Origin of the sequence: Pseudogulbenkiania ferrooxidans 2002 (assembly GCF_000174355.1) — a bacterium.
GTDB classification, from domain to species: domain Bacteria; phylum Pseudomonadota; class Gammaproteobacteria; order Burkholderiales; family Chromobacteriaceae; genus Pseudogulbenkiania; species Pseudogulbenkiania ferrooxidans.
The window spans coordinates 1-55,863 of the sequence record NZ_ACIS01000008.1 but is presented as its reverse complement, the minus strand read 5'-3'; the positions used below and the strand labels follow the sequence as shown (position 1 = coordinate 55,863).

Genomic DNA, 55,863 nt, shown 5'->3' with positions numbered 1-55,863 from the left:
CCGTGTGGCCCCGGCGGGCAAGGCCTCCTGAGCCAGGGAGCCTTGCCATGCCAGCAGAAGCATCGTCCAAGTACCATCCCCTGCCCCGACCACGCCAGGAAGACGCCGGGCGTGCCGCCGCCTTACCGCTGCCGCACCCCGGTATCCACATACCCTTCCGGTCTGCGCCACGGCAGCCGATCATCCGCACCGCATCAGCCGAGGCCTCGCCGGCCGAGATCGCGCGGCGACCGCCAGGCAGCGGCGTAGCTCAGGCTGCGACCAGATGAAATACCCCCTCATTCCTGCTACCCTTGGCGCCACCTCAAACCCGACCCAGGCAGGAGCCAGAACCGACATGCTGACCAGAGAGTTTGTCCTCTCTTTCCGTGAAGCCGCCCCTTACATCAACGCCTTCCGCGGCAAGACTTTCGTCATGGCGATCAACGGCGAAACCGTGCGCGATGGCCGCTTTCCCAGCCTGGCCAAGGACATCCACCTGCTGGTCAGCCTGGGCGTACGCATCGTACTGGTGCACGGCGCGCGCTGGCAGATCGACGTGCTGGCCCAGCGTGCCGGACATGCCCAGGTTTTCCGCGGCGACAAACGCAGCACCGACAGCCAGACGCTGGAGCTGGTCAAGCAGGCGGTGGGCTATACCCGCCACGAGATCGAAGCCGCGCTGTCGTCCAGCATGCGCCATGTCCCGGTGCAGGGCAGCCAATTGCGCGTCGCCAGCGGCAACTTCCTCACCGCCCAGCCGATGGGGGTGATCGAGGGCATGGACATGCAGTACACCGGCAGCGTACGCCGGGTCGACAGCGAGGCGATGCAGGCGCGCCTCGACGCCGGCGACCTGGTGCTGGTCTCCTGCATCGGCTACTCGCCCACCGGCGAGGCGTTCAACCTGACCATGGAAGAAGTCGCCACCCACATCGCCATCGCCCTGAAAGCGGAAAAACTGCTGTTCATGGTGGACAGCCAAGGCGTCACCAACAGCCAGGGCGAGTTCGCCAGCACGCTCACCGCCCACGAGGCTGAAGCGCTGATCGCCAGCGGCAACCTGCAGGGTGACGTGGCCGCCTACATGCCGTACGCGGTGAAGGCGGTGCGCCAGGGCGTGGCTCGGGCCCACATGATCGGCCGCTTCGACGACGGCGCCATCCTGGAAGAACTGTTCACCGACGGCGGCAACGGCACCATGCTGGCGCGCGATCCGCTGGTGAAGGTGCGCAACGCGTCGATCGACGACATCGGCGACATCATCGACCTGATCCGTCCACTGGAAGAACAGGGCATCCTGGTCAAGCGCAGCCGCGAGTTGCTGGAGATGGAGATCAAGTCGTATTCGGTGCTGGAGCACGACGGCAAGATCTTTGGCTGCGTCGCCATGCACCCCTTCCCCGACGCCGGCATGGCGGAACTGGCCTGCCTCGCGGTCTCCCAGCAGAAACGCGACGCCGGCTTTGGCGAGGAGCTGCTCAAGCACGTCGAATACCTGGCGCGCGCGCAGGGCCTGGCCTCGCTGTTCGTGCTCACCACCCAGACCGCGCACTGGTTCGTCGAGCGTGGCTTCGCCGCCGCCGACATCAGCCAACTCCCGCTGGGGAAGCAGCGGCTCTACAATTACCAGCGCCGCTCCAAGGTGTTCATCAAACCCTTGCGCTGAGCCCGTTCTTGGCTGGAAGCCCTGTCATCTCTATGACACAATACGGTAGTAATCTGTTATCCAATTAGCTGCAAGGAAGCGCAATGGCTAGAACCGTCAACTGCATCAAGCTGGGCCGCGAAGCGGAAGGCATGGATTTCCCGCCGCTGCCGGGTGAACTGGGCAAGCGGGTATTCGAGAATGTCTCCAAGGAAGCCTGGCAAGGCTGGCTGCGTTACCAGACCATGCTGATCAACGAAAACCGCCTCAACCTGGCCGACGCCCGCGCCCGCCAGTACCTGGCCGCCCAACTGGAAGCGTACTTCTTCGGCGACGGCGCCGATGCACCGGCAGGCTACACCCCACCAGGAAGCAACTGATCCCGGCAAAGCCCTCCGCGCGAGGGCTTTTTCGTCCCTACAACCAGCGCGAGCCCACTCAACAACCATGTCGCAACAGAACGACCTGCTGCTCAACCGCGAACTCGGACTGATCCAATTCAACCGACGGGTCCTGGCCCAGGCCGAAGACCCCCGCCTGCCTCTCCTGGAGCGGCTGCGCTTCCTGTGTATCGTCTCGTCCAATCTCGACGAATTCTTCGAAGTCCGTATGGCTTGGCTCAACGAGATGGTGGAGACCCAGCCGGATGCGCCGCTGCCGGACGGGATGACGCCGCACCAGGCGCTGCGCAAGGTCTCGGAAGCCACCCACGTGCTGATCCGCGAACAATACGCGGTGATGCGCGATATCCTGTTCCCGGCCCTGCGCGAGGAAGGCATCCTGTTCCTGCGGCGCATCGACTGGACCGACGAGCAGCGCGAATGGGTCAAGGGTTACTTCTTCCGCGAAGTCATGCCGCTGTTGACGCCGATCGGGCTCGACCCCTCGCACCCCTTCCCCAAGGTACTGAACAAGTCGCTCAACTTCGCCGTCGAGCTGGAGGGCAAGGACGCCTTCGGGCGCCAGTCGGGCATCGCCATCGTGCAGGCGCCGCGCATCCTGCCGCGCGTGATCAAGCTGCCGGAGGAACTGTCCGACGGCAAGCACCTGTTCGTGTTCCTGTCGTCGATCCTGCACGCCCACGTGCACGAGCTGTTCCTCGGCATGTCGGTCAAGGGCTGCTACCAGTTCCGCGTCACCCGCGACAGCGAGCTGAACGTCGAGGACGAGGACATGAAGAACCTGCGCACCGCGCTGCAGGGCGAACTACGTCAGCGTCAGTTCGGCGACAGCGTGCGGCTGGAGATCGCCGACACCTGCCCGCAGCACATGCAGGACTTCCTGGTCACCCAGTTCGGGCTGGAGCCGGAAAACGTCTATCGCGTCGACGGCCCGGTCAACCTGGTGCGGCTGATGCAGGTGCCAGACCTGGTCGACCGCCCGGACCTGAAGTTCGCCTCGTTCGTGCCGACGCTGCCGGCGGCGTTGCAGAAGAAATCCGGCCTGTTCGACGTGATCCGCCAGGGCGACGTGCTGCTGCATCATCCTTACCAGAGCTTCCAGCCGGTCATCGACCTGTTGAACCTGGCCGCCACCGACCCGCAGGTAGTGGCGATCAAGATGACGGTGTACCGCACCGGTACCGACTCGGTGCTGATGGAGTCGTTGATCGCCGCCGCCCGCGCTGGCAAGCAGGTAACGGTGGTGGTGGAGCTGATGGCGCGCTTCGACGAGGAAGCCAACATCGGCTGGGCCTCGCGCCTGGAAGACGCCGGCGCGCACGTGGTGTACGGCGTGTTCGGCTACAAGGTGCACGCCAAGATGCTGATGGTGGTGCGGCGCGAAGAGAGCGGGCTGAAACGCTACGTGCACCTGGGCACCGGCAACTACCATCCGCGTACCGCCCGCCTCTACACCGACTTCGGGCTGATCTCCTGCAACGAGCAGCTGGCCAGCGACGTCAACGACCTGTTCATCGAACTCACCGGGCTGGGCAAGGCGAGCAAGCTGAAGCTGCTGCACCAGTCGCCGTTCACGCTGCACAGCATGATCATCGAGGCGATCGAGCGCGAGGCCAAGCACGCCAGCGAGGGGCGCCCGGCGCAGATCATCGCCAAGATGAATTCCTTGCTGGAGCCGGAGGTGATCAACGCGCTGTACCGCGCCAGCCAGGCCGGGGTGAAGATCCAGCTGATCGTGCGTGGCGTGTGCGCCCTGCGCCCGGGCGTGGAGGGACTATCCGACAACATCAGCGTGCGCTCCATCGTCGGCCGCTTCCTCGAACACCCGCGCGTGTTCTACTTCTACAACGACAAGGCGGAAAACCTGTACTTCTCCAGTGCCGACTGGATGGGGCGCAACTTCTTCCGCCGCATCGAGACCTGCGTGCCGGTGCTCGATCCCAAGATCAAGCGCCGCATGATCAAGGAAGGGCTGCGCATCTACCTCGAAGACAACGTCAACGCCTGGGACATGCAGCCCGACGGCAGCTACAAGCGGCGCCATGCGCGCGGCAAGGTGCATTGCGCCCAGCAGACGCTGCTGGACGAGTACATCGTCTAAGGCTTCGGCCAACCCCGAGGCACACGGCGGCCGTGGCGGAACTTCGCCGCGGCCGCCGTTTCTTATCCTTCCCTGCCCTCCTTCCGGACATACCCTTGGATATCCTGCTCTATGCGCTGTCCGCGCTGCTGGTACTGGCCGGCCTGGCCGGCACCGTGTTCCCGGCCCTGCCCGGCCTGCCGCTGATGCTGGGCGGCTTCGCGCTGGCCGGCTGGGCGGAGGATTTCCAGCACGTCGGGGCGCTGACGCTGGGCGTGCTGGGGCTGCTCGCCGTAATCGGCCTGGCCATCGACTTCGTCGCCGGCCTGCTCGGTGCCAAGGCCACCGGCGCCAGCCGGAAGGCCTTGTGGGGCGCCTTTGCGGGCAGCCTGGTCGGCCTGTTCTTCGCCCTGCCGGGCGTCATCCTGGGCCCGCTCATCGGCGCGGCTATCGGTGAATTCCTCGCCCGGCGCGACATCTACCAAGCCGGCAAGGTCGGCATCGGCACCTTCCTCGGCTTTGTCGTCGGTACCGTCGCCAAGATCGGCTGCGCCTTCGCCATGCTGGCCACTTTTGCACTGGCGTTCATGCTCTGAACGGCCGCTCCGGCCCCTCCACGTTGGCCGAAGTCGCCGTACAGACGCGCCGCTTCTGCGGGTGCCCCACGCGAAGCGCGGGCTTTTGGTAGAATCGGCCGGTTAACGATTCATCAATCAGCGTGGAACCGTCATGGCCCAATACGTAATGTCTATGCTCCGCGTGAGCAAGGTGGTGCCGCCCAAGCGCCAGATCATCAAGGATATCTCGCTGTCGTTCTTCCCCGGCGCCAAGATCGGCCTGCTGGGCCTGAACGGCTCCGGCAAGTCGACCGTGCTGCGCATCATGGCCGACGTCGACAAGGAATACGACGGCGAGGTGCAGCACCTGGCCGGCGTCAAGATCGGCTACCTGCCGCAGGAACCGCAACTCGATGCCGACAAGACGGTGCGCGAGGAAGTGGAAAGCGGCATGGGCGACGTGATGGGCGCGCAGAAGCGCCTGGAAGAGGTGTACGCCGCCTACGCCGAGCCGGATGCCGACTTCGACGCCCTGGCCGAAGAGCAGGCGCGCCTGGAGGCGATCATCTCGGCCGGTGCCGGCGACAACGTCGAACACCAGCTGGAAATCGCCGCCGACGCGCTGCGCCTGCCGCCGTGGGACGCCAAGATCGGCCCGCTGTCGGGCGGCGAGAAGCGCCGCGTGGCGCTGTGCAAACTGCTGCTGTCGCAGCCGGACATGCTGCTGCTCGACGAGCCGACCAACCACCTCGATGCCGAATCGGTGGAATGGCTGGAACAGTTCCTGGTGCGTTTCCCCGGCACCGTGGTGGCCGTCACCCACGACCGCTACTTCCTCGACAACGCCGCCGAATGGATCCTGGAACTGGACCGCGGCGAGGGCATCCCGTGGAAGGGCAACTATTCCAGCTGGCTGGAACAGAAGGAAGCGCGCCTGGAGACCGAGGCCAAGCAGGAAGGCGCGCGTATCAAGGCGATGAAGCAGGAACTGGAATGGGTGCGCCAGAACCCCAAGGGACGCCAGGCCAAGTCCAAGGCCCGTATCGCGCGCTTCGAGGAACTGTCGAGCCACGAGCACCAGAAGCGCAACGAGACCCAGGAAATCTTCATCCCGGTGGCCGAGCGCCTGGGTAGCGAGGTGATCGAGTTCGACGGCGTGTCCAAGGGCTTCGGCGACCGCCTGCTGATCGACAACCTGAGCTTCAAGGCCCCGGCCGGCGCCATCGTCGGCATCATCGGCCCCAACGGCGCCGGTAAATCGACACTGTTCAAGATGATCGCCGGCAAGGAACAACCGGATTCCGGTACGGTGAAGATCGGCCAGACCGTGCAGATGGCCTTCGTCGAACAGAGCCGTGAAGGCCTGGACGCCGACAAGACGGTGTTCGAAGACGTCTCCGGCGGCTTGGACATTCTCAACGTCGGCCGCTTCGAGATGTCGAGCCGGGCTTACCTCGGCCGCTTCAACTTCAAGGGCGGCGACCAGCAGAAGAAGGTCGGCATGCTGTCCGGCGGCGAGCGTGGCCGGTTGCACCTGGCCAAGACCCTGCTCAAGGGCGGCAACGTGCTGCTGCTCGACGAACCGTCCAACGACCTCGACGTGGAAACCCTGCGTGCGCTGGAAGATGCGCTACTGGAGTTCGCCGGCACCGTGTTCGTGATCTCCCACGACCGCTGGTTCCTCGACCGTATCGCCACCCACATCCTGGCGGCGGAAGGCGAGTCGCAATGGACCTTCTTCGACGGCAACTACCAGGAGTACGAGGCCGACAAGAAGAAACGCCTGGGCGAGGAAGGAGCCAAGCCCAAGCGTATCCGCTACAAGCCGATCACGCGCTGAGCCCCGCTCTTCGGCCAACCCCGTTCCGCCCCCGGCGCAACGGGGTTTTTTTACAGGTGAACAAACCGTAACAATTGTCCATGCCAAAGGACTTTAAAGCGCTGGCGAAACGTGCCTAGAATGGGTTGTCTTTTTGCGAAGGGGGAGCCTCCCCCGCCGTGAAAGGTGTGCAGGCTCAGGACCCGTTCACGCCCCGACGCGAGCGGCCCTCAGCGGAGTGAAGAGCAGCCCGGACACCGCCATGCGCCGATCAGCGCAGCAGGATTCGAGCCGTGCTCAACCCCGGTCTGGGACGCGCCGCCAGTTCGTGAGCAGGTTCCCACAAGGTGCGCTGGCATGGCACCCGGCCGCGATACAGCCACAATACGCAGAGGAGCTTCCTCATGGAAAACCAATACCCATTCCTGCCCACCATTGCGCTGCCGTCCACCACCGACCTCATCCGGCTCGACGCGCGTCCGCGACGCTCGGTCACGCTGGACAGCGCCGCGCTCGAGGTGATGACCGACCTGAAATTGGTCGATCCGGTCAGCGTGCACGAAGACACCCCGCTCGACGACGCCCACCGCGCCATGATCGGCCGCGGCATCCGCCTGCTGTTCGTCACCGACGCCGCCGGCCACCTCACCGGCCTGGTCACGGCCACCGACCTGCTGGGCGAGCGGCCGATGCAGTGCATGCTGGGACACGGCAAGCGCCGCGCCGACTTGCTGGTGCGCGACGTGATGACGCCGCGCGTCGAGCTCGAGGCGCTGAAGCTGGAAGACGTCGCCTCGGCCAAGGTCGGCCACATGGTCGCCACCATGAAGCAGCAAGGCCGCCAGCACGCGCTGGTGGTGGAGCTCAACCCGGAGACCGGTCACTACGAGGTGTGCGGCCTGTTCTCGACCTCGCACATGGCGCGCCGCCTCGGCATCTCGCTCAACTTCATCCGCGTCCCGCAGGCGTTCTCCGAAATCCAGCACTCGCTGCTGCACGAAAGCTGAGCCGGCGATACACCTCCTACCAAGGCAGCCGCGAGCTGCCTTTTTTCATGCCCGCTGCGCCGCCGCAGCGTGGCGCCCGCGCGGGGGCCCCCTCCGCCCTTCCCCAAAACCGCCCGGATCGCGCCCGCCAGCGTGCCGGACATAGGGCGAATGGGCATGAATTTATCTCATGCCCCAATGGCCATAAATCATTTGTTCCCGCGGACGAGCGTCCCTTAGCCTAACTGCATCGGCTGACACCGCCGACGACCAAGGGAGAAAACGATGTCCTGCAAAAAAGTACTCACGCTGACCCTGCTGTGCGCCCTGCCCTGGCTGGCCCAGGCCCAGACCGTGCGCATCGTGACCGACGCCAGTTACCCGCCGTTCTCCAAGATGAACCCGGACGGCAGCATCACCGGCTTCGATCCGGACATCACCCGCGCGCTGTGCGCCGAGGCCAAGCTCGAGTGCGAGCTGAAGGCGATGGACTTCGACGGCATCATCCCGGCGCTGCAGGCCAAGAAGTTCGACGTCGCCATCGCCTCGATGAGCATCACCCCGGAGCGCGCCAAGGTGGTCGACTTCAGCGACATGTACTTCAAGATTCCCGGCCGCCTGATGGCCAGGGAAGGCACCCAGATCAACGACGCCTGGTTCAAGGGCAAGAAGATCGGCGTGCTGCGCAGCTCGACCCAGATGCAGGAAGCCAACGCCAAGTGGGCGCCGAAGGGCAGCCAGATCAAGGTTTACAGCAAGATCACCGACGCCTTCCTCGACCTGACCGGCCAGCGCCTCGACGCCGTCTACCTCGACGCCACCATCGGCGAGTCGGACTTCCTGCAAAAGCCGATGGGCAAGGGTTTCGCCTTCGTCGGCCCGGTCTACAACGACCCCAAGTACTACATGGGCGCGGCGATGGCGGTCGGCAAGGGCAACAAGGAACTGCGTGCCAAGCTGAATGCGGCGCTGAAGCAGATTCTCGGCAACGGCACCTACAAGCAGATCCAGGCCAAGTACTTCAGCTACGACATCTACCCCTTCAAGTAATCCCGGGTTCCGTTCTTGACCTTGCGGCCGACGCCTGATCCGCGCCGGCCGCCGAAAGCCCTGCCATGACCAAGACCGCTTACGTTGAAATCCACCTGCCCGCGCTGCGCCGCAATTACGCCCTGGCCAAGACGCTGGCCGGCGCGGCGCGGGTCTGGGCCGTGCTCAAGTCGGATGCCTACGGCCACGGCCTGACGCGCGTGGCGCTGGCGCTGCCGGACGCCGACGGCTTCGCGCTGATCCAGCCGGACGACGCCGTGACGCTGCGCCACGCCGGCATCGGCGCGCAGATCCTGCTGCTGGAAGGGGCGCTGGAGGAAGGCGATGTCGACATCGCCGCGCAGCACCGTCTCGACCTGGTGCTGCGCTCGGAACACCAGCTGCAGTGGCTGCTCCAGAAGGCGCGGCCGGTCACGGTCTGGGTCAAGGTCAATACCGGCATGAACCGCTTCGGTTTCACCCCAGAGCGGGCGCTGGCGGTGGTGCGCCAGTTGCAGGCGACGCCGTTCTGCCGCGTCGCCGGGCTGATGACCCACTTCGCCTGCGCCGACCAGCTCGGCACGCCACTGGACGAGCCGTGGCGGCGCTTCCTGCAGGTGGTCGAGGCCACCGGCCTACCCTACACCGCCGCCAACAGCGCGGCGCTGTTGCGCGAAGCGCGCACCCACGGCGCGGTGGCCCGCGTCGGCGGGCTGCTCTACAACAACAACCCGTTCTACCCCGACACCCGGCTGTGGCCGATGGCGGCCGCGCCGGTGATGCGCTTCGCCGCGCGCATCGTGCACGTCAGCACGCTCCAGGCCGGCGACAGCATCGGCTACGGCGCCGCCTTCACCGCCCGCCACGACATGCGCATCGGCATCGTCGGCGCCGGCTACGGCGACGGCTACCCGCGTTCAGCCCCCAGCGGCACCCCGGTGCTGGTGAACGGCCGGCGCGCGGCGCTGGTGGGTCGGGTGGCGATGAACGTGCTGGCGATCGACCTCTCCGCCCTGCCGGAGGTGCAGGTCGGCGACGAGGTCACGCTGTGGGGCGCGCCGGGGCTGAGCTGCGACGAGATAGCTTGGCGCTGCGGCACCATCAGCGAAGAACTGCAATGCGCATTGACGAGCCGGGTGCCGATCCGGCAGATTGTGGCGGACTCCATCGCGCCCGCCATCCCTGATGAACAAACTGCCCCCGCTCAATGCCTTGCGCATCTTTGAAGCGGTCGCCCGTCTGCAAAGCTTCACCAAGGCCGCCGAGGCCCTCTACCTGACACAAAGCGCGGTCAGCCACCAGATCCGCAAGCTGGAAGAACACTTCGGCTTCCCGCTCCTGGTGCGCGGCCAGCGCGGCATCGACCTGACGCCGGAAGGCGCGATCCTGCAGCACAGCGTGCACGACGCCCTGCTGCAGATCGACCAGACCTGCGACCAGCTCAGCCAGCGCCACCACGCCATCCGCATCAAGTCGCCGCCGTCGATCGCGGTGCGCTGGCTGGTGCCGCATCTGCAAGCCTTCAAGCAGCAGTTTCCCGATCTCGACATCAGCGTCAGCACGGTATGGGAGGAAAAGCCGGCGTTCGACTGGGGCCTGTTCGACCTCGCCATCCAGTACGGCATCGGCGACTGGCCCGGCGTCACGGTCGAGCTGCTGCACCGCGAGCAGCTGATTCCGGTCGCCGCGCCGGCACTGCTGCAGGGCCGCCAGACCCTGACGCCGGACGATCTGGCCACGCAGACGCTGATCCACTCGACGCGCGACCGCCACGACTGGCGGCTGTGGCTGGGGCTACCCGCGGGCGAGTGGCCCAAGGGACAGAAGGAATTGCTGTTCGACGCCGACGTGATGGCGGTGGAAGCCGCCCGCTGCGGGCTGGGCGTGGCGCTGATCGACCCCTTCCTGGTGCAGGATGCGCTGGACGACGGCAGCCTGCTGACGCCGCTGCAGCGCACCGTCCAGACCGGCAAGGCTTACTACCTGGTGCGTCCCCCGCATGACCGCCACTCGCGCCGCCTGCAGCCCTTGGTCGAGTGGCTGCAGAACGCCGCCTGAGCACACCCGGGCCTCACCACATGATTGTGCTGCCCTGCACCGCCCCGGCTTGGTAAAATACGCGCCAACCCGCCTTTTCTCAGGATCCCAGCGTGAGCGCCATCCCCGACATCAAGCCCGGGCAGTCGATCGAACTGCTCAAGGAACTGCACATCCTTACCCGCGACGGCAAGCTCAACCAGGACAGCCGCCGCAAGCTGAAACAGGTCTACCACCTCTACCAGTTCATCGAGCCTCTGCTGGCCGACGTGCTGGCCGAGGGCGGGGAACTGACGCTGGCCGACCACGGCGCCGGCAAGTCCTACCTCGGTTTCATCCTGTACGACCTGTTCCTGAAGGAGAAGAACGCCGGCCACGTCTACGGCATCGAGACCCGCGCCGAGCTGGTGGCGCGCTCGCGCGAACTGGCGGAACGGCTGGACTTCCCGCGCATGAGCTTCCTCGACCTGACGGTGGAGCAGTCGATCACCTCGCCGCTGCTGCCGGAGCGCATCGACGTGGTCACCGCGCTGCACGCCTGCAACACCGCCACCGACGACGCCATCAAGTTCGCGCTGGCCAAACAGGCACGCTTCATCGTGCTGGTGCCGTGCTGCCAGGCCGAGGTGGCCACGGTGCTGCGCAAGAACAAGAACCAGAGCTTCGGCCTGACGCCGCTGTCGGAAATCTGGCGCCACCCGATCCACACCCGCGAATTCGGCAGCCAGCTCACCAACGTGCTGCGCTGCCTGCAGCTGGAGGCGCACGGCTACCAACTGACGGTGACCGAACTGGTGGGCTGGGAACATTCGATGAAGAACGAGCTGATCATCGCCCGCTACACCGGCGCACCGCGCAAGAATGCCGAGCAACGCCTGGAAAGCATCCTGCACGAGCTGAACCTGGACGAGCTGCGCCAACGTTTCGTCTACTGAGCCCCCCCGTTCTTCGGCCAACCTTGAGCACGACCGACAAGGTTGGCCGAAGAACGTCCACATCCCCCCAGCACAGCTCGGTTCCTCCCCCGCCCTCCCAAGCCGTGAGCGGCCGCCTCGCCAGCGTCAGTCCCTCCTGGCCACCGCGATGGTGTTGGACCTCCCCACGCCAGCCATCCTCTCCGACAAAAAAAATGGCCATCCGTGTGGATGGCCCAGTCTAGAGAGGAGGAGAAAACCCGGGGGACACTCGCCTGCGCGCCGCGTCCCGAAATCGGTCGAGGTTACCGCTGCCAGTAGCGGTTCTGATCGTCGTGGCGCTGGTAGCGGATCGCCTCCGACAGCGCCTGTTCGCTGCGTTCCAGGTCGCGCTGCTCGGGGCGCGACAGATAACCGTCGGCCAGATAATCGCGCCGCTTGGCCCGCAGATCGTCCAGTTGGCGTTGCAGACGGCGCGCCTCCCAGCGCGTCAGCGAGCCATCCTGCACGCCACGCTCGATGCGTACCTGGTAAGGACGGTAAGACGGATAAGACTGGTAGTAGCCATGATCGGGCTGAGTCCAGCGATCCCCCGCGCCATCCTTGGCAAACGCCGCCAGCGGCAACAGGGACAAAGCAACAAGCAAGGCACGTTTCATGATGGGGTTCCTTGGTAGTGAGAACGTGCTTGCAGTGTAGGAGGCAAGTTTGTCGGATCTGTGTCGCCCCGCGCCGTGCTTGTTAAAAGATGTTAAACATCCTCGCGCGATCCAACAACGCCCGAACGGACCCAGGTCGACACCGCCGCCGGAGGAAAAGGAACGCAGGAGAATGCGCCTAACAGGCGTACGCCGCGGCAGGAGCACGGCGGGAAAAGCACGGTGCCCTTCCCGCCACGCAGAAACCTGGCGATAGGAAGGAAGGGCGCGACAAGAAGCGGCGGCAGGGCGCGGACGCCCCCGCCGGCCTCAGCGCCGCCAGACCAGCCGGCTGACGGTGCGCGAGACGTGGATGCTGGTATCGTCGACCCAGCGCGCGTAGGGCAGCGAGCACAGATAGATCGCCGCCACCGACGCCGCCAGGCTCGACAGCGAGGCGCCGGTGTAGGACAAGGTCGGGCTCAGGGCATTGAACACCAGCGGCGCCACCGTGGCCAGCACCAGCATGTGCAGCAGGTAGGCCGAAAACGACATGCGGCCGAGCCAGGCCATGGCGCGCCCGGAAAGACGCTGCCCCAGCCACGGGCTCTTCAGCACCGCGCCGACGATCAGCATGCCGCCCAGCTCATTTGCCAGATCGTAATTGGCCAGCGACTCGCCGCGCCAGGACAGATCCAGGTTGCGCTCGATGAAATTGTAGGAACTGCTCGCTTCGTGATACCCCACGAGATACAGCCCGGCCAGCAGCGCGGACAGCGCCAGCAGGCGGTTATCGACGGTCCACTCGCTCGCCGCCAGCCAGAGGCCGAACACGAACAGCGCGTAGTACACGCCATTGCCCGGCACCAGCAACAGGCAGCCCAGCGCCGCGACCGGCAACAGCCAGTCCGGACGCGGCCAGCGATCGAGCAGCGCGGCCAAGGCGTACACCAGCAGCGAACCGAAGAACTCGATGCGCATCGTCCACAACGCCCAGTTGTAGTCCGCCGCCCCCCACAGGATGGTATCCACCGAGCCCTGCTCCACGGCGTTCCCCAGCGAGAAATCAAAGGCGCCGAACAGGCGAATCCACTCGCCCAGCGCATGCCGGTCGACCCGCGGCAAGGCGAAGGCGAACACCGCCCAGGCCAGCAGGCAACTGATCAGGATCGGCAGCATCAAGCGGAAGTAGCGGCGCACCACCATGCCGGGTAGGGCCTGCAGCAGCCCGTCCCGGCCCAGCACGCTGCGCCCCAGCACGAAGCCGCTCAGGACGAAGAACACGCACACCGCGCCCGAGCCGGAATACACGAAGCCGAAAGGCGAATTGAACACCCAGCGCTCAAAACCCGAGCGCAGCTGGTCGAAATCACCGTGCAGGTAAGGCCAGAAAGTCAGGGATGCGTGGGAAAAAATCACTGCCAGCGCCGCCAAGCCTCGAACAGCCTCGACGGCCAAATTCTTGTTGCTCATGGATACAGAACGATCGGAGACATAAACAAAACAACACATTATAAGGCCTGCGCCCGCAAGCCACAGCGTAAACTTGATGCGACGGTGTCTGGCGTGGGGCCGGCACTTGCCCTGACCCGAGCATTACCCTACTCTTGCGCCAGTTCTCCAGCCTTACGAGTTCCTCATCGTGCCGAAACGCCGCTACGCCCTGTCCCTGCTGTTCACCGTCAGCCTGGCCGGTTGCGCCAGCCCCACCACTCCGGTGAGCCAGCCTTCCTCCGCCCCCATCGTCGTGCCACCGGATGGCTACCCGCAGCCGGACAACACGGCATCGGCACCGGTGGAACTGCCGCCAGTGGAAACCCCGCTGACCATCACGCCCCCGCTCATTGGCAAGCCGATCACGGTGCTACCGCGCGTGCCGCCGATCAGCGCAGCGCAAGGCCGCGCCACCCTGGACAAGGTCCTGCCCGCCAAGATACGCGACCGCGCCGGCTGGGCCGAAGACATCTTCGACGCCTTCACCGCCCTGAAGTTGCCTTATACCGCCGAAAACTTCTGCGCCGCCGCCGCCGTCATCGAGCAGGAATCGAGCTGGCAGTCCGACCCGACGGTGCCGGGGCTGCCCAAGATCGTCTGGGGCAAGATCGGGGAAAAGGCCGCCGGCTACCACATCCCCCTGCCGCTGGTGAAGACCGCCCTGCTCAAGCCCTCGCCCAACGGCCGCAGCTACAAGGAGCGCATCGACACGCTGCGCACCGAAAAGCAGATGAACGAACTGTACGAAGACATGTCGGCGGAGGCCGAGAAGATCGGCTTTCCCACCATCATGAAAAAGAACCCGATCCGCACCGGCGGACCGATGCAGGTCAGCGTGGAGTTTGCCGAAGCCCACGTCCGCGCCTGGCCCTACCCTTACTCGCGCAAGACCAGCCTGCGCAATGAAGTGTTCAGCCGCCGCGGCGGCGTGTATTTCGGCAGCGCCATCCTGCTGCAATACCCGGCCCCGTACAAGGACATGCTGTACCGCTTCGCCGATTTCAACGCCGGCCGCTACAGCAGCCGCAACGCGGCCTTCCAGGCAGTCATCAACCGGCTCAGCGGACGGCGCCTGGCGCGCGATGGCGACCTGCTCAGCTATGAAAATGGCCAGGCCAGCGGCGGCAGCACCTTGAACGCCCTGCAGGCACTCGACAACCGGCTGGGCATGAGCGACAACGCCATCATGCGCGATCTGAAACAGGAAAAACTGGCAACCTTCGGCCAGACCGAGCTGTACCGCAAAGTGTATGCCCTGGCCGACCCGCTCTACGGCGGCCAGGCACCGCGCGAACAGTTGCCGCAGATCGACCTGAAAAGCCCCAAGATCACCCGCAAGCTGACCACCGAGTGGTTTGCCGAGCGAGTGAACGGACGCTATCAGACCTGCCTGCAGCGCGCAGCGCATTAACCGTGAGGAAGGCCGGGGCGCCACAGGAGCCCTGGCTTGATACGGCGCTCGATACCGGGCAAGGCGCCCGGCCGCTGGCCGAGGGAAAAACAAAAAAGCCAACCCGAAGGTTGGCTTTTTTGTTGAAACTGGCGTCCCCACGGGGATTCGAACCCCGGTCGCCGCCGTGAAAGGGCAGTGTCCTAGGCCTCTAGACGATGGGGACAGTGGCGCATCCGGAGCGATTCGAACGCCCGACCCTCTGGTTCGTAGCCAGATACTCTATCCAACTGAGCTACGGATGCGCTGTCTGGCGGAGAAAGAGGGATTCGAACCCTCGATACAGGTTTAAGCCCGTATGCTTCCTTAGCAGGGAAGTGCCTTCGACCACTCGGCCATTTCTCCGTGAGAGAGACGCCATATTAAAGATGACATCTCACCCTGTCAACCCCCCTGTGATCAGGCTTCGACCGTCTGATCGAGGCCGAAGGCCTTGTGCAGCACGCGCACGCCCAGCTCAAGGTATTTCTCGTCGACCAGCACCGACACCTTGATTTCCGAGGTGGAGATCAGCTGGATGTTGATGCCCTCTTCGGCCAGGGTACGGAACATGGTCGAGGCGATGCCGCAATGCGAACGCATGCCGACACCGACGATGGAGATCTTGGCGACCTTGTCGTCGGCGTCGATCTTGGCGGCGCCGATGTGGGTCTGCACGTCGCGCAGGATGCCCAGGGTGCGCTGGAACTCGCCGCGCGGCACGGTGAAGGAGAAGTCGGTGGTGCCGTTCTCGCCCACGTTCTGGATGATCATGTCCACTTCGATGTTGGCATCGGCGATCGGGCCCAGGATCTGGTAGGCGATGCCCGGCTTGTCCGGCACGCCTTTCACGTTGATGCGCGCTTCGTTACGGTCAAATGCGATGCCTGCGACTACGGCCTTTTCCATGTTTTGGTCTTCCTCGAACGTGATCAGTGTGCCTTCCCCTTCCTCTTCGAAACTGGAGAGTACACGCAGCCGAACCTTGTACTTGCCGGCGAATTCAACCGAGCGGATCTGCAACACCTTGGAGCCCAGGCTCGCCATCTCGATCATTTCCTCGAAGGTAATGGTCTTGAGGCGGCGGGCTTCCGGCACCACGCGCGGGTCGGTGGTGTAGACGCCGTCGACGTCGGTGTAGATCTGGCACTCGTCGGCCTTGAGGGCGGCGGCCAGCGCCACGGCCGAGGTATCGGAACCACCACGGCCCAGCGTGGTAATGCTGCCCAGTTCGTCGACGCCCTGGAAACCGGCCACGATGACGACCTGACCGGCGTCGAGGTCGGCACGCATGGCAGCGTCGTCGATCGACTGAATGCGGGCCTTGCTGTGTGAGCTGTCGGTGACGACCGGCACTTGCCAGCCGCAGTAGCTCTTGGCCGGAACGCCGATTTCCTTCAGCGCCATCGCCAGCAGGCCGATGGTGACCTGTTCGCCGGTCGACACGAGCACGTCGAGTTCACGCGCGTCCGGATACTCCTGAATGTCCTTGGCCAGACCGATCAGGCGGTTGGTTTCGCCGCTCATGGCGGAAACCACGATGACCAGATCATGTCCCTGAGCCTTCCATTTGGCGATGCGCCGGGCGACATTCTTGATACGCTCGGTGGTGCCCACCGAGGTGCCGCCGTACTTCTGTACGATGAGTGCCATGCTTGCTCTTACATATGGGAGATTAAAAATTCGAACCCCGATTCTGACCATATCTTGGGGCGAATTGCAAGGATGTTTTCGGGCGATATCCAGAACGCCCCCCGCAACGCAGCAAATCGAGCCGGGACGGGCGCTCCGGCCATGTACAATTTGACCAATAAAACCCGGAAAATCGCCACTTTCAGCCAATCAATGGCATGCGGCGGGTATTTGCTTGCCGGGGGCGCCGCAGCGGCTTTTTCCGCGCCAAGGGTTACTCCGCATTGGCAAAGCCCTGCCGCGGGGCTTTAATGCAGCATGACACCCCTGCCCGCCGCGGGAAACAACTCGGAAGGTCCCCATGAAAGTCGGCTTGTTCATTCCCTGCTTCGTCAACGAACTGTATCCCCACGTCGCCATGGCCACGCTGGAACTGCTGGAAGGCTACGGCGTAGACGTGGCCTACCCCATGGAACAGTCCTGTTGCGGTCAGCCACTGGCCAATAACGGCGACAGCAGCGGCGCCTGCGAGGCCGCCCTGCGCTTCACCGGCGTGTTCAAGGACTTCGACTACGTGGTGGCGCCCTCCGGCAGCTGCGTCTCGCACGTGACCCACCACTACCCTTGGTACATCGCCGACAACGCCGACTTCCAGCGCCTGCAGCCACGGGTCTTCGAGATCGTCGAATTCCTGCAGGACGTGCTGAAGGTGGAGAAACTGCCCAAGCCGGTGCACTTCCCGCACAAGGTGTCGATCCACCAGAGCTGCCACGGCCTGCGCGAGCTGCACCACGCCAGCCCGAGCGAGCTGATGATCCCCTACCAGTCGCGCCTGGAGCGCATCCTGCAACTGGTGGACGGCATCGAGATCGGCCTGCCGGAACGACGCGACGAGTGCTGCGGTTTCGGCGGCACCTTCAGCGTGGACGAGGCCGACGTCTCGGTGGCGATGGGGCGCGACCGCGTGGCCCAGCACGAGGCCACCGGGGCTGAGTACATCGTCGGCGCCGACCCGTCCTGCCTGATGCACATGGGCGGCATCATCCGCCACAACGGACGCACCATCCGCCCGCTGCACGTGGTGGAAATCCTCACCGGTCGCGGAGGTGCCGCATGAAGGCCGACAACATTCATCACCCGGACGCCGCGCGCGAGTTCCTCGCCGACCGCGCCCGCGCCAGTTGGCACGACCAGGCGATCTGGTTCGTGCGCCAGAAGCGCGACGTCCAGGCCAAACAGCTGCCAGAGTGGGAAGAGCTGCGCAAGTTGGCCGAACAGATCAAGGCGCACACGCTGTCCAAACTCGACGACTACCTGGTCCAGTTCGAGGAGAACGCGCGCCGCAACGGCGTCACCGTGCACTTCGCCGCCGACGCCGCCGAGCACAACCGCATCGTGCACCAGCTCCTGGACGCACGCCAAGTGAAGAAGCTGGTGAAGTCGAAGTCGATGCTGACCGAGGAGTGCGGGCTGAATCCGTACCTGGAGGAGCGCGGCATCGAGGTGATCGACACCGACCTGGGCGAGCGCATCGTGCAACTGCGGCACGAACCGCCGAGCCACATCGTAATGCCGGCGATCCACCTCAAGAAAGAGCAGATTTCCGAGCTGTTTCATGAAGAGCTCGGCACCGAGGCCGGCAACAACGACCCGACCTACCTGACCCATGCCGCGCGCGCCAACCTGCGCCAGCACTTCCTGACGGCCGACGCCGGGCTGACCGGGGTCAACTTCGCCGTCGCCGAGACCGGCGGCGTGGTGGTGTGCACCAACGAGGGCAACGCCGACCTCGGCACCGCGCTGCCGCCCCTGCACATCGCCTCGATGGGCATCGAGAAGATCATCCCCAAGCTGGAGCACCTGGGCGTGTTCACCCGGTTGTTGGCACGCTCGGCGATCGGTTCGCCGGTGACCACCTACACCTCGCACTTCCACCGCGCGCGGCCGGGCGGCGAGATGCACATCGTCATCGTCGACAACGGCCGCAGCGACATCCTCGGCAACCCGGACTTCTACGCCAGCTTGCGCTGCATCCGCTGCGGCGCCTGCATGAACACCTGCCCGGTGTACCGGCGCAGCTCCGGCCACAGCTACAGCTACGTCATACCGGGGCCGATCGGCTCGACGCTGGGCCCGAGCCGCGACATCAAGAAGCACGGCAGCATGGCCTTCGCCTGCACCACCTGCGGCTCCTGCTCCAACGTCTGCCCGGTGAAGATCAACCTGCACGAACAGCTCATCCTGCAGCGCAAGCGGGCCTTCGACGCCGGAACCCTGAAGCCGGCCAAGAAGATGGGGTTGTTGGCGATGCGCTTCCTGACCCAGCACCCGGCACTGATGGATGCCGGCGGCAAGGCGATGCGCAAGGTGGTGCCGATCCTGCCGGCATTCATCAAGGACGGCACGGCGTGGAGCCGGCCGGGACGCGAGCTGCCCGAGATGCCGGAACACAGCTTCAAGGAACTCTACCGCCGCCGCCAGGAGGACAAGCAATGAGCAGCAGCCGCGACGCCATCTTGGCCAAGATCCACCGCAACCGCCCCGGCGGGCCGGCGCTGCCGGACATCCACTCCGTGCCGTTCGTCACCTTCGATGACAAATTCGCCGCCTTCGCCGGCCTGATCCGCAATCTGGGCGGCGAGGCCATCTGGCTGGCCGACGGCCAGAGCGTGGCCGACGTGGTGGCGCAACGTTGGCCGAAGACCGGGCGCACCGTCGACCTGACCACGATGCCGCACGAGGAGGCCTTTACCCCGCACGATTGGCACGACGTCGACGTCGCCATCGTGCCCGGTGAGCTCGCCGTGGCGGAAAACGCCGCGGTGTGGATCAGCCACCCCGACAACATCTTCCGCTCGCTGTATTTCCTCACGGAAAAGCTGGTGATGGTGGTGCCCAAGGACAAGCTGGTCGACACCATGCGCGACGCCTACGGTCAGATCGCCATCCGCGAGCATGGCTTCGGCGCCTTCATCTCCGGCTCGTCGCGTACCGCCGACATCGAGCAGAGCCTGGTGATGGGCGCACACGGCGCCATGGCGGCGCTGGTGATCTTCTGCTGACAAGCCAACCCGTTTTCCCTTTTTTGGTGTGTTGCTCTGACAGACCCCGCTTGCGGGGTCTCTTTTTTTGCCGGCAACAAAAAACCCCGCCGAAGCTGCGGGGTTGGCCATACGATCTTACTTGTAGCGCGGCGGCAGCAACAGCGCCGGAACCTCGCGCTGGCGCTTGCCTATGCGTGCCTTGAATACCTTGCGCGGTTCGCCGTTGTCCACCGGCTTGCGCAGCGGCTCGGCAACGGGGGCTGCTGCCACCGGGGCACGCGATGCACTGCGGCTGTTGCCGCGCCCGTTCTCCGCCGAGCGGCGCGGCGGCGGCGCGATCTCGTCGGCCGGACGCTCCAGCCACGACGGCCAGAAGCCGGACACCGGCTGCGGCTTCAGCGTCTGCCGCGTCAGCTTCTCGATCGCCTCGAGCTGCTTGCCTTCGTCCTGCCCCATCAGCGAGATGGCCACGCCGGAGGCGCCGGCCCGGCCGGTACGGCCGATACGGTGCACATAGTCTTCCGGCGCGTTGGGCAGCTCGAAGTTGACCACGTAGGGTAGTTCGGAGATATCCAGACCACGCGCCGCCACGTCGGTCGCCACCAGCACCTTGACCTCGCCGTTCTTGAACGCGGTCAGGGTTTCCAGGCGGGCGCCTTGCGCCTTATCGCCGTGGATCGCCTCAGCGGCATGGCCGTCGCGCTTAAGATCGCGCGCCAGCTGGTCGGCGGACAGCTTGGTCTTGCAGAACACGATGACCTGGCCCATCTGGCGCTCGCGGATCAGGTGCGACAGCAGGTAGCGCTTGCGCTGGCTGTCCACCGAGAACACCAGCTGCTCGACCTGGGCGTTGGTCGAATTTTGCCGTGCCACTTCGACGGTCTGCGGGTCGTGCATGAACTCCTCGGCCAGGCGCTTGATCTCCGGCGCGAAGGTGGCGGAGAACAGCAGGGTCTGGCGCGTACGCGGCAGCATGCCGAGAATCTTGCGGATGTCGTTGATGAAGCCCATGTCCAGCATGCGGTCGGCTTCGTCCAGCACCAGCACGTCGACCTTGTTGAGCTGCACCGTCTTCTGGCCGACGTGGTCGAGCAGACGACCCGGCGTGGCGATCAGGATCTCGACGCCGCGACGCAGCTCCTGCGTCTGCGGGTCCATGTTCATGCCGCCAAACACCACGGTGGAGCGCAGCGGCAGGTACTTGGTATAGGCGGCGGCATTGACCGCGATCTGGTCGGCCAGCTCGCGGGTCGGCGACAGGATCAGCGCGCGCACCGGGTGCATGGCCGGCGAGGCGCTGGTACTGGCAAATTTCTTCAGGCGTTCCAGGATCGGCAGCATGAACGCCGCCGTTTTGCCGGTGCCGGTCTGCGCGGCAGCAAGGAGATCTCGCCCGGACAGCACCAGCGGAATGGCTTTGGCCTGGATCGGCGTGGGTTCGGAATAACCCTGCTCGTCGATGGCGCGGAGAATCTCCGGCGACAGCCCAAGCTCGGCAAATGACATGAACAATACTCCTGCGGTAAAGCCTGAGACGGCCGGCCGGCGGTCGGCTGTCTCGAAACGGATGTTGGTTTCAGTAACAAATAAAAAGGCCGACGCCGCCCGAAGGCGGCGCCAGCCGGTCGATCAGCTCAGTTGGGCGGCAACGCTGATCAACAGGATCACGAACAGCCAGAGCAAGGCGGAGCGCCACACCAGCCCCACCGCGCTCTTCAGGTAGTCGGGATCGGACTCCTCGCCCAGCCCCAGCTCCGGACGGAACTTGATGGTGTAGTCCTGCCGTACCGGGTCACCCAGCTTGACGCCTAGCGCACCGGCCGCCGACGCGAGCAGGATGCCGTGCGCGTAGTGGCCCCAGGTACGAGCCTGCGAGCGCCAGCAATAGAGCGCGTCCTCGAAGTCGCCCATGATGGCGAAGCTGATCGCCGTCAGGCGCACCGGAATCCAGTCCAGCCAGCTCATGGCCCGCGCGGCGAAGCGGCCGAACAGATCGTCGCCCGAACTGCGCTCGCCCCACTTCTGCGACAGGATGTAGCTCAGCCGATACAGCACGGCCCCCGCCGGACCGGGCAGGATCAGGAACCAGAACATGGTGCCGAACACATGGCGGTAACTGTCCACCACGCCCTGCTCGATCGACAGCCGGGAAATCTCGTTGACCGACAGTTCCGCCGTCGGCTGGCCGGTCCAGTGTGCCAGCGTCTGGCGCGCATCGAAATCGCGCCCTTCCGTCAAGGCCACCGAAATCTCGGAGAACGAACTGGAGAAATGGCGGAACCCCATGGTGAGATACAGCACCAGGACGTTCCACGCCAGCCCCAATACCGGGCTCACCGCCGCCAGCAGGTAGTAGCCGCCAAGGGCGATCAGCAACGGCGGCAGCATCGCCGCCAGCCAGGCCATCACGCCATGCCGGTTGTAGCCGGCGTTCAGGTTGCGCTCCAGGTGATTGGCGTAGCGGGTGAACAGCAGCCAGACCCGGTTGCGGTTACCCAGCGGGCGAAGTTGCTCGAGTGCGAGTGCGAAGATCAGGGATAGCAGGGTCATGGCTTATGGTCTTGAGGTGGTCTCTGGCCCAGACGCACGATACCACAAAGGCATCGTCGCGCCCACCCGACCCGCTCAGGCCGAGCCGAGATGACGGCCGCCGCCGGACAGGGTGGGCGGGGCTCCGTCCTTGCCGTAGCCGAGTGTGGAGATAGCGGCTTGGCGCAGAACCTCGAGCGTTTCCTCGGTCAGGGCGAGATGGCGCTGTACCAGCTCCCCGTTGAGGCGGTTGATCGCCTGCACCTGCTTGAGGGCCGCGTCGAGCTCGGCCCAGGCGCGGCGGGCCGCATTCTTGTCGGCAAGCCACGCGTGCACCCGTTCGGCATCGATCAGGTCGAGCGACTGCATCAGTGCGGCACGCCGCCGAGACGACTCGGCCAGCCGCTCCAGCAGACGCCCCTTCTCCTCGGCCAGGGGCTCGAGCGCGGCCACCTCGTTGCGCACCAGCACCGCCTGCTCGCGTTGCATCAGTTCCGCCAACGCCTTGAGCTGGGTGGTTTCCTCCTGGCACAAGGCGGTAAAGGTTTCGGCTTGCGGCATGGTTCAGTCGGAAAGGTTGGCGGGGCTCAACGGGACAGCAGGTCCTGCGCCGAGGCGATGAGCTGGTCGGCAATCTTGTCCGGGTTGATCTGGAACGAGCCGGAGGCGATGGCCTGCTTGATGGCGTCGACCTTGGCGGCATCGAAAGCCGGGGCGTTGGCCACCTCGCGCTCGACGGCCCCGATCTTGGGGTTGATGGCGACGTTATCGGACGCCGAAGCGGAAGCGCTGTCCGAGGTGCTGGGGGTGCTCTCCCGTCGCACGGGCTTGCTCTGGGCGCCGTACGCTCCAAGGGCCTTGCTCGTGTTGTCGATTTTCATGGCTAACGTCCTTCCACGAGAGAGTTTGGGGATTTGTACTTATTATCGACTGGAACAACACAATCTTGAGGATTTTATTTTTGCTCAGTACGACACCAACACGCTGCCGTCGGCCTGGGCCACGCCGCTGACCTCGCGGCCACTGGCCATCCTCACCCGCACCGACTCGCCGGCGGCGGCATTGCCTCGCGCCGTGCCTTCGGCCGTCGCGACAAAACCATCGCCCTGCGCCAGCACCTTCACGCGCTGATTGGTCCGGATCACGTCCGGCTGCTGCAGCATGAAACTGCGCAGCCAGGCACCGGCCGGCACGCTGCTCCTCATGCTCTGGCCGATCGCCTGGTCGAGCCGGTTGAGCACGTTGCGGCTGAGCGCCGGCGAGGTCATTTCCGCCAGCCTGACGTCGTCCGGGGCCAGCAGCTCTCCGGCCTTGAGCGGACGGGTCGCCACCACGCCCATTCTCTTTTCGGCAATCGTCACCGGCAGCCGCAACGACCAGCCTGCCGCCGGGCAGGACAGGTCGAGCGAGGAGTTGCCACTGGGCACGGCCCCTGCCGACCAACTCACCTGGGGCTGCTCGCAGGCTGGCAACGCCAGACGCGGATCGAGCCGGCCGAGCGTGAAGGTCGCCGGCCGAAAGCGCAGCTCCTGCTCGACGAAGCGGCGCGCAGCCTGCTCCAGTGCCGCCAGATTCTGAGTGGCGGCCAAGAGCTCGAGCGGGTGGAGCAGGAGGCCCAGCAGGAGCGACAAGGCGATAAGGCGTTTTTGCATGTGCCTCATTCTACCCGAGAAATCGCCGGGTGGAGGGCGCCTCGGCAGACGGCCCCACCACCACCCCGGAAACGATCAAGGCCCCTCACGGGGCCTTGATCGTTTCCTCGAGTCGTACTGGCTCAGGCCAATGCGGCTTCGATGAAGCCTTTCACCGCGGCGGCGTCGGCGTCGAACACGGTGACACGCTGCGGCAGGTTCTCGATGCCGTCGAAACCGGCCGGGCGCGGCGGGTCACGGTCCAGCGCCTCGCGGATGGTGTCGGCAAACTTGGCCGGCAGGGCGGTTTCCAGGCAGACCACGGTCTCGCCCGGCCGGCGCACGTCGCGCGCCACCTTGATGCCGTCGGCGGTGTGGGTATCCACCACCACACCGTCTTCACGATCGACCAGGCGGATCGTTGCCAGGCGGTCGGCATGGGTGCTCTTGCCGGAGACAAAGCCGAAACGCTCGCGCACCGCCGCCAGCTCGGACGACAGGTCGAAGCCCTCGCCCGAATCCACCTTGGCCCACAGCTCGCGTACCTTGGCCGCGTCGCGGCCGACCAGGTCGAACACGAAGCGCTCGAAGTTGGACGCCTTGGAGATGTCCATCGACGGGCTGGAGGTGACCCAGGTGTTGGCGGTGCCGCGCGGACGGTAGATGCCGGTGCGGAAGAACTCGTCGAGCACGTCGTTCTCGTTGGTGGCGACGATCAGGCGCTCGATCGGCAGGCCCATCTGGCGCGCGATGTGGCCGGCGCAGACGTTGCCGAAGTTGCCGGACGGCACGCAGAAGCTGACCTGCTCGTCGTTGCTGGCGGTGGCGTTGAAGTAGCCCTTGAAGTAGTACACCACCTGCGCCACCACGCGCGCCCAGTTGATCGAGTTGACGGTGCCGACCTTGTGACGCGCCTTGAAGGCGTGGTCGTTCTGCACCGCTTTCACGATGTCCTGGCAATCGTCGAACATGCCGCGAATGGCGATGTTGTGGATGTTTTCGTCCTGCAGGCTGTACATCTGCGCACGCTGGAACGGGCTCATCAGGCCGTCCGGGCTCAGCATGAAGACGTTGATGCCGGCCTTGCCGCGCATCGCGTACTCGGCCGCCGAGCCGGTGTCGCCGGAGGTGGCGCCGACGATGTTGAGCTCTTCGCCCTTCTTGGCCAGTACGTACTCGAACAGGTTGCCGAGGAACTGCATCGCCATGTCCTTGAACGCCAGCGTAGGACCGTTGGACAGTTCCAGGATGACCAGGCCGTCCTTGAGGCGCTTGACCGGGGTGATCTCGGCCGAGCCGTACACGTCGGCAGTGTAGGTGCGGTCGAGCATATCCTTGAGGTCGGCTTCGGGAATGTCGGTGGCGAACAGGCGGATCACCTCGAACGCCAGCGCGGCGTAGGAGAGGCCGCGCCAGGCGTCGAGCTGTTCACGACCAATCTGCGGGTAATGCTCCGGCAGCGCGAGACCGCCATCCGGGGCCAGGCCCATCAGGATGGTGTCGGAGAATTCCAGCGGCTGCATGCCGCCGCGGGTGCTGATGTAATGCATAGGGGTTCCGTTCAGCCGTTGAGTTCTTCCATGCGCAGGCGCACCACCTTGCCTGCCACGCTATCCAGCGCCTCGATGGAGGCGATGGCACGGTTGACCTGTTTCTCCTGCACGCGGTGAGTCAGGATCACCACTTCGGCGGAGCCGTCGGCATCCGCGCCCTTCTGGATCAGTGCCTCAATCGAGATGCCGTTGTCGGCCAGCAGGCGGGTGATCTCGGCCAGCACGCCGGTACGGTCGGCCGCGGCGATGCGCAGGTAGTAGGAGCTGTGAATCTCGTCGATCGGCAGGATCGGGGTGTCCTGCAGGCGGTCCGGCTGGAACGCCAGGTGCGGCACGCGGTGCTCGGGATCGGCGGTCAGCAGACGGGCCACGTCGACGATGTCGGCCACCACGGCGGACGCGGTCGGCAGCGCACCGGCGCCGGCACCGTAGTACAGCGTCGGGCCGATGGCGTCGCCCTTGGCCATCACCGCGTTCATCACGCCGTTGACGTTGGCGATCAGGCGGTCTTCCGGGATCAGCGTCGGGTGTACGCGCAGCTCGATGCCGGCGTCGGTGCGGCGGGTCAGGCCCAGCAGCTTGACGCGATAGCCCAGCTCCTCGGCGTACTTGATGTCGCGGCCGTCGAGCTGGCTGATGCCTTCCAGATAGCACTTGTCGAACTGCATCGGGATGCCGAAGGCGATCGACGCCATGATGGTGAGCTTGTGGCCGGCGTCGTGGCCCTCGATGTCGAAGGTCGGGTCGGCTTCGGCATAGCCCAGCCGCTGTGCCTCGGCCAGCACATCGGCGAAGCTCGAGCCCTTGTCGCGCATTTCGGTCAGGATGAAGTTGGAGGTGCCGTTGATGATGCCGGCGATCCACTCGATGCGGTTGGCCGAAAGGCCTTCGCGCAGCGCCTTGATGATCGGGATGCCGCCGGCCACGGCGGCTTCAAACGCTACCATCACGCCCTTTTCCTGGGCTCGGGCGAAGATTTCGTTGCCGTGCACGGCCAGCAGTTTCTTGTTGGCGGTGACCACGTGCTTGCCGTTCTCGATGGCCTTGAGCACCAGCTCCTTGGCGATGGTGTCACCGCCGATCAGCTCGACCACGATGTCGACGTCGGGGTGGTTGACGATCTGCATGGCGTCGTCGACCACCGGCACATCCGGACCGACCACTTCACGCGCGCGTTCCAGCTCGCGGTTGGCCGCCATGAACAGGCGAATCTCGCGACCGGCGCGGCGGCTGATCTCTTCGGCGTTGCGTTTGAGTACGGTGGCGGTACCGCCACCGACTGTCCCTACTCCCATCAGACCAATGTTGATCGGCTGCATGGCATCTCCTGATATTGAATGGTGTCAGATTTTTTTATGTGTCCCCGGCTCAAGGCCTACCGGCAAGGGCGTAACGCGCTTGCCGCTGGGTCCTGCGCCGATAAAAAAAAGGGAGCCTGCCGGCCCCCTGCTTTACTGCCGTACTGCGCGGTCCATTGTGCCACGATCGTGGCCGTTGTAACGCTAAAACTTGAGCCTAGTCGGTACCGTGACGCTTGCGATAGTTTTCGAGGAAGCGGGCGATGCGGCCGATGGCCTCGATCAGGTCGTCGCTGTTGGGCAGGAACACCACGCGGAAATGGTCCGGGGCGATCCAGTTGAACCCGGAGCCCTGCACCAGCAGCACCTTTTCTTCCTGCAACAGTTCAAGGATGAACTGCTGGTCGTCGCTGATCGGGTAGATCTTGGGGTCGAGGCGCGGGAACAGGTAGAGCGCCCCCTGCGGCTTGACACAGCTGACGCCGGGGATGGCGGTCAGCAGTTCGTGCGCCAGATCGCGCTGGCGCGCCAGCCGCCCGCCCGGGGCCACCAGGTCGTTGATGCTCTGGTAGCCGCCCAGCGCGGTCTGGATGGCGAACTGCGCCGGCACGTTGGCGCACAAGCGCATCGAGGCCAGCATGTTGAGGCCTTCGATGTAATCGCGGGCGTGCTTCTTCTCGCCCGACAGCACCATCCAACCGGCACGGTAGCCGCAGGCGCGGTAGTTCTTGGACAGGCCGTTGAGCGTGACGCACAGCACGTCCGGCGCCAGGCTGGCGATCGAGGTGTGCTGCACCTCGTCGTACAGCACCTTGTCGTAGATTTCGTCGGCGTAGATGATCAGCTGGTGCTGGCGCGCCAGCTCGACGATTTCGGCCAGCAGCTCGGGCGGGTAGACCGCGCCGGTCGGGTTGTTGGGGTTGATGACGACGATGGCGCGGGTGTTGGCGTTGATCTTGGCGCGGATGTCCTCGATGTCGGGGAACCAGCCGGCTTGCTCGTCGCACACGTAATGCACCGCCTTGCCGCCGGCCAGGCTGACCGCAGCGGTCCACAGCGGGTAGTCGGGCGCCGGCACCAGCACTTCGTCGCCGGTGTCGAGCAGCGCCTGCATCACCATCACGATCAGCTCGGATGCGCCGTTGCCGATGTAGATGTCTTCCATCGCCACGTTCGGCAGCTGCTTCTGCTGGGCGTAGTGCATGATCGCCTTGCGCGCGGCGAACAGGCCCTTGGAGTCGGAATAGCCCGAGGCGTCCGGCAGGTTGGCGATCACATCCTCGATGATCTCGTCCGGAGCGAAGAAGCCGAACGGCGCCGGGTTGCCGATGTTGAGCTTGATGATGCGGTGGCCTTCGTCTTCCATTTTCTTGGCGTGCTCGAGGACCGGTCCGCGGATGTCGTAACAGACGTTGGCGAGTTTTTGTGATTTGTGTACAGGCTGCATGGCAGTGTCGTTTACCGTGGCATTCCGCCCGCCGGAACCCTTGGCCCGTTTGCGGCGACGCGGTGAGTGTTCGTTCAAGATTCATCCCCTGGGTGCGGCAAACACGACGGCACCGGCGCGATACCGGCGGTCGTCCTTGGCGGCGGGTCAAGGTATAATCCTATCCCAATACGTGGTGCACTGCACTAGCAGCAAAACCCCGCCCAGGAAGCTCTCCATGAAACTGCATCAAGCCAGCGGCCAAGGCCGCAACCTGTTCACCGGCTACGGCGAAGGCCATGTCCTGATCAACCAGGTCCGCCACGACGGCAACCTCGTCGTCACCCCGGACGAGGTGCTGCCGTGGGCGCCGGCCAGCTTCGAGGAACTGGCGAGCGAGCATTTTGCCCTGCTGCTCGACCTCACGCCGGAGGTAGTGTTGTTCGGCAGCGGCGCGCGCCTGCGCTTCCCCCACCCGCGCCTGACCGCAGTCCTGACCAACGCCGGCATCGGGGTCGAGGTGATGGATACCCAGGCCGCCTGCCGCACCTACAACATTCTGCTGGCGGAAGACCGCCGCGTGATCGTCGCGCTGTTCAGCTGACGCACACCCCGCTCCGCAACACGGCAAAACGCCGCTCCCCGTCTAAAGGAGCGGCGTTTGCCATGGGGTCATCCGGCGGCGGCCGGCGCGGTCACAGCACGGCGGCTTCCCGCTCCGGCTGCACGGCGCGTTGCCCGCCGAACGACTCGTAGGCCATCAGCGCCTCGGCCGCCGTCATCAGCGACGGTCCCCCTCCCATGTACACCGCCACCTGCAGCATTTCCAGAAACTCGCCACGGCTGCAGCCCAGCTCGACCAGTGCCTTGGCGTGAAAAGCCAGGCAGCCCTGGCAGCGGCTGGCGATGCCGATCGCCAGCGCGATCAGCTCCTTGTTCTTGTTGGACAGCGCGCCATCGTTATGCGCGGCGCGACTCATCTGGCCGAAGCCCTTCATGGTTTCCGGAATTTCGCGGCGCAGTTCCGCCACCTTGCTGCCGATGGCCGAAGCCAGTTCCTGGTAATTGTGACTCATGATCCATCCATTCGTTTAAGTAAATTACATTATATAATTTACTTAAACGAATGACGAAAAACAAGTCCTTCGGCCAACCTACCAACGGCAGGCGGCAGAAGGACCGTTCAAACAGGGTCAGGCCATCAAGAATCGATTCCCCACCTTGAAGGCATCAGGCTCACAGAAAATTGCGCAGCAAGAGCGCCCCCAGCAGCAGCGCGATCAGCGCCAGCCGGAAATTCTGCTTTTTCTGCTCGCGCATCAGGTGCATGTAACCCTCGATCAGCAGTTCGCCACGGCTGGCCGAGAGCGCCTCGTTGAGGCGGCGCGGCAGCGTCGGCAGCGTGGTGGCCCACTGCGGCGCCTCGTGGCGCAGCGTCTTGATCAGGCCACGCCAGCCGATCTGCTCGTTCATCCACTTGGTGAGGAAAGGCTTGGCGGTGTCCCACAGGTCGAGGTAAGGGTCGAGCTGGCGCCCCAGCCCTTCGATGTTGAGCAGCGTCTTCTGCAGCAGCACCAGCTGCGGCTGGATCTCGACGTTGAAGCGGCGGCTGGTCTCGAACAGGCGCAACAACACCAGACCGAACGAAATCTCGGACAGCGGCTTCTCGAAGATCGGTTCGCACACGGTGCGTACTGCCGCCTCCAGTTCCTCGGCGCGGGTGTCTTTCGGCACCCAGCCCGACTCGATGTGGGCGGTGGCGACACGGTGGTAGTCGCGGTTGAAGAAGGCGAGGAAGTTGACCGCCAGGTAATGCTTGTCGACGTCGGTGAGCGAGCCGACGATGCCGAAATCGAGTGCGATGTAGCGCCCGTCCGGCGCCACGAAGATGTTGCCCGGGTGCATGTCGGCGTGGAAGAAGCCGTGGCGGAACACCTGGGTGAAGAAGATCTCGACACCGAAACGGGACAGCTTCTTGAGATCGATACCCTGCTCGCGCAGCCGCTCGATCTGCGAGATCGGCGTGCCGTGCATCCACTCCAGCGTCAGCACCTCGCGCGTGGTGTAGTCGTAGAACACCTCGGGCACGATCAGCTGGTCGGAACCGGTGAAGTTGCGGCGCAGCTGCGAGGCGTTGGCGGCCTCGTGCATCATGTCGAGCTCGTCGTGCAGGTACTTGTCGAACTCGCCGACCACCTCGCGCGGCTTGAGACGCTTGCCGTCGACGAAGAAGCGCTCGACCCAGCCCGCCAGCGTGCGCATCAGCGCCAGGTCCTGCTCGATCACCAGCTGGATGCCGGGGCGCAGCACCTTGACCGCCACTTCCCTGCCCTTGCTGCCATCCGGTAGCTTCAGCCAGGCCTTGTGCACCTGCGCCACCGAGGCACTGGCCACCGGCACTTCGTTGAAGTCGGCGTACAGGCTGTCGACCGTGCGACCGAAGCTCTGCTCGATGACTTGGCGCGCCAATGCTCCGTCGAACGGCGGCACCTTGTCCTGCAGCCGCGCCAGCTCGTCGGCGTAGTCCGGCGGCAGCAGGTCGCGCCGGGTGGACAGCACCTGGCCGAACTTGACGAAGATCGGCCCCAGGCTCTCCAGCGCCTCGCGCACGCGTTGCGGCAGCGGTGCCGAGGTGTCGCGCCGCAGCGGGCAGAAGCGGAACAGGGTATGGACGAAACCGAGCCGGGAATGGCCCTCGAAGAAGTCGTCGAGGCCGTAACGGTAGAAGGTGGAAACGATCTTGATGAAACGCGAAATCCGCATGATCGGCAGGGAGCCTTATGAATTCTTGGGGTTAACGGCGGCTTCCAGCGCCGCCAGGCGCTTCTCCAGCCGCGCGGCGTCGTCGCGCAGGGTGTCGACGGCGTGGACGAAGGTATCGACCTGAGGTTTCTTGGCCAGCAGCGGCGCTTCCTCGCGCAGGTGCTCGATCCAGTTTTCCGCCAGGCGCCAGGCGATCTCGCCCTTGACGCCCAGCACGCCGCGCGCCAGCTTTTCCAGGCGGCTGGCGGCGACGTCGCCGACCACGCGCGACAGGTCCTCGGCGGCGTCCCACTTGAGCCCGCCGACGAGACGCGCCACCGCGGTGGCGAGCTCGGTATCGCCCTCCAGCGTGATGTCCGCCAGATCCGGCTGGCGACCGCTGAGCGTGGCCAGCGCCACGCTGTGCTTGAGACGGATCACCGCCTCCGGCTCGCCTTCGCAGGCGGCGAGCCAGCCGTCCTCGGTGAACACGCCGCTCACCGCCAGCGGCGGCAGCTGGATGGACACGCGCCGGCCGGAAAAGCGGGCGAGTTCGTCGCGCACTGCCGGGTGCTGGTTCAACACATGGTTGAAGGCGGCAATCTGGAGCTTCATCTCACTATCCTTGTATTTACACCGCGACGTCGGCCAGGCTCCGGCGCTTGGACACGACAGCCCCGCGACATCGCCGGACGACGCTGTGGCCGGCCGGACTCAGGCTTTCAGCCGGGCAAACAACAGGTTCACCCCCAGCGCCATGAACAACCCGCCACAGACCCGGTCGAGCCGGCGCGACACGCCACTGCGCCGCAGCCACGCCCCCAGGCGCGCCGCCAGCAGTGCCAGGCCGCAGCACCACACCAGCCCGGTGGCCACGAAGGCGAGGCCCAGGATCACGAACGACGCGGCACCGGCGCCCGGCTTGACGAACTGCGGCAGGAAGGCGAGGAAGAACAGCGCCACCTTGGGGTTGAACAAGTTGGTCAGGCAGGCCTCACGCAGCACGCGCCAGCCGTCGGCCGCGGCGGGCGCCGGCAGCGCGGCGACACCGCCGCCGCTCTTCAGCATTTTCAACCCCAGCCACATCAGGTACGCCGCCCCCAGCAGTTTCACCAGCAGGAAGGCCGTGGCCGAGGTCGCCAGGATCGCCGACAGCCCGAACGCCGCCAGCAGCGTGTGCCCCACGCTCCCCAGCCCGATGCCCAGCGCCGACAGCAGCCCGGCCGCCCTGCCCTGCGCGGTACTGCGCCCGAGGATGTAGAAGGTGTCCGGCCCCGGCGTGACGTTGAGCAGAAAACCGGCTGCGACGAACGCCCACAGGTTGGTAATGCCGTCCATGGCGCTCAGAACTTGTAGCCCTTGTGCAAGGCGACCACACCAGCCGACAGGTTGTGGTAGTCGACCTTGCCGAAACCGGCATCGAGCATCATCTGCTTCAGGGTTTCCTGGTCCGGATGCATGCGGATCGACTCGGCCAGGTACTGGTAGCTCTCGGCATCGTTGGCGACGAGCTTGCCCATGATCGGCAGCGCCTTGAACGAGTACAGGTCATAGAACGGCGACAGTGGCTTCCACACCTTGGAGAACTCCAGCACCAAGAGCTTGCCACCCGGCTTCAGCACGCGGTGCATCTCCTTCAGCGCCGCGTCCTTGTGCGTCATGTTGCGCAGGCCGAAGGCGACCGACACCAGGTTGAAGTAGTTGTCCGGGAACGGCAGCTTCTCGCCGTCGGCCAGCGCCACCGGCAGCACGATGCCTTCGTCGAGCAGGCGGTCGCGCCCGACCGTCAGCATCGAGCTGTTGATGTCGGTCAGCCATACTTCACCGGTCTTGCCGACGCGCTGCACCCAGCCGCGCGACAGGTCGCCGGTACCGCCGGCGATGTCCAGCACCTTGTCGCCCGGCTTGACGCCGGCGGTGTTCAGGGTGAAGTGCTTCCACACCCGGTGCAGGCCACCGGACATCAGGTCGTTCATCACGTCGTACTTCTTGGCCACCGAGTGGAACACCTCGGCCACCTTGCCGGCCTTCTCGCTCTCGTCGACCGTCTTGAAACCGAAATGCGTCTGCTTGTCCATGCTTACTCCCTGCTCGCGCCAGCGGCGGCGAGTCGATCAAGATAATCCTGCCAGTACTGGTCGTGCTTGACGCCCAGCTCGTATAAATAGGCCCAGCTGTAGAGCCCGCTGTCGTGACCGTCGTCGAACACGATCTTCAGCGCGTAGTGGCCGACCGGCTCCAGCGCGGTGATCGCCACGTGACGCTTGCCGACCTGCAGCACCTCGTTGCCGACGCCGTGGCCGCGCACCTCGGCCGACGGCGAATGGACGCGCAGGTACTCGCACGGCAGCTCGAAGCGGGCGCCGTCGTCGAAGGTGATCTCCAGCCGTTTCGACTGGGTGTGCAGTTTGATTTCCGTCGGAAGCGGCGTCGGGTGCGCTGCGGCCATGCTGTGCTCCATCGTACAAAAACGGGCCTCAAGGTTGGCCGAAGCGTCTTCGGCCAACCTTGATCCGGGTCAGTCGGCTTGCTTCTCCAGCAGCATGGCGTCGCCATAGCTGAAGAAACGGTAACGGTGTTCCACCGCGTGGCGGTAGGCGTTGCGGATGGGTTCCACCCCGGCGAAGGCCGACACCAGCATCAACAGCGTCGACTTGGGCAGGTGGAAGTTGGTGAGCAGGCGATCCACCACCCGGAAGCGGTAGCCCGGGGTGATGAAGATGTCGGTCTCACCGCGCCCGGCCACCAGCGCCCCGCCCTGCGCCGCCGATTCCAGCGCGCGCATGCTGGTGGTGCCTACCGCCAGCACCTTGCGTCCGGCAGCGTGCGCCGCGGCGATGGCGTCCACGGTGGCCGGCGGAATCTCGTAGATTTCGCTGTGCATCTTGTGCTCGGCGATGTTCTCGACCCGCACCGGCTGGAAGGTGCCGGCACCGACGTGCAGCGTCACGTAGGCCAGGATCACGCCCTTGGCCCGCAACGCGTCCAGCATCGCCTCGGTGAAGTGCAGACCGGCGGTCGGCGCCGCGACCGCCCCGCGCTCGCGGGCGTAAACGGTCTGATAGCGACTGTCGTCGTCGCTGTCGGTATCGCGCTCGATATAAGGAGGCAACGGCAGCTTGCCCGAGGCCTCGAGGATGTCGAACACGTTCTCGGCGTCGAGAAAGCGCAGCTTGAACAGCGCATCGTCGCGCTCCACCATTTCGGCCTGCCAGCGGCCGGCAAAGGTGATCGTGCTGCCCGGCTTCGGCGACTTGCTGGCGCGCACGTGCGCCCACACCGTGTGCTCATCGAGCACCCGTTCGACCAGCGCCTCGACCTTGCCGCCGGACGCCTTCTCGCCGAACAACCGCGCCTTGATCACCCGGGTATCGTTGAACACCATCACGTCACCCGGCTGGATGCGCTCCAGCACCGCGCCGAACGACAGGTCGGCGAGCGCCAAGCCATCCACGTGCAGCAGGCGGCTGGCACCGCGGTGCTCGGGGGGATGCTGGGCAATCAGTTCGTCGGGCAGGTGGTAATCGAAATCGGATAACTGCATAAGCTCGTTCGCGCGGGTAAACCGCCCGATTATACCCTCCATCGCCCCCCGCTGGCAGCGGGCAGAAGACGCGAACCGCCGACCGCGTCGCTACCGCCTCGTCATGCGGCTGGACATTCCGCCACAGGCGACTACAATTGACCGGTTGTCGCCAGCCATACCCACCCACGCGGCATTTTCCCCACACTCCCGCCGCGATCACACACGAGTTAAAAACTGCAAAAGCTGGACATCTTGCAGCGAATTACGGCAAACTCGCGCCCATGATGAAGAACGGGACGTAAGTCTTGACCCTAAAAATCCTTGTTTTGCACGGCCCCAACCTGAACCTGCTAGGGGTTCGGGAGCCCGCACATTACGGCCGCGAAACGCTCGACGCCATCAACCAACGCCTGAGCGAACAAGCCCAGGCCGCCGGTTTTGCGCTGGAAGCGCTGCAAAGCAATGCCGAGCACGTGTTGATCGAACGCGTGCACCAGACCCTGCACGACGGCACCGCGTTCATTCTGATTAATCCCGCCGCGTTCACGCACACCAGCGTGGCCTTGCGGGACGCGCTGGCCGGCGTCAAAGTCCCTTTCATCGAAATCCACCTATCCAACGTCCACGCCCGCGAACCTTTCCGCCAGCACTCGTATTTTTCCGATCTGGCGGTCGGCGTCATCTGCGGGCTGGGTGCACACGGCTACGAACTGGCCCTGGCGCATGCTGTGAAGCAGCTTGCCGCCCGGAACTGAGTTCCTGCCCCAAACAGAACATCCCATTCGAAGGATCGCCATGGACCTGCGCAAACTGAAAAAACTGATCGATCTCGTCGAGGAATCCGGCATTGCCGAGCTCGAAGTGACCGAAGGCGAAGAAAAAGTCCGCATCACCCGCGTATCGGCCAATGCCAACATCACCTACGCCCAGCCGATGCACGCCATTCAGATGCCGGCAGCGGCGCCGGTCGCGGCCACTGCCGCCGTGGTCGACGCGGCGCCGGCCGCCATCGACAGCAAGAACGCACTGAAGTCGCCGATGGTCGGCACCTTCTACCGCTCGCCGAGCCCGGGCACCAAGGCTTTCGTCGAAGTCGGTCAGAACGTCAGCGCCGGCGACACCCTGTGCATCATCGAAGCCATGAAGCTGATGAACGAGATCGAAGCCGACCGCTCCGGCGTGATCAAGGCCATCCTGGCCGAAGACGGTCAGCCGGTCGAATACGGCGAGCCGCTGTTCATCATCGAGTAAGTCCCAATATCGAGGAACGTGAAATGGGAAAAGTGATCGGCCCGCCCGCACTTTTCGCGTTTCACGTTTCGCTTTTCACGGGTGTTCCCCATGTTTGAAAAAATCCTCATCGCCAACCGCGGCGAGATCGCCCTGCGTATCCAGCGCGCCTGCCGCGAAATGGGCATCAAGACCGTGGTCGTGCACTCCGAAGCCGACCGCGACGCCAAGTACGTCAAGCTGGCCGACGAGTCGGTCTGCATCGGCCCCGCCCCGTCCGGCCAGAGCTACCTCAACGTGCCGGCGCTGATCGCCGCCGCCGAAGTCACCGACGCCCAGGCCATCCACCCCGGCTACGGCTTCCTGTCGGAAAACGCCGACTTCGCCGAACGCGTCGAGCAGTCCGGTTTTGTCTTCATCGGCCCGCGCTCGGAAACCATCCGCCTGATGGGCGACAAGGTCTCGGCCAAGCAGGCGATGATCGAAGCCAAGGTACCGACCGTGCCCGGTTCCGCCGGCGCGCTGCCGGACGATCCGGTCGAAATCACCAAGATGGCCAAGAAGATCGGCTTCCCGGTGATCATCAAGGCCTCTGGCGGCGGCGGCGGACGCGGCATGCGCGTGGTGCACACCGAGGCGGCGCTGATCAATTCGGTCAACATGACCCGCACCGAAGCGGCGGCGGCCTTCGGCAACCCGACCGTGTACATGGAGAAATTCCTCGAGCAGCCACGCCACATCGAGATCCAGGTGCTGTCCGACGAGTACGGCAACGCCATCTACCTCGGCGAGCGCGACTGCTCGATGCAGCGCCGCCACCAGAAGATCATCGAGGAAGCGCCGGCCCCGGGTATCACCGACGCCCAGCGCAAGAAGATCGGCGAGGCCTGCGCCGACGCCTGCCGCCGCATCAGCTACCGCGGCGCCGGCACCTTCGAATTCCTCTATGAGAACGGCGAGTTCTACTTCATCGAGATGAATACCCGCGTGCAGGTCGAACACCCGGTGACGGAAATGATCACCGGCATCGACATCGTGCAGGAACAGATCCGTATTGCCGCCGGCGAGAAACTGCGCTACAAGCAAAAGGATATCGTATTCAAGGGGCACGCCATGGAGTGCCGCATCAACGCCGAAGACCCGTTCACCTTCGTGCCGAGCCCGGGCAAGATCGAAAGCTATCACCCGGCCGGCGGCCCGGGCATCCGCATCGACTCGCACATCTACCAGGGTTACACTGTTCCGTCGCACTACGATTCGATGGTCGGAAAACTGATCGCCTTCGGCGACACCCGCGAGCAAGCGATGGCGCGCATGCGCGTGGCGCTGTCCGAAATGGCGATCACCGGCATCAAGACCAACATCCCGCTGCACCAGGAACTGTTCATGGACGGCGCCTTCCAGAAGGGCGGCACCAGCATCCACTACCTGGAAGAGCGTCTGGCCCAGATGAAGAAGGGGAGCGCCTGATGGCCTGGCTGCAAGCCACCATTGACACCGACTCCGTGGTGGCCGAGCAGCTGGCCGACGCCCTGATGGACGCCGGCGCGCTGTCGGCCGCCATCGAGGACGCGCTGGCCGGCACCGAGCTGGAGCAGCCGATTTTCGGCGAACCGGGCGAACCGGTCGACAAGCTGTGGAGCCAGAGCCGCATCATCGCGCTGTTCGACGAAGCCGCCGACGTCGCGCTGATCATCGCAGCCGCCAGCACCCAGTGCGGGATCGCGTTGCCGCACTATGCCGAGGAGCGGGTCGAAGAACAGGACTGGGTGCGACTGACCCAGGCCCAGTTCGAGCCGATCCGCATCTCGGAACGGCTCTGGATCACGCCGACCTGGCACGAGAGCCCGGACCCCGCCGCCGTCAACCTGCAGCTCGACCCCGGCCTCGCCTTCGGCACCGGCAGCCACCCCACCACGCGGCTGTGCCTGCAATGGCTCGACGCCAACATCAAGGGCGGCGAGAGCGTGCTGGATTACGGCTGCGGCTCGGGCATCCTGGCCATCGCCGCGCTCAAGCTCGGCGCGGCCTCGGCGGTCGGTATCGACATCGACCCGCAAGCGGTGCGCGCCAGCCAGGACAACGCCGCCCAGAACCAGGTGGTCGCCCGTTTCTACCTTCCCGACGCCACCCCGCCAGCGCAGTACGACGTGGTGCTGGCCAACATCCTGGCCAACCCGCTGCGCCTGCTGGGTGAACTCCTTTCCGGCCACGTCAGGGCCGGTGGCAAGATCGTCCTGTCCGGCATCCTGCAGGAGCAGGCGGAAGAGCTGTCCGCCATCTACGCAACCTGGTTCGACATGGAACCGCCGGTATTCGACGAAGGCTGGACCCGACTCACTGGAACCCGACACGCCACGGTATGACGCATACGACACAGTGCCCCGGCTGCCAGACCCGCTTCAAGGTTAGCGATGCCCAGCTCGCCGTTGCCAACGGCCTGGTCCGCTGCGGGCGCTGTGCGCATGTCTTCAACGCCACCGAACACATGATCGTGGCGGAGCCCCCGCTGCTCGCGCCGACGCCGCCGGTACCGCCCCCACCCGCCCCTGCCGTGCCCGCCAGCCGCCCCGACCCGGGCGACGACTTCGAGCTGGAGTTGCCCGACTTCGACCCGCTGGGCAGCCCCCCGGCCACCGAGACGGCGCCACCGGTAGAGACGGCTGTAGCAGCCACCGTCAGTGCACCGGCCACCGACGCCAATGACATGGCCACGTTCCAGCGCGCCCTGTCCGAGGCGATGCAGCACCGCGATGCCACGGCGCCGATCGGCGACCCGTTCGCGGCGTCGGAAACGCCGCCGCGTCCCGCCGCCGACCCCTTGCAAGCACTGCTGGAAGAGACGCTGTCGGAACACGCCGCCCCCGCCACGCGTGGTGCTCACAACGAAACCGAAACACGGGAAGAACGTGGCCAGCCAAAGGGGGCCACGGTGATGGTGATGCCGGAGGCGGACTCCGCGGAACCCGTCTTCGACCCGGGCGCAGATATCCCCGGCTTCGAGCCCCCACCACCAGCGGCGCGCCGGGCGGGAAACTGGCAGACCTGGCTGATGGCCGGCGTGGCGTTGATCGGCGTGCTGGCCCTGGCGCTGCAGCTGGTCTACCTCAACCGTACCCGCATTGCCGCCGAGGTGCCGGAACTGCGCCCGACGCTGGAAAAACTGTGCCAGGGCGTCGGCTGCAGCGTGCCGCTGCCAACCGACAGCGCGCTGATCCGTACCGAATGGTCGGAACTGTCCTTCGTGCCCGATCAGCAGAACCTGATCCAGCTGGCTGCCACGCTGAAGAACCACGCCGCGTACCCGCAGGCTTATCCGATGCTGGAGGTCACGCTGAAGGATGCCGAGGACCAGGTGGTGATCCGCAAGGTGTTCTCGCCACAGGAATACCTCAAGCCCGACGACTACAAGGCCATGCAGTTCAAGGGCAACAGCGAGATACGCATCGCCATGCGCTTCGACGTCGGCAAGGTCCGCGCGATGGGCTACAGCCTGCTCTGGTTCTACCCCTGAACCCGAGAGCCTGTTCATCAGGTGGCGACGCCTGCTCAGCTTGAGCCCCGGCAGTACTGCGTGCCGATCTCCGATTGTCTCCGCGACGCGGAATTTTCCTGTACTCGGTATACAGTCCGGTTTCTGAACGCTGGCGGCACTCAAGCTGCTTTGGCTCGCTCACCCACTGCCATCGGTGCTGTGTTCCATGCCTCTCCGACAAGCCGCCATCTGGCGGCTTTTTCGTTTCCCACCCTGATTTCCGCTTGTTTTCTGCCCGATCTCGTCCACCATGAGTAGATAACGCAGGAGAAAACAGGACATGAACATGTTTACACTGCAGCACCGTGACGACGCCTTGCAGGTGCTTGGCGACTTTCCCCAGGTCGGCAATCCGCTGCACAGTTTCATGCTGGTCGACGAAAACCTGAACGACGTCTCACTCGAGCAATTCCATGGCTCGCCCAAGGCGATCATCACCTTGCTGTCGCTCGACGAGCAGGAATACGGCGGGATCGAACTGCTGCAGGAGACGCGGCGCTTTCTGGAGCAATGGCCCGGCCTGCGGCTGTTTGTGATCTCGGTGGATTCGCCCTCGACCCTGCGTCGCGCGCGCCGCGAGCACGGCCTGCCCGGGGTGACGCTGCTCTCGACGCTGCGCGGGCGCGATTTTCACAAGTTCTACGGTGTGCTGATCGCCGATTATCCGCTGGCGGGCTACACCGCCCCGTCGCTGATCCTGACCGATTCGCGGGATCAGGTGATCTACGCCGAACGCCTGCGCGGCACCGAAGACCTATTTGACTTCGCCGGTATCGCCAAGACCATCGAAGGGCGCTGAGGCGGGTCGCACCTGACAAACAAAAAGCCACCCTAGGGTGGCTTGCTGCCCGCGTGGCGAGCTTTCAGTCCAGGCGCTCGCCCGATTCCGACTTCGGCTCGCGTCCCAGCAGTTCCTCCACCACCTTGTGCGGATCGCTGCCGTGATAGAGCAGGCCGCACACCGCGGCGGTGATCGGCATGTCGACCTCGAGCCGCTCGGCCATGGTCAGCACCTCGCGTGCGGTCGGCACCCCTTCGGCAACGTGGCCCAGTTCCTGCAGGATCTGCTCCAACGACTTGCCTTCGGCCAGCTTGAGGCCGACCTGACGGTTGCGCGACAGCGCGCCGGTGCAGGTAAGGATCAGATCGCCCATGCCGGCCAGGCCCATCATGCTCTGCTGGCTGCCCCCCAGCGCCAGCGCCAGCCGGGTGATCTCGGCCAGGCCACGGGTAATCAGCGCAGCGCGGGCATTCATGCCGAACTGCAGGCCGTCGGCGACGCCGGTGGCAATCGCCATGACGTTCTTCACCGCCGCCCCTACCTCGACGCCGACCAGGTCGTCGTTGGCGTAGAGCCGCAGCCGCGGGCTGTTGAGCGTCCGCGCCATGCGCTTGGCGAAGGCGTAGTCGTCCGAGGCCACGGCGAGCGCTGCCGGCAGCCCCATCGCCACCTCGCGCGCGAAGCTCGGGCCGGACAGCACCCCGCACGGCACGCCGGGCGGCAGCTCCTCCGCCACCACCTGGTGCGGCAGCAGGCTGGAGCCCGCCTCGAAGCCCTTGCAGGCCCACAATAGCGGCGGCAACCCGGAAGACAGGGCGGTCAGCGCGCGCAGGGTCGGGCGCAGCCCGGCCATCGGCGTGACGATCAGGATCAGGTCGGCGCCGTCAACGGCATGCGACAGCTCGGCGCTCAAGGCCAGCTCGTCGGGCAGAGGGCAGCCCGGCAAATAGCGGGTATTGAGACGCTCCGCCGCCATCTGGGCCACCTGGTCGGCGTCCCGCGCCCACAGGGTGACATGGTGATGGCGCGCGTAGGCGATCGCCAAAGCGGTGCCCCAGGCACCCGCTCCCAGCACAGCCAGTTTCATGCGATCTCCCGTTTACAGGCCCCAGAGGTCGGTGATGCGGGCGTAACCTTCGCTGCCGTCGCGATGGCGCACCTTGACCCAGCCGGCCTTGGGCGGCTCGAGCAGTTCGAGCACGCCGTCGCGCGGCACGCTGAAGCGCAACGGCGAGGCGGCGTCGGCCTCGGCGCGCACTTCGCTCTTGTCGACCACCACCAGCAGCATGCGCTGCGTGGACAAGGCTGCCACCGGAATCCAGGCGATGCCGCCGGTGGCGTCGCGCACGCGCGACCACTCCTTCTGGCTCGTCAGCACTTCGACCGGGTAGTAGCGGCTGACCACGAACAGCTTCTTCGCATTCAGCGCCGGCGCTTCGTACAGCGCCACGCCGGTCTCCTTGACGGAGCGGAACTCCAGTGCCTTGGCCAGCGGGGCGGCGAACCCGGCGGCCAACAGCAGCGAGACGACGAGGGACTTCTTCATACGGATCAGGCGTTGCCGGCTTCGGCCAACTGGGCGCGCTGCTGCATGTACAGCGACTCGAAGTTGATCGGCGACAGCAGCACCGGCGGGAAGCCGGCGCGGTTCACCAGGCTGGACACGGTTTCGCGCGCATACGGGAACAGGATGTTCGGGCAGGCCACGCCGAGGATCGGCTCGATGTCGTCGGCCGGCACGTCGCGAATCTGGAAGATACCGGCTTGCGCCACTTCGGCCAGGAACATGGTCTTTTCCGGCAGCTTGGCGGTCACGGTGACGGTCAGCGTGCACTCGTAGAAGCCGTCTTCGATCAGCTTGCCTTCCGAGGCGAGCTGCATGTCGATGTCCGGCTGGGCCTGCTCGAGGAACACCTGCGGGGCGTTCGGCACTTCGAGGGACAGGTCCTTAACGTAGATCTTTTCGATGGAGAAAACCGGTTGCACTTCTTGTTGTTCGCTCATGTTCAATCTCGCCTGACACCCGCCATGGGGTGGAATCAAATAAAGGAAAAATCAGCCGGCATCATCGCATGAAAGCGCGGCCGGAGCCACCGTCAGTCCGCCAGCAGCACGTCGAGCTTGCCGGCGTGCTCGAGCGCCGCCAGATCGTCGAAGCCGCCGACGTGGCTGTCGCCGATGTAGATCTGCGGCACGGTGCGGCGGCCGGTGCGGCTCATCATCTTCTCGCGCTCGGCCGGCTCCAGGTCGACGCGGATTTCGGTGATGCCGGCCACGCCCTTGCGTGCCAGCAGTTGCTTGGCACGGATGCAGTAGGGGCAGACGGCGGTGGTGTACATGGTTACGGGTTTCATCGGGGTTCCACAGGAAGGCTTGGAGGTACCGGCAAATTATACTCCGGCGGCACGCCGGCGGCGGGATCAAAACGCGTCACCAGGTCACTCACCACCCGGTCCAGCGCCGGCACCAGTTCGGCGGCGCGCGGGCTGTTGACGATGGCGACGATGGCAAGCCGGCGGCCGTCGGCCGCCTGCCAGTAACCGGCCAGGGCGCGCACGCCGTCGAGCGTGCCTGTCTTCAACCGCAGGCGCGGCCCCAGGTTGGCAAAGCGCTTCTTCAGCGTGCCGTCCGCCGCGGCGATCGGCAGGCTGGCCAGGAACTCGCCGGCGTAGGGTCCACGCGCCGCGCTCCTTAGCACTTCACCCAGCAGCCTGGCCGAGACGCGTTCCTGGCGCGACAGCCCGGCGCCGTTCTCCAGCGCCAGCGGTGCGGCGGAAATGCCGGCTTCGGCCAACGTTTCCCGCACGGCGCGCTCGGCGTCGGCCACGGTGTCGCCGCTGCCGCCGGCCACCCGCCCCAGCGTCAGGAAGAGCGCGCGTGCCATGGTGTTGTTGCTGTACTTGTTGATGTCGGCCAAGGCGACCAGCAAGGGGTCGGAGTCATGGCTGGCCAGCACACGCGCCTCAGGCGGCGCCGTGCCACGGCCGCTGGCCGCCGGTCCGCGCCCGCCCAGCTCGCGCCACAGCGCGGCGAAGGCCTGGGCGGCGTACTGGTCGTGGTCGAGCACGTTGACGTAGCTCTGCGCCCCGTCGCAGCTTCTCGGCAAGGCGCCGCTGACGCTGACCTGCTCGTTCTCGACCTGAATGCTGACGCTCCGCCGCACGTCGTCGCAAGGGCCCTCGCCACCGTCGCTCAGGGCGCTGCTCAGGCGCACCCCGGCCAGCGGCGGATCGAGCGTGACGCGGGCGCCGTTGCCGTCGTTGAAGAAGCGCAGCCAGGCCACCTTGAGCCCGGTGAGGTGGGTGTCGGGATCGACCATGAATACGCGCCCGACATCGCCACCGAAATCGCTGGCGCTGCCGATGCGGCTGAAGGCACGCTTGTCGAGCAGCAGCCGGCCCTGGATGCGCTCGATGCCGCGCGCGCGCAAGGTGCGCAGCATGCCCTGCAGGTCACGGTTGGCAAAACGCGGGTCGCCTGAGCCGATCCAGTACAGATCGCCCTGCAGCACGCCGTGCCGCAACGGCGCCGCCGACACCAGCTCGCTATGCCAACGGTAGTCGGGGGTGAGCCGGGTCAGCGCGCTCCAGCCGGTCAGCAGCTTCATGGTGGACGCCGGATTGACCGCCTGCTCGGCGCGGTACGCCGCGAACACGCCCTTCCCTTCCACCGGCGCTGCCCACAGTGCGATGTCGTCGGCCGGGATGCCGTACAGTTCCAGCGCGCAGGCCGGCAGCGTCCAGCAGGCCAGCATCAGCAGCGCCACGGCGCGTAATCGTTTCATCACATCTCCTGCGGGTCGACGTCGAGCGACCAGCGCAAGGCGCGGCCGTGCGCCTTGGCCATCCGTTCGGCCAACGAGACGAGTCGTTCGAGCAAGGCGTGCAGCGCGGCGCGGCTGCCGCTCTCGAACACCAGTTGGGCGCGCTCGCGGTTGGCGAGACGCACCATCAGCGCCGGCGCCGGGCCGGATACCAGCACGCCGTCGGCGTGCGGCTCGGCCTCGGCGCGCAGCGCGGTCAGGAAGGCGGTGGCCGTGGCGATTTCGTAGGCGTCGGCACGCAGCAGGGCCTGGTACACCGCCGGCGGGAAGCCCGCCATACGCCGCTCCTCGAGCAGGGTCTGGGCGTAGCCGTCGAAGTCGTGGCGCAGCAGCGCCTGGTACAGCGGGTGCTCCGGCCATTGCGTCTGCACCAGCACCTCGCCCGGGGCCTCGGCGCGGCCGGCGCGGCCAGCCACCTGCATGAGCTGGGCGAACAGGCGCTCGGCGGCGCGGTAGTCGGCGGAGTACAGCCCGCCGTCGGCGTTCAGCACCGTGACCAGCGACAGCGCGCCGAAGTCGTGCCCCTTGGCGAGCATCTGCGTGCCCACCAACACGTCCACCTCGCCGGCGTGCACCTTGCGGTAGACCTCGTCCCAGGCCGCCTTGTGGCGCGTGGTGTCGCGGTCGATGCGCAGCAGGCGCGCTTCCGGCAGCAGGCGCGCCAGCGCCGCCTCCAGGCGCTGCGTGCCCTGCCCCAGCGGCTTGAGGTCGACGTTGCCGCAGTCCGGGCAGACCGGCGGCACCGCCTCCTCCCAGCCGCAGTGGTGGCAGCGCATCTTGCGCTCGGCGAGATGCACCACCAGCTTGGCCGAGCAGCGCGGGCAGCCGGACAGCCAGCCGCAGTCGGTGCAGGCTACCACCGGGGCGAAGCCGCGCCGGTTGATGAACACCAGACTCATCTCGCCGCGCGCCACGCGCGCCTTGAGAGCGGCGATCACCGGTTCGGCCAACCCCTCCACCAGCTTGATCCGGCGCGTGTCCACCAGTCGGATCGTCGGCAGTCGCGCCGCGTCGTGGGCGCGCCGGCTCAGGGTCAGGCGCCGGTAACGTCCGGCCGCGACGTTGGCCATGGTTTCCAGGCTGGGCGTGGCGCTGCCCAGCACGATCGGCACCCGCTCCTGACGCGCGCGCCACACCGCCAGGTCGCGGGCGTGGTAGCGCAGGCCGTCCTGCTGCTTGAACGAGCCGTCGTGCTCCTCGTCGACCACGATCAGTCCCAACCGCGGCAGCGGCGTGAACACCGCCAGCCGGGTACCGATGACGATGCCGGCGCGCCCTTGCCAGGCGTCGACCCAGCCCTTGAGGCGCTCGCCGTCGGCCAGATGGCTGTGCAGCATCACCACCCGCGTGGCGGGAAAGCGCCCAGTGAAGCGCTCGATCAGCTGCGGCGTCAGGTTGATTTCCGGCACCAGCAACAGCACCTGGCGCCCGGCCGCCAGCACTCGCTCGATCAGGCGCAGGTAGACTTCGGTCTTGCCGCTGCCGGTAATGCCGTGCAGCACGTAGGGGGCGAAGTCGTCACGCGTTTCCGACAGGGCCTCCAGCGCCCGCTGCTGTTCGTCGTTCAGGCTCGGCGCCGGGGCGACGCGCAGCGGCAGCGCTTCCGGCGCCACGCGCTCAGCCCGTCCCTCTTGCAGCCAGTCGGCCAGGATACGCCCGGCCTGGGCGCTGACACCACGCGCCGCCGCGTTGGTCAGCGGGCCGTCCTGCAAGGCCTGCCACAGCGCCCGGCGCGCCTTTTGCCGTGCCGGCGGTTCTTCGGCCAACCCTGCCCCGGTCAGCTGCCACAGGCGCTCGTCCTCGAGCCGTACCGCGCGGTCGGTGCGCAGCGCACCGGGAAGCGCGGTAAACAGGGTCTGGCCGATGGGATGGTGGTAATAGTCGGCGGCGAAACGCACCATCGCGAGCAGCGTGGCCGGCAGCGGCGGCAACTCGTCGAACAGTTCCTCGACCCGTTTCAGGCGTCCGGTCTCGATACCCTCGGTAGGTATATCGTTGGTAATGAAGCCACACACCCGGCGCGGACCGAACGGCACCCTGACCCGCTGTCCCGCGCGCAACGGCAGATGGGTCAAGTAGCTGAACGTTCCAAAAAGGGGCACGTCCACGGCCACCTGAACCGCGTACTCCTCCGCCATCATTCGCTCCCCCCGCGCAAACCCTGTTCTGGCAAGGCTTTAAGCCACCTGCCCACAGAAGCTGTGGATAACTTTGTGCACAACTGCCTTGCGGCGATGCCGAATGGCTGATACAGGCCATTGCAGTCAGGTTGCACAAAAATTAATCAAATTATATTTATCAATTAATTCAATTACTTAACGACTTCGCCCCAAGCCGGGTCAAACCCGGCTCACACCTCATTAGCGGGCCACGCCGGTGTGCATAAGTCATGGAACAACTGTTGGAAACCCTGTCAATCCCTTGACAGCAAAAACCCGCAAAGTAAAACGGCCACTGGAAAACCAATGGCCGCATGGGCATATATACCCCCGGTTGGCTATGACAACGTCTCAACCGTGGTAATGGTAGGGAACCGACAGCCGATGCACCGCCTCGACCAGCACTGCGGCGTGATCGGGGTTCACGAACTGGGAAATGCCGTGGCCAAGGTTGAACACGTGGCCGCTGCCCTGGCCGTAGGAGGACAGGATGCGGCTGACTTCCTTCTCGATGCCCTCCGGGCTGGCAAACAGCACGTTGGGGTCGAGGTTGCCCTGCAGCGCCACATCGGCGCCGACACGGCGACGGGCATCGGCGATGTCGGTGGTCCAGTCGAGCCCGATGGCGTCGGCACCGATCGTGGCGATGTCTTCCAGCCACTGACCGCCGCCCTTGGTGAACACGATCACCGGCACCCGCCGTCCGTCCGCCTCGCGCTTGAGGCCGGCGATGATCTTCTGCATGTAGGCCAGCGAGAAGGTCTTGTAGGCCGCGTGGGTCAGCGCCCCGCCCCAGGTATCGAAGATCTGCACCGCCTGCGCCCCGGCGTCGATCTGGGCATTGAGGTAGTCGGTAACGGTACGCGCGTTGATATCGAGGATGTGATGCAGCAGTTCCGGACGGCTGTACAGCATCGCCTTGACATTGCGGAAGTCGTCCGAGCCACCGCCCTCGATCATGTAGCAGGCCAGCGTGAACGGGCTGCCGGAGAAGCCGATCAGCGGCACGCGGCCGTCCAGCGCCTTGCGGATGCTAGCCACGGCGTCGAACACGTATTGCAACTTCTCCATCGGCGCCACGGAAAGCGCCTTGATGGCGGCCTCGTCACGCAGCGGGTGCTGGAACTTGGGCCCCTCGCCCTCGGCGAAGTAGAGCCCCAGCCCCATCGCATCCGGCACGGTGAGGATGTCGGAGAACAGGATGGCGGCATCCAGCGGGAAACGCTCCAGTGGCTGCAGCGTCACCTCGGTGGCGAACTCCGGGCTGGTGCACAAGCCCATGAAGCTGCCGGCGCGCGCGCGCGTGGCGCGGTATTCCGGCAGGTAACGGCCGGCCTGGCGCATCATCCAGATCGGGGTGTATTCAACGGGCTCCTTGAGCAGGGCCCGCAGGAAAGTATCGTTCTTGAGCGTGGTCATGATGAATGGCAGTGATTGGTTTCATTTTTCATTATACCCCGCCTTCATCGCTGCCGGCTCGTAGCCGTCGAGCCCGATTTCACACCAGCCCCAGCCAGCCCAGCAAGGCCCCCGCGCCCAACAGCCACAACGGATTGAGCCGGCTCTTCCACGCCACCATGGCGGTCGCCCCGCACAGCAGCCAGGAAGCCCAGCCGTCGTTGGCGGAACGACTCAACAGCCAGGCGCTGCCCAGCACCAGGCCGATCGTCACCGGCGCCAGACCGCGTTCGATCACCCGGCGCCACGGCGAGGCACGAAATCGCTGCCACAACCGCGCCACGTAGAAACTCAGTAGCGACGACGGCCCGCACATGCCCAGCGTGCTCACCAGCGCCCCCGGGACGCCCGCCACCTTCCAGCCGATCAGGCTGACCACCAGCACATTGGGCCCGGGCGCGGCCTGGGCGATGGCGAACAGGGCGGCGAACTCCGTTCCGGTCATCCAGCCGTTCGACTCCACCACGTAACGGTGGATTTCCGGCAGCAGCGCATTCGCGCCCCCCACCGCCATCAGCGAAAACAGCGAAAACGTCCCCAGCAGCGACAGCAGCACGCTCATGACCGCCGCTCCCTTGTCCGCCACGCCAGCGCGATCGCCAGCGGTGCCAGCACCAACAGCACCGCCAAGAGCGGCAGGCGCCATAGCCCGACCGCGACCAGGGTGAGCAGCGCGATCGCCAGGCACCAGCCGCGGCGCTCCAGCTTTTCGGCCAACCTCAGCCCCATCGCCACCACCAGCCCGGCCCCCGCCGACGCCAGTCCCGCCAGCACGCCGCGCAAGGCCGGCACGGACTGGTAATGCCCATACAGCATGGCGAGCGACAGCACGATCACCAAGGGCGCCAGCATCAGCCCGCCCACCGCCGTCAACGCACCGCTGACACCATGAAAGCGCGAGCCGACCGCCACCGCCACGTTGACGATATTGGGCCCGGGCAGCACCTGCCCCAGCCCCAGCACCTCGGTGAATTCGGCATCGGACAGCCAACGCCGCTGCATCACCAGCATGCGATGCGCCAGCGGCAACACGCCGCCGAAGCCGGACAGCCCGACAGAAAAGAAACCGGCAAACAACTCCTGCCGGCTGGGGGTATGCAGAGTGGTATCCATGGCGCAAGGCTACCCCTGCGGCCGGCACGGCACAAACGAGTTTTTATGGCGACGCTGGTGAGATAAACTCAACAGCATGTCCCGCCGCCTGCCCCCGCTCAACGCCCTCAGAGCCTTCGAATCCGCCGCTCGTCTCGGCAGCTTCAGCGCCGCCGCCGAAGCCCTGCATGTGACCCACGGCGCCATCAGCCGCCAGGTGCAGCAACTCGAAGACTGGCTCGGTTTCGCCCTGTTCGAGCGGCGCGGCCGCCGCGTCATGCTCAACGCCGCCGGCCAGGCCTACCTGCCGGCGCTGCAGACGGCGTTCGACGGCATCGCCGGCGCCACCGAGGCCCTCACCGCGCGCCGTCAGGGCCGCCGCCTCCAGATCAACGTCACGCCGACGCTCGCCATGCACTGGCTGCTGCCGCGCCTCACCCGCTTCCAGCTGCGCTACCCTGGCGTCGAACTGCGCCTGGCCACCTCCGACGCCGCCATCAACAACCAGAACGCCGACTTCGACATCGCCATCCGCCGCAGTCAGGAGCACTGGCGCGGCTTCGTCGCCCATGCCTTTCTTGCCGAGCGTGAACTGCCGGTGTGCAGCCCGGCGCTGCTCGCACGCCACCCCATCGCCAGCGTGGCCGACCTTGCCCAGCACACCCTGCTGCACTCGGAAACCCGGCCGGTCGCCTGGGAACGCTGGCTCGCCGCCGCCGGGGCACCGGCCCTGCAGCCCGCCGCCACCCAGCATTTCGACCACTACTACCTGGCACTGCAGGCCGCCATCGACGGTCTCGGCGTCACGCTCGGCCCGCTGCCGGTGATCGAGGAAGAACTCGCCTCCGGCAAGCTGGTGGCTCCGCTGCCGGGACCGGAAGTGGTGGTCAAGGGCTATTGCTGGGTCGTGCCGCAAAGCCTGGTGGGAGACGAACTGGTGTCGGCCTTTTGTGCCTGGCTGGAAGAAGAAGCCGCTCACAGCGAATAAGGCCGGATACAGGCTCAGGCACCGAAGCGCTGCAGCACGAAATCGATGAAGGCGCGCAGCTTGGGCACCTGCTGGCGATCCGGTAGGTACAGCACGTGCATCGGCTTGGACGACGGCAGGTAATCGGCCAGGATCTCCACCAGGCGGCCGGCCGCGACGTCCTCCGCCAGCAAGACCTCGGGCTGCATCACGATGCCGCCCCCCTGCAGCGCCACCATGCGCAGCGCCTGGCCGTTGTTGGACTGGAACCGCGCCGCCGGCGGATCGACCGCATCCGCCCCCGTCGGCAGGCGCCAGCCGGCATGTTTCTCCCACAGCGAATGCCCCAGCCATTGGTGCCCGGCCAACTCGCCCGGAGTGCGCGGCGTCCCCCAGCGCTGCAGGTACGCCGGGGCGGCGCAGACCATCATCCGGTAGGGCGCCAGCGGACGCGCCACCAACCCTGACTCGACCAGCGTGCCGATGCGGATCAGCGCGTCGCAGCCCTCCTCGACCAGATCCACCACCTGATCGGACAACGCCAGTTCAACGCTCACCTCCGGATACTGCACCATGAACTCGCCCAGCGCCGGAGCCAGCCGCAACGAGCCGAACGTCACCGGCGCGTTGATCTTCAACATGCCGCGCGGCGCCTGATGCAGCCGTTCGGCACCGATCTCGGCGTCGCGGATCTCCGCCAGGATATGGCGGCAGCGCTGGTAGTACTGCTCGCCGATCTCGGTCAGGTGCTGGCGACGCGTGGTGCGCGCCAGCAGGCGAGCCCCCAGACGCTGCTCCAGCGCCCGGATGTGCTTGCCCACCATCGGCTGCGACAGGCCGAATGCCTCTGCCGCCGCCGTGAAACTGCCACGCTCCACCACCGCGACGAACACCTCCATGCCGAGCAAGCGATCCATTCATTACCCCTGGTTCTCAATCCTGTTAATGATAACGGATTAATTACCCGATGATTTAACCAGATAATCACCACCATCTGGCCAGCCTGGCCACACCACAGGAGTCACAACATGAGAATCGTCGTCGTCGGTGCCAGCGGCACCATCGGTAAGGCAGTGGTCGGCGCGCTGGCAGACCAGCATGACATCATCCAGGTCGGCAAGCAGCACGGCGACCATCAGGTCGACATCACCCGCAGTGACAGCATCCTCCAGCTGTTCGAACGCATCGGCAAGGTCGACGCCATCGTCTCCGCCGCCGGCAGGCTGCACTTCGGCCCGCTCGCCGAAATGAACGCCGAACAGTTCAAGATCGGCCTGCATGACAAGCTGCTGGGCCAAGTCGACCTAGCCCTGATCGGCCAGCACTACCTCAACGACGGCGGCTCGATCACCCTGACCAGCGGCATCGTCAGCGAGGAGCCGATCCGTTACGGCGCCAACGCCAGCGCCGTCAACGCCGCGATCGAGGGCTTCGTGCGCGGTGCCGCGGTGGAACTACCACGCGGCCTGCGCATCAACGCCGTCAGCCCGAACGTGCTGCAGGAGTCGTGGCCGGTATACGGGCCGTACTTCGCCGGCTTCGAGGCGGTACCGGCGAGCCGCGTGGCGCTCGCCTACCAGCGCAGCGTCGAAGGCGTGCAGACCGGCAGGGTCTACCGCGTCTGGTAATCCCCCCGCCAAAACGATGTTGGCCGCAAGCCCGTCTCCGGGCTTGCGGCCAACTCTCGTCTTGCTGTTCCGCCTCGAGCAACAGGGCTTAGAGCCACTCACAAAACCCAGTGCAACAGTCTTGGCTAGGCGCGCGGCCGCAGACAGTACAAGTAGTACGGCAAGGCCGCGCAACAACGCCAAGAGGGTTTTGTTAGCGGCTCTTAGATGTCCGCCTCGACCTCATTGCCCTTGGCCTCCATCCAGCCGCGCCGGCTCGCCGCCTCGCCCTTGCCCATCAGCATGGTGAACATGCGGCGCGTGTCGGCCTCGGCCTCCGGCCGCACCCGCACCTGGGTCAGGCGGCGCGTGTCCGGGTGCATGGTGGTGTCCTTGAGCTGCTCCGGGTTCATCTCGCCCAACCCCTTGAAGCGGCTGATGCTCCAGGCGTTCTCGCGCACGCCTTCACTGCGCAGGCGGTCGAGGATGGCCTCCAGCTCGCCCTCGTCCAGCGCGTACAGCTTCTTCGGGGGACGGTGCTTGCCCTGCCCCGGCACGTCGACGCGGAACAGGGGCGGCTGCGCGATGCAGATATGGCCGTTGGCCAAGAGCGCCGAGAAGTGACGATAGAACAGCGTCAGCAAAAGCACCTGGATGTGCGAGCCGTCGACGTCGGCGTCCGACAGGATGGCGATCTTGCCGTAGCGCAGCCCCGACAAGTCGGCCTTCTCGCCCGGCGCATGCGGGTCGACGCCGATCGCCACCGAGATGTCATGAATCTCGGCGTTGGAGAACAGCTGATCGCGGTCGGTCTCCCAGCTGTTGAGCACCTTGCCGCGCAACGGCAGGATGGCCTGGTATTCCTTGTCGCGCGCCAGCTTGGCCGAACCGCCGGCCGAATCGCCCTCGACCAGGAACAGTTCGTTGCGCTCGATGTCCTCGCTCTCGCAGTCGGTCAGCTTGCCCGGCAACACCGCCACGCCGGAGCCCTTCTTCTTCTCGACCTTCTTCACCGACTTCAGGCGCGACTGCGCCTGGCGAATCGCCAGCTCGGCAATCTTCTTGCCGGCTTCGACGTGCTGGTTCAGCCACAATTCCACCGGGTCGCGCGCCAAGCCCGAGATCAGCTTCAGCGCATCGCGGCTGGTCAGCTTCTCCTTGGTCTGCCCCTGGAACTGCGGATCGAGCACGCGTGCCGACAGCACGAAACGCACCCGGCTCCATACATCCTCGGCCATCAGCTTGACGCCGCGCGGCAGCAGGTTGTGGTGATCGACGAAGCTCTTCACCGCTTCGAATACCCCGGCGCGCAGGCCCGCCTCGTGCGTCCCGCCGGACGGGGTTGGGATCAGGTTGACATAGCTCTCGCCGCCGGCACCATCCTCGAACCAGGCCAGTGCCCACTGTACCCCCTCGCCCTTGGCGAACTGCTCGTGGTCGTCGCCGATATAGGCCTCGCCGGAGAACAGCGGAGCCACCGGTTCGTCACCGTTGCACAGCTCCGCCAGATAACTCTTCAGTCCCTGCGGATACTGCCACACCTTGACCTCGTCGCCGCTCGGGCGCTCGATGGTCAAGGTCACTGCCACCCCGGGCAGCAGCACCGCCTTAGCACGCAACAGCCGCTCCAGCTCGGGCAGCGAATAGCGCGGACTCTCGAAATACTTCCCATCCGGCCATACCCGTACCCGCGTGCCGCTGGTACGCGCGCCACAATCGCCAACGCGAGCCAGCGGCTCGATCACGTCACCGCCGGCGAACGCCATGCGGTACACCCCGCCCTCACGCTTGACCTCGACCTCGAGCCGCGTCGACAGCGCATTGGTCACCGACACACCGACACCGTGCAAGCCGCCGGAAAACGCGTAGGCACCGCCATCCTTCTTGTTGAACTTACCACCCGCATGCAGCCGGGTGAACACCAGTTCCACTACCGGCACCCCTTCCTGTGGATGCAGGCCCACGGGAATACCGCGCCCGTCGTCCTCCACGGACAGCGAGCCGTCCTGGTGCAGTGTCACCGCGATCTTGCGCGCGAAGCCGCCCAAGGCCTCGTCGGCGGCGTTGTCGATCACCTCCTGGCAGATGTGGGTCGGGTCGGTCGTCCGGGTATACATGCCCGGACGCTCCTTCACCGGCTCCAGTCCCTTGAGGACCCGGACCGAGGATTCGTCGTACTGTTGAGTCATAGCGTGTCGATGGTTAACGCGCTCAGTCGGCCGATCTGGCGTTCGTGAACGCGGGCAAAAAACAATTGGGAAACGAGAGCACCGCACAGCGCCAGGAACATGTCCCACTGGGTATCCCATGGATCGCCCTGCGTCGCCAGGAAGGCATCGGCGGCTGCGCCGATGGCCAGCGCGGTCCACCACTCCACCAGCTCGTAACAGGCAGATAGCGCCATGCAGAAGCACACCACCATAAATGTCAGCCAGCCCCCCTGCAGCGGAGTCTGCCGGCGCAGCACCTCGCGCGCCAGTATGGCCGGGAAAAACCCCTGGGCCAGGTGGCCGATGCGGTCATAATGATTACGGGAAAAATTGAACAGCTCCTGCAGCCAGAAGCCGAGCGGGGTGAGAGCATAGGTATAGTGCGCCCCCACCAGCAACACCATGGCGTGCAGCGACATGGCCCATACCGCCAGCGGGCTCCAGGCAAAACGCGGCCACAGCCACCAGACCAGCGGCAAGCCCAGCACAGCCGGAATCGCCTCCAGCCACCAGGTCGCCGCATCGTGCGCACCTAACGCCGACCACAGCACGACCATGCCCACCAGCCCGAAAGGCAACCAGGGACGAGGAAGAGCCGTGGGTATCGGCATGCGCATCAGCTCCCGTCGGTCTTTTCCGGTGCCGAATGGCGGCGCTGCAGGTAGGCCTCGTAGCTTTCCATCCCCCGCAGAAAGCGGGACAACTCACCCAAGGCACGCTGGTAGACATCGCGTTTGAACTCGATCACCAGATCGACCGGCGCCCAATAATCGTTCCAGCGCCAGCCGTCGAACTCGGGGTGGTTGGTCGCCCTCAGGCAAACATCACAATCGCGACCGACCAGCTTCAGCAAAAACCAGATCTGCTTCTGGCCCTTGTAGCTGCCGCGCCATTCGCGCCGCACCCAGTTGGTCGGAACGTCGTAGCGCAGCCAGTCGCGCGTACGGCCGAGAATTTTGACATGTTGTGGCAAGAGGCCGACCTCTTCGAGCAGCTCACGGTACATCGCCGCTTCCGGACTCTCACCAGGCTTGATGCCCCCTTGCGGAAACTGCCACGAGTGCTCGCGCACGCGCTTGCCCCAGAACACCTCGTTACGGGCGTTGATGAGGATGATTCCGACATTGGGGCGGTATCCGTCCCGGTCCAGCATGGAGAAACCTGCAATTCGTCTAGTTAGTCGAATTTTTGCACATTTCGTCTACCCATGCCATTCGGCCTTCCGTCCAAAGAAGGCTCCGCCCTAGCGGACCAGGATTGGCGCGCGCTCCGTCGGTCCAAGCGTGAACACGCCCGACTCCCTCATCCAATCCTGCCCGGCCCGAGACAAAGGTCTTGCCCGTACCCGGCAGAGCAGGTTAAATGACTGACTGCTGATCAGCTGAACTATGATGAAGCGTTGATCTATACAAGCGTCTTACCGACACGGCAATCCGGGTGTCGGCTCGTGCCTACTTGACTCAAGATCGTAACCCCCGTCGAAGGAGTTTCCTATGAAACGTAAGGCTGTCATTCTTGTTGCCACTGCTCTGGCTACGGTCGCCTCGGCCAGCCATGCCGCCAGCAGTGTGCTGAACGTCTACAACTGGTCCGACTACATCGCCGAAGACACCATTCCCAATTTCCAGAAGCAGACCGGCATCAAGGTGCGCTACGACGTCTATGACAGTAACGAAATCCTCCAGGCCAAGATGCTCACCGGCAAGTCGGGTTACGACATCGTTGTTCCCACCAACCAATTCCTCGCCAAGCAGATTCAGGCCGGCATCTACCAGCCGATCGACAAATCCAAGCTGAGCAATTACAAAGAACTGGACCCGGAGCTGCTCAAGCTCATGACCAAGTTCGACCCGGACAACAAGTACGCGGTGCCCTACTTCTGGGGGGTCAACACCATCGGCATCAACACCGACAAGGTCACCAAGGCACTGGGCGGCAAACTCCCGGAAAAACAGTGGGATATCCTGTTCAAGAAGGAAAACGTTTCCAAGCTCAAATCCTGCGGCGTCAGCGTGCTGGACTCGCCGGGCGAAGTGTTCCCGATGGTGCTGAAATACCTCGGCAAAGACCCCGCTAGCAAGAATGAGGCCGACTACAAGGAAGCCGCAGCCCTGCTGAAAACCATCCGCCCCTACATCACCCGCTTCTCCTCCTCCGGCTACATCAATGAACTGGCCGGCGGCAACCTGTGCCTGGTCTACGGCTACGGTGGCGACCTCAATATCGCCCGCGTGCGTGCCGAAGAAGCCAAGAACAAGGTCAAGATTACCCCGCTGGTACCGAAGGAAGGCGTCGCCATCTGGGTCGATAGCATGGTCATCCCGAAAGATGCCAAGAACGTCGACAGCGCCTACAAGTTTATCGACTACAACATGAGCGCCAAGGTAGCGGCTGCCAACGCCAACACCGTGAACTATGCACCGGGCAGCCTGGCGGCACGCAAGTTCATCAAGAAGGAAAACCTCAGCAACCCGTCGATTTTCCCGACTCCTCAAGACATTCAGCACAGTTTCGTGATGCTGCCGATGGATCCGAAATGCAGCGCCTGACCACCCGCCTGTGGCAGGAAATCAAGACCCAGAAGTAACCTTCGGGCTGTCATGGTGTTG

At 65.4% G+C, this 55,863-nt stretch carries 53 protein-coding genes, 3 tRNA genes and 2 pseudogenes; 24 read left to right on the top strand and 34 right to left on the bottom strand.

The window, feature by feature from the left end; translation table 11 throughout:
- Positions 1–337: 337 nt before the first annotated feature.
- The 10 genes and pseudogenes from argA to FURADRAFT_RS14300 all read left to right on the top strand — a co-directional run bounded on the left by argA (position 338) and on the right by FURADRAFT_RS14300 (position 11,471).
- Entirely contained in the window at positions 338–1,648 is a 1,311-nt protein-coding gene (gene argA, locus FURADRAFT_RS14345; RefSeq protein WP_008954889.1) for an amino-acid N-acetyltransferase, read from the top strand.
- Between the two features lie 83 nt (positions 1,649–1,731).
- Entirely contained in the window at positions 1,732–2,007 is a 276-nt protein-coding gene (locus tag FURADRAFT_RS14340) for an oxidative damage protection protein (RefSeq protein ID WP_008954888.1), read from the top strand.
- A gap of 64 nt (positions 2,008–2,071) precedes the next feature.
- Positions 2,072–4,129 (top strand): annotated as a pseudogene (gene ppk1 / locus FURADRAFT_RS14335) (polyphosphate kinase 1); the annotation flags it as partial.
- A 95-nt stretch (positions 4,130–4,224) separates the two neighbouring features.
- Positions 4,225–4,704, top strand: coding sequence for a DUF456 domain-containing protein (locus FURADRAFT_RS14330; RefSeq protein ID WP_008954886.1), 480 nt, complete (start codon positions 4,225–4,227; stop codon positions 4,702–4,704).
- Positions 4,705–4,837: 133 nt separating this feature from the next.
- Complete coding sequence (ettA, locus tag FURADRAFT_RS14325; RefSeq protein WP_008954885.1) at positions 4,838–6,505, top strand: energy-dependent translational throttle protein EttA; 1,668 nt, start codon at positions 4,838–4,840, stop codon at positions 6,503–6,505.
- A 383-nt stretch (positions 6,506–6,888) separates the two neighbouring features.
- Complete coding sequence (locus tag FURADRAFT_RS14320) at positions 6,889–7,491, top strand: CBS domain-containing protein (protein ID WP_008954884.1); 603 nt, start codon at positions 6,889–6,891, stop codon at positions 7,489–7,491.
- 264 nt (positions 7,492–7,755) lie between these two features.
- Positions 7,756–8,520 (top strand): transporter substrate-binding domain-containing protein, encoded by a 765-nt coding sequence (locus FURADRAFT_RS14315; protein ID WP_008954883.1) that lies wholly within the window; start codon positions 7,756–7,758, stop codon positions 8,518–8,520.
- A 65-nt stretch (positions 8,521–8,585) separates the two neighbouring features.
- Entirely contained in the window at positions 8,586–9,725 is a 1,140-nt protein-coding gene (alr, locus tag FURADRAFT_RS14310; RefSeq protein ID WP_008954882.1) for an alanine racemase, read from the top strand.
- Positions 9,685–10,557, top strand: coding sequence for a LysR substrate-binding domain-containing protein (locus tag FURADRAFT_RS14305; protein ID WP_008954881.1), 873 nt, complete (start codon positions 9,685–9,687; stop codon positions 10,555–10,557). The genes alr and FURADRAFT_RS14305 overlap by 41 nt, the downstream gene beginning before the upstream one ends.
- A 92-nt stretch (positions 10,558–10,649) precedes the next feature.
- Entirely contained in the window at positions 10,650–11,471 is an 822-nt protein-coding gene (locus FURADRAFT_RS14300) for a class I SAM-dependent methyltransferase (protein WP_008954880.1), read from the top strand.
- 284 nt (positions 11,472–11,755) lie between these two features.
- On the opposite strand, the gene FURADRAFT_RS14295 is transcribed toward FURADRAFT_RS14300, so the two are convergent.
- The gene (locus tag FURADRAFT_RS14295; protein WP_008954879.1) at positions 11,756–12,109 is read right to left on the bottom strand and encodes a hypothetical protein; all 354 of its coding nucleotides are present in this window, start codon (positions 12,107–12,109) and stop codon (positions 11,756–11,758) included.
- Positions 12,110–12,418: 309 nt separating this feature from the next.
- Positions 12,419–13,561, bottom strand: a complete 1,143-nt coding sequence (locus tag FURADRAFT_RS14290; RefSeq protein WP_150105080.1) for an acyltransferase family protein — start codon at positions 13,559–13,561, stop codon at positions 12,419–12,421.
- Between the two features lie 169 nt (positions 13,562–13,730).
- On the opposite strand from FURADRAFT_RS14290, the gene FURADRAFT_RS14285 reads away from it, so the two are divergent.
- Positions 13,731–14,993, top strand: a complete 1,263-nt coding sequence (locus FURADRAFT_RS14285; RefSeq protein WP_008954877.1) for a DUF1615 domain-containing protein — start codon at positions 13,731–13,733, stop codon at positions 14,991–14,993.
- Positions 14,994–15,122: 129 nt separating this feature from the next.
- On the opposite strand, the gene FURADRAFT_RS14280 is transcribed toward FURADRAFT_RS14285, so the two are convergent.
- The 4 genes from FURADRAFT_RS14280 to FURADRAFT_RS14265 all read right to left on the bottom strand — a co-directional run bounded on the left by FURADRAFT_RS14280 (position 15,123) and on the right by FURADRAFT_RS14265 (position 16,664).
- A tRNA-Glu gene (locus tag FURADRAFT_RS14280) sits at positions 15,123–15,198 on the bottom strand.
- Positions 15,199–15,200: 2 nt separating this feature from the next.
- Positions 15,201–15,277 (bottom strand) — tRNA-Arg (locus FURADRAFT_RS14275).
- 6 nt (positions 15,278–15,283) lie between these two features.
- Positions 15,284–15,377: transfer RNA gene (locus tag FURADRAFT_RS14270), tRNA-Ser, on the bottom strand.
- Positions 15,378–15,431: 54 nt separating this feature from the next.
- Complete coding sequence (locus FURADRAFT_RS14265; RefSeq protein ID WP_008954876.1) at positions 15,432–16,664, bottom strand: aspartate kinase; 1,233 nt, start codon at positions 16,662–16,664, stop codon at positions 15,432–15,434.
- Between the two features lie 340 nt (positions 16,665–17,004).
- On the opposite strand from FURADRAFT_RS14265, the gene FURADRAFT_RS14260 reads away from it, so the two are divergent.
- The 3 genes from FURADRAFT_RS14260 to FURADRAFT_RS14250 are packed head-to-tail and all read left to right on the top strand — an operon-like array spanning position 17,005 to position 19,705.
- Positions 17,005–17,760: a (Fe-S)-binding protein gene (locus FURADRAFT_RS14260; protein WP_008954875.1), complete on the top strand. Its 756-nt coding sequence runs from the start codon at positions 17,005–17,007 to the stop codon at positions 17,758–17,760.
- Complete coding sequence (locus FURADRAFT_RS14255; RefSeq protein WP_008954874.1) at positions 17,757–19,139, top strand: lactate utilization protein B; 1,383 nt, start codon at positions 17,757–17,759, stop codon at positions 19,137–19,139. The genes FURADRAFT_RS14260 and FURADRAFT_RS14255 overlap by 4 nt, the downstream gene beginning before the upstream one ends.
- Positions 19,136–19,705: a LutC/YkgG family protein gene (locus FURADRAFT_RS14250; RefSeq protein WP_008954873.1), complete on the top strand. Its 570-nt coding sequence runs from the start codon at positions 19,136–19,138 to the stop codon at positions 19,703–19,705. The genes FURADRAFT_RS14255 and FURADRAFT_RS14250 overlap by 4 nt, the downstream gene beginning before the upstream one ends.
- Before the next feature lie 117 nt (positions 19,706–19,822).
- Here the strand turns inward: FURADRAFT_RS14250 and FURADRAFT_RS14245 are convergent, their stop codons facing one another.
- From FURADRAFT_RS14245 to FURADRAFT_RS14210, 8 genes are all read right to left on the bottom strand, one after another.
- Complete coding sequence (locus tag FURADRAFT_RS14245; protein WP_008954872.1) at positions 19,823–21,193, bottom strand: DEAD/DEAH box helicase; 1,371 nt, start codon at positions 21,191–21,193, stop codon at positions 19,823–19,825.
- 123 nt (positions 21,194–21,316) lie between these two features.
- On the bottom strand, positions 21,317–22,237 hold the full coding sequence (locus FURADRAFT_RS14240; protein ID WP_008954871.1) for a CobD/CbiB family protein: 921 nt from the start codon (positions 22,235–22,237) through the stop codon (positions 21,317–21,319).
- Positions 22,238–22,312: 75 nt separating this feature from the next.
- Positions 22,313–22,777, bottom strand: coding sequence for a flagella synthesis protein FlgN (locus FURADRAFT_RS14235; protein WP_008954870.1), 465 nt, complete (start codon positions 22,775–22,777; stop codon positions 22,313–22,315).
- A 26-nt stretch (positions 22,778–22,803) separates the two neighbouring features.
- Complete coding sequence (gene flgM / locus FURADRAFT_RS14230) at positions 22,804–23,097, bottom strand: flagellar biosynthesis anti-sigma factor FlgM (RefSeq protein ID WP_008954869.1); 294 nt, start codon at positions 23,095–23,097, stop codon at positions 22,804–22,806.
- Positions 23,098–23,181: 84 nt separating this feature from the next.
- Positions 23,182–23,868, bottom strand: coding sequence for a flagellar basal body P-ring formation chaperone FlgA (gene flgA, locus FURADRAFT_RS14225; RefSeq protein WP_008954868.1), 687 nt, complete (start codon positions 23,866–23,868; stop codon positions 23,182–23,184).
- Positions 23,869–23,990: 122 nt separating this feature from the next.
- Positions 23,991–25,397 carry a threonine synthase gene (thrC, locus tag FURADRAFT_RS14220; RefSeq protein ID WP_008954867.1) on the bottom strand — a complete coding sequence of 469 codons (1,407 nt, stop codon included), beginning with the start codon at positions 25,395–25,397 and terminating at the stop codon, positions 23,991–23,993.
- A gap of 11 nt (positions 25,398–25,408) precedes the next feature.
- Positions 25,409–26,719, bottom strand: a complete 1,311-nt coding sequence (locus FURADRAFT_RS14215; RefSeq protein ID WP_008954866.1) for a homoserine dehydrogenase — start codon at positions 26,717–26,719, stop codon at positions 25,409–25,411.
- A 196-nt stretch (positions 26,720–26,915) separates the two neighbouring features.
- Positions 26,916–28,145, bottom strand: a complete 1,230-nt coding sequence (locus FURADRAFT_RS14210; RefSeq protein ID WP_008954865.1) for a pyridoxal phosphate-dependent aminotransferase — start codon at positions 28,143–28,145, stop codon at positions 26,916–26,918.
- A gap of 217 nt (positions 28,146–28,362) precedes the next feature.
- Here FURADRAFT_RS14210 and FURADRAFT_RS14205 point away from each other — a divergent pair, with 217 nt between their 5' ends.
- On the top strand, positions 28,363–28,728 hold the full coding sequence (locus FURADRAFT_RS14205) for an Mth938-like domain-containing protein (RefSeq protein ID WP_008954864.1): 366 nt from the start codon (positions 28,363–28,365) through the stop codon (positions 28,726–28,728).
- Positions 28,729–28,819: 91 nt separating this feature from the next.
- Here FURADRAFT_RS14205 and FURADRAFT_RS14200 read toward each other — a convergent pair whose 3' ends face one another.
- From FURADRAFT_RS14200 to queA, 7 genes are all read right to left on the bottom strand, one after another.
- Positions 28,820–29,200 (bottom strand): carboxymuconolactone decarboxylase family protein, encoded by a 381-nt coding sequence (locus tag FURADRAFT_RS14200; RefSeq protein WP_008954863.1) that lies wholly within the window; start codon positions 29,198–29,200, stop codon positions 28,820–28,822.
- A gap of 160 nt (positions 29,201–29,360) precedes the next feature.
- On the bottom strand, positions 29,361–30,887 hold the full coding sequence (gene ubiB, locus FURADRAFT_RS14195) for a ubiquinone biosynthesis regulatory protein kinase UbiB (protein ID WP_008954862.1): 1,527 nt from the start codon (positions 30,885–30,887) through the stop codon (positions 29,361–29,363).
- 15 nt (positions 30,888–30,902) lie between these two features.
- Positions 30,903–31,481 (bottom strand): ubiquinone biosynthesis accessory factor UbiJ, encoded by a 579-nt coding sequence (locus FURADRAFT_RS14190; protein ID WP_008954861.1) that lies wholly within the window; start codon positions 31,479–31,481, stop codon positions 30,903–30,905.
- Positions 31,482–31,580: 99 nt separating this feature from the next.
- Complete coding sequence (locus FURADRAFT_RS14185) at positions 31,581–32,204, bottom strand: LysE family translocator (protein WP_008954860.1); 624 nt, start codon at positions 32,202–32,204, stop codon at positions 31,581–31,583.
- Between the two features lie 5 nt (positions 32,205–32,209).
- A complete protein-coding gene (ubiE, locus tag FURADRAFT_RS14180) occupies positions 32,210–32,944 on the bottom strand; it encodes a bifunctional demethylmenaquinone methyltransferase/2-methoxy-6-polyprenyl-1,4-benzoquinol methylase UbiE (protein WP_008954859.1) in 735 nt (244 codons plus the stop codon).
- 2 nt (positions 32,945–32,946) lie between these two features.
- On the bottom strand, positions 32,947–33,315 hold the full coding sequence (locus tag FURADRAFT_RS14175) for a gamma-butyrobetaine hydroxylase-like domain-containing protein (protein ID WP_008954858.1): 369 nt from the start codon (positions 33,313–33,315) through the stop codon (positions 32,947–32,949).
- Positions 33,316–33,384: 69 nt separating this feature from the next.
- Positions 33,385–34,410 (bottom strand): tRNA preQ1(34) S-adenosylmethionine ribosyltransferase-isomerase QueA, encoded by a 1,026-nt coding sequence (gene queA, locus FURADRAFT_RS14170; RefSeq protein ID WP_040652984.1) that lies wholly within the window; start codon positions 34,408–34,410, stop codon positions 33,385–33,387.
- A gap of 287 nt (positions 34,411–34,697) precedes the next feature.
- Here queA and aroQ point away from each other — a divergent pair, with 287 nt between their 5' ends.
- The 6 genes from aroQ (at position 34,698) to FURADRAFT_RS14140 (ending at position 39,956) form a co-directional block, all read left to right on the top strand.
- Positions 34,698–35,147, top strand: coding sequence for a type II 3-dehydroquinate dehydratase (aroQ, locus tag FURADRAFT_RS14165; protein WP_008954856.1), 450 nt, complete (start codon positions 34,698–34,700; stop codon positions 35,145–35,147).
- 40 nt (positions 35,148–35,187) lie between these two features.
- Positions 35,188–35,643, top strand: a complete 456-nt coding sequence (gene accB / locus FURADRAFT_RS14160; RefSeq protein ID WP_008954855.1) for an acetyl-CoA carboxylase biotin carboxyl carrier protein — start codon at positions 35,188–35,190, stop codon at positions 35,641–35,643.
- A 90-nt stretch (positions 35,644–35,733) separates the two neighbouring features.
- Positions 35,734–37,092 carry an acetyl-CoA carboxylase biotin carboxylase subunit gene (gene accC / locus FURADRAFT_RS14155; RefSeq protein WP_008954854.1) on the top strand — a complete coding sequence of 453 codons (1,359 nt, stop codon included), beginning with the start codon at positions 35,734–35,736 and terminating at the stop codon, positions 37,090–37,092.
- Positions 37,092–37,988, top strand: coding sequence for a 50S ribosomal protein L11 methyltransferase (prmA, locus tag FURADRAFT_RS14150; RefSeq protein ID WP_008954853.1), 897 nt, complete (start codon positions 37,092–37,094; stop codon positions 37,986–37,988). Before accC ends, prmA begins: the two co-directional genes overlap by 1 nt.
- Positions 37,985–39,136, top strand: coding sequence for a DUF3426 domain-containing protein (locus FURADRAFT_RS14145; RefSeq protein WP_008954852.1), 1,152 nt, complete (start codon positions 37,985–37,987; stop codon positions 39,134–39,136). The genes prmA and FURADRAFT_RS14145 overlap by 4 nt, the downstream gene beginning before the upstream one ends.
- A gap of 301 nt (positions 39,137–39,437) precedes the next feature.
- Positions 39,438–39,956 carry a redoxin domain-containing protein gene (locus tag FURADRAFT_RS14140; protein WP_008954851.1) on the top strand — a complete coding sequence of 173 codons (519 nt, stop codon included), beginning with the start codon at positions 39,438–39,440 and terminating at the stop codon, positions 39,954–39,956.
- 64 nt (positions 39,957–40,020) lie between these two features.
- Here FURADRAFT_RS14140 and FURADRAFT_RS14135 read toward each other — a convergent pair whose 3' ends face one another.
- The 9 genes from FURADRAFT_RS14135 to FURADRAFT_RS14095 form a co-directional block, all read right to left on the bottom strand.
- On the bottom strand, positions 40,021–41,025 hold the full coding sequence (locus FURADRAFT_RS14135) for an NAD(P)H-dependent glycerol-3-phosphate dehydrogenase (RefSeq protein WP_008954850.1): 1,005 nt from the start codon (positions 41,023–41,025) through the stop codon (positions 40,021–40,023).
- Between the two features lie 12 nt (positions 41,026–41,037).
- Positions 41,038–41,484 carry an SH3 domain-containing protein gene (locus FURADRAFT_RS14130; RefSeq protein WP_008954849.1) on the bottom strand — a complete coding sequence of 149 codons (447 nt, stop codon included), beginning with the start codon at positions 41,482–41,484 and terminating at the stop codon, positions 41,038–41,040.
- A gap of 5 nt (positions 41,485–41,489) precedes the next feature.
- Positions 41,490–41,942, bottom strand: coding sequence for a protein-export chaperone SecB (gene secB / locus FURADRAFT_RS14125; protein WP_008954848.1), 453 nt, complete (start codon positions 41,940–41,942; stop codon positions 41,490–41,492).
- A gap of 92 nt (positions 41,943–42,034) precedes the next feature.
- Positions 42,035–42,292, bottom strand: a complete 258-nt coding sequence (gene grxC, locus FURADRAFT_RS14120; RefSeq protein ID WP_008954847.1) for a glutaredoxin 3 — start codon at positions 42,290–42,292, stop codon at positions 42,035–42,037.
- Positions 42,289–43,722 carry a D-alanyl-D-alanine carboxypeptidase/D-alanyl-D-alanine endopeptidase gene (dacB, locus tag FURADRAFT_RS14115; RefSeq protein ID WP_008954846.1) on the bottom strand — a complete coding sequence of 478 codons (1,434 nt, stop codon included), beginning with the start codon at positions 43,720–43,722 and terminating at the stop codon, positions 42,289–42,291. The genes grxC and dacB overlap by 4 nt, the downstream gene beginning before the upstream one ends.
- Complete coding sequence (locus tag FURADRAFT_RS14110) at positions 43,722–45,899, bottom strand: primosomal protein N' (protein ID WP_008954845.1); 2,178 nt, start codon at positions 45,897–45,899, stop codon at positions 43,722–43,724. The genes dacB and FURADRAFT_RS14110 overlap by 1 nt, the downstream gene beginning before the upstream one ends.
- Before the next feature lie 372 nt (positions 45,900–46,271).
- A complete protein-coding gene (gene hemE, locus FURADRAFT_RS14105) occupies positions 46,272–47,339 on the bottom strand; it encodes a uroporphyrinogen decarboxylase (protein ID WP_008954844.1) in 1,068 nt (355 codons plus the stop codon).
- A 79-nt stretch (positions 47,340–47,418) separates the two neighbouring features.
- Complete coding sequence (locus FURADRAFT_RS14100) at positions 47,419–47,940, bottom strand: chromate transporter (RefSeq protein ID WP_008954843.1); 522 nt, start codon at positions 47,938–47,940, stop codon at positions 47,419–47,421.
- On the bottom strand, positions 47,937–48,491 hold the full coding sequence (locus FURADRAFT_RS14095) for a chromate transporter (RefSeq protein ID WP_008954842.1): 555 nt from the start codon (positions 48,489–48,491) through the stop codon (positions 47,937–47,939). Before FURADRAFT_RS14095 ends, FURADRAFT_RS14100 begins: the two co-directional genes overlap by 4 nt.
- Positions 48,492–48,567: 76 nt before the next feature.
- Here FURADRAFT_RS14095 and gcvA point away from each other — a divergent pair, with 76 nt between their 5' ends.
- Positions 48,568–49,458 (top strand): transcriptional regulator GcvA, encoded by an 891-nt coding sequence (gene gcvA, locus FURADRAFT_RS14090; protein WP_008954841.1) that lies wholly within the window; start codon positions 48,568–48,570, stop codon positions 49,456–49,458.
- 14 nt (positions 49,459–49,472) lie between these two features.
- Here the strand turns inward: gcvA and FURADRAFT_RS14085 are convergent, their stop codons facing one another.
- On the bottom strand, positions 49,473–50,354 hold the full coding sequence (locus tag FURADRAFT_RS14085) for a LysR family transcriptional regulator (RefSeq protein ID WP_008954840.1): 882 nt from the start codon (positions 50,352–50,354) through the stop codon (positions 49,473–49,475).
- Between the two features lie 111 nt (positions 50,355–50,465).
- Between FURADRAFT_RS14085 and FURADRAFT_RS14080 the strand changes: the two genes are divergently transcribed.
- Entirely contained in the window at positions 50,466–51,065 is a 600-nt protein-coding gene (locus FURADRAFT_RS14080; RefSeq protein ID WP_008954839.1) for a short chain dehydrogenase, read from the top strand.
- Positions 51,066–51,268: 203 nt separating this feature from the next.
- Here the strand turns inward: FURADRAFT_RS14080 and parE are convergent, their stop codons facing one another.
- From parE to FURADRAFT_RS14065, 3 genes are read right to left on the bottom strand one after another with little or no spacing between them, the layout of a single operon-like run.
- Complete coding sequence (parE, locus tag FURADRAFT_RS14075; protein WP_008954838.1) at positions 51,269–53,233, bottom strand: DNA topoisomerase IV subunit B; 1,965 nt, start codon at positions 53,231–53,233, stop codon at positions 51,269–51,271.
- Positions 53,230–53,865 carry a DUF2238 domain-containing protein gene (locus FURADRAFT_RS14070; RefSeq protein WP_008954837.1) on the bottom strand — a complete coding sequence of 212 codons (636 nt, stop codon included), beginning with the start codon at positions 53,863–53,865 and terminating at the stop codon, positions 53,230–53,232. Before FURADRAFT_RS14070 ends, parE begins: the two co-directional genes overlap by 4 nt.
- Before the next feature lie 5 nt (positions 53,866–53,870).
- Positions 53,871–54,407, bottom strand: a complete 537-nt coding sequence (locus FURADRAFT_RS14065) for an RNA pyrophosphohydrolase (RefSeq protein WP_008954836.1) — start codon at positions 54,405–54,407, stop codon at positions 53,871–53,873.
- A 340-nt stretch (positions 54,408–54,747) separates the two neighbouring features.
- On the opposite strand from FURADRAFT_RS14065, the pseudogene FURADRAFT_RS14060 reads away from it, so the two are divergent.
- A pseudogene (locus FURADRAFT_RS14060) lies at positions 54,748–55,841 on the top strand (polyamine ABC transporter substrate-binding protein).
- Positions 55,842–55,863: the final 22 nt, after the last annotated feature.

Coding starts and splice junctions, on each gene's coding strand:
- argA (WP_008954889.1), top strand. CDS start 338: ATGCTGACCAGAGAGTTTGTCCTCTCTTTCCGTGAAGCCGCCCCTTAC.
- FURADRAFT_RS14340 (WP_008954888.1), top strand. CDS start 1,732: ATGGCTAGAACCGTCAACTGCATCAAGCTGGGCCGCGAAGCGGAAGGC.
- ettA (WP_008954885.1), top strand. CDS start 4,838: ATGGCCCAATACGTAATGTCTATGCTCCGCGTGAGCAAGGTGGTGCCG.
- FURADRAFT_RS14320 (WP_008954884.1), top strand. CDS start 6,889: ATGGAAAACCAATACCCATTCCTGCCCACCATTGCGCTGCCGTCCACC.
- FURADRAFT_RS14315 (WP_008954883.1), top strand. CDS start 7,756: ATGTCCTGCAAAAAAGTACTCACGCTGACCCTGCTGTGCGCCCTGCCC.
- alr (WP_008954882.1), top strand. CDS start 8,586: ATGACCAAGACCGCTTACGTTGAAATCCACCTGCCCGCGCTGCGCCGC.
- FURADRAFT_RS14305 (WP_008954881.1), top strand. CDS start 9,685: ATGAACAAACTGCCCCCGCTCAATGCCTTGCGCATCTTTGAAGCGGTC.
- FURADRAFT_RS14295 (WP_008954879.1), bottom strand. CDS start 12,109: ATGAAACGTGCCTTGCTTGTTGCTTTGTCCCTGTTGCCGCTGGCGGCG.
- FURADRAFT_RS14290 (WP_150105080.1), bottom strand. CDS start 13,561: ATGAGCAACAAGAATTTGGCCGTCGAGGCTGTTCGAGGCTTGGCGGCG.
- FURADRAFT_RS14265 (WP_008954876.1), bottom strand. CDS start 16,664: ATGGCACTCATCGTACAGAAGTACGGCGGCACCTCGGTGGGCACCACC.
- FURADRAFT_RS14260 (WP_008954875.1), top strand. CDS start 17,005: ATGAAAGTCGGCTTGTTCATTCCCTGCTTCGTCAACGAACTGTATCCC.
- FURADRAFT_RS14255 (WP_008954874.1), top strand. CDS start 17,757: ATGAAGGCCGACAACATTCATCACCCGGACGCCGCGCGCGAGTTCCTC.
- FURADRAFT_RS14250 (WP_008954873.1), top strand. CDS start 19,136: ATGAGCAGCAGCCGCGACGCCATCTTGGCCAAGATCCACCGCAACCGC.
- FURADRAFT_RS14245 (WP_008954872.1), bottom strand. CDS start 21,193: ATGTCATTTGCCGAGCTTGGGCTGTCGCCGGAGATTCTCCGCGCCATC.
- FURADRAFT_RS14240 (WP_008954871.1), bottom strand. CDS start 22,237: ATGACCCTGCTATCCCTGATCTTCGCACTCGCACTCGAGCAACTTCGC.
- FURADRAFT_RS14235 (WP_008954870.1), bottom strand. CDS start 22,777: ATGCCGCAAGCCGAAACCTTTACCGCCTTGTGCCAGGAGGAAACCACC.
- flgM (WP_008954869.1), bottom strand. CDS start 23,097: ATGAAAATCGACAACACGAGCAAGGCCCTTGGAGCGTACGGCGCCCAG.
- flgA (WP_008954868.1), bottom strand. CDS start 23,868: ATGCAAAAACGCCTTATCGCCTTGTCGCTCCTGCTGGGCCTCCTGCTC.
- thrC (WP_008954867.1), bottom strand. CDS start 25,397: ATGCATTACATCAGCACCCGCGGCGGCATGCAGCCGCTGGAATTCTCC.
- FURADRAFT_RS14215 (WP_008954866.1), bottom strand. CDS start 26,719: ATGCAGCCGATCAACATTGGTCTGATGGGAGTAGGGACAGTCGGTGGC.
- FURADRAFT_RS14210 (WP_008954865.1), bottom strand. CDS start 28,145: ATGCAGCCTGTACACAAATCACAAAAACTCGCCAACGTCTGTTACGAC.
- FURADRAFT_RS14205 (WP_008954864.1), top strand. CDS start 28,363: ATGAAACTGCATCAAGCCAGCGGCCAAGGCCGCAACCTGTTCACCGGC.
- FURADRAFT_RS14200 (WP_008954863.1), bottom strand. CDS start 29,200: ATGAGTCACAATTACCAGGAACTGGCTTCGGCCATCGGCAGCAAGGTG.
- ubiB (WP_008954862.1), bottom strand. CDS start 30,887: ATGCGGATTTCGCGTTTCATCAAGATCGTTTCCACCTTCTACCGTTAC.
- FURADRAFT_RS14190 (WP_008954861.1), bottom strand. CDS start 31,481: ATGAAGCTCCAGATTGCCGCCTTCAACCATGTGTTGAACCAGCACCCG.
- FURADRAFT_RS14185 (WP_008954860.1), bottom strand. CDS start 32,204: ATGGACGGCATTACCAACCTGTGGGCGTTCGTCGCAGCCGGTTTTCTG.
- ubiE (WP_008954859.1), bottom strand. CDS start 32,944: ATGGACAAGCAGACGCATTTCGGTTTCAAGACGGTCGACGAGAGCGAG.
- FURADRAFT_RS14175 (WP_008954858.1), bottom strand. CDS start 33,315: ATGGCCGCAGCGCACCCGACGCCGCTTCCGACGGAAATCAAACTGCAC.
- queA (WP_040652984.1), bottom strand. CDS start 34,410: ATGCAGTTATCCGATTTCGATTACCACCTGCCCGACGAACTGATTGCC.
- accB (WP_008954855.1), top strand. CDS start 35,188: ATGGACCTGCGCAAACTGAAAAAACTGATCGATCTCGTCGAGGAATCC.
- accC (WP_008954854.1), top strand. CDS start 35,734: ATGTTTGAAAAAATCCTCATCGCCAACCGCGGCGAGATCGCCCTGCGT.
- prmA (WP_008954853.1), top strand. CDS start 37,092: ATGGCCTGGCTGCAAGCCACCATTGACACCGACTCCGTGGTGGCCGAG.
- FURADRAFT_RS14145 (WP_008954852.1), top strand. CDS start 37,985: ATGACGCATACGACACAGTGCCCCGGCTGCCAGACCCGCTTCAAGGTT.
- FURADRAFT_RS14140 (WP_008954851.1), top strand. CDS start 39,438: ATGAACATGTTTACACTGCAGCACCGTGACGACGCCTTGCAGGTGCTT.
- FURADRAFT_RS14135 (WP_008954850.1), bottom strand. CDS start 41,025: ATGAAACTGGCTGTGCTGGGAGCGGGTGCCTGGGGCACCGCTTTGGCG.
- FURADRAFT_RS14130 (WP_008954849.1), bottom strand. CDS start 41,484: ATGAAGAAGTCCCTCGTCGTCTCGCTGCTGTTGGCCGCCGGGTTCGCC.
- secB (WP_008954848.1), bottom strand. CDS start 41,942: ATGAGCGAACAACAAGAAGTGCAACCGGTTTTCTCCATCGAAAAGATC.
- grxC (WP_008954847.1), bottom strand. CDS start 42,292: ATGAAACCCGTAACCATGTACACCACCGCCGTCTGCCCCTACTGCATC.
- dacB (WP_008954846.1), bottom strand. CDS start 43,722: ATGAAACGATTACGCGCCGTGGCGCTGCTGATGCTGGCCTGCTGGACG.
- FURADRAFT_RS14110 (WP_008954845.1), bottom strand. CDS start 45,899: ATGGCGGAGGAGTACGCGGTTCAGGTGGCCGTGGACGTGCCCCTTTTT.
- hemE (WP_008954844.1), bottom strand. CDS start 47,339: ATGACCACGCTCAAGAACGATACTTTCCTGCGGGCCCTGCTCAAGGAG.
- FURADRAFT_RS14100 (WP_008954843.1), bottom strand. CDS start 47,940: ATGAGCGTGCTGCTGTCGCTGCTGGGGACGTTTTCGCTGTTTTCGCTG.
- FURADRAFT_RS14095 (WP_008954842.1), bottom strand. CDS start 48,491: ATGGATACCACTCTGCATACCCCCAGCCGGCAGGAGTTGTTTGCCGGT.
- gcvA (WP_008954841.1), top strand. CDS start 48,568: ATGTCCCGCCGCCTGCCCCCGCTCAACGCCCTCAGAGCCTTCGAATCC.
- FURADRAFT_RS14085 (WP_008954840.1), bottom strand. CDS start 50,354: ATGGATCGCTTGCTCGGCATGGAGGTGTTCGTCGCGGTGGTGGAGCGT.
- FURADRAFT_RS14080 (WP_008954839.1), top strand. CDS start 50,466: ATGAGAATCGTCGTCGTCGGTGCCAGCGGCACCATCGGTAAGGCAGTG.
- parE (WP_008954838.1), bottom strand. CDS start 53,233: ATGACTCAACAGTACGACGAATCCTCGGTCCGGGTCCTCAAGGGACTG.
- FURADRAFT_RS14070 (WP_008954837.1), bottom strand. CDS start 53,865: ATGCCGATACCCACGGCTCTTCCTCGTCCCTGGTTGCCTTTCGGGCTG.
- FURADRAFT_RS14065 (WP_008954836.1), bottom strand. CDS start 54,407: ATGCTGGACCGGGACGGATACCGCCCCAATGTCGGAATCATCCTCATC.